Below are 57,671 nucleotides of genomic sequence, written 5' to 3' on the forward strand. Positions count from 1 at the left end.
GTATTTCTTCTATTACATATTTAAATATAAAAGTGAGATGAATAGTTGAAAATTCAGAGCAGTATTTCTATTGAATTTATAATAATTATTAAGAATATCTTAAAAAATGATATGTGACAGGTGGAGTAGTCAACTTATGTAGACTATTCTTCTATTGATTAGTTCATTAACAAAAAGCTATTTTTCTCGGAATGATATGTTGCATTGTTGCTCTTGATGAGTACAATTGCGGCTACCTGATGCGAGGTGTTGGTTAATTTGTTGTTAAACTCTGGTTTACACGGTTAATAATGTTATCGCACGTAGAGGTGCAATTATAAAAAGTAACTTCCGTTGGGGTGATGCCAATGAACGGGAATGAAAGGTGTAATTGCCGAAGTAAATTGTATATCTAAGCAATTTGCTGGGGTTGTGCTCAATAGGTACAACACTGCCATAGTCTTAATTTTAAACTATGGAGCGCTACTGTAGGGTTGGGTGAAGTGTTCACTTCCCTTTCGCTTAGTTCAACATGAGCTTGGTCAGCCGTATCAAGTTTGTCTGCAGTAGATCTCTAGCCAAATAAAAAACTGGTTTTTGAAGATCATGAATTTAATAGATTTTGCAACATCACCTTTATCTTTGCTTCCGCCCCTTGTGGCTTTGAGCCTTGCTATTGTTACCCGCCGTGTATTGGTTTCTTTGGGTGTCGGTATCGTTATGGGTGCCATCTTACTGGCTGACTATTCAGTAGGTAATGCCGCTAGCTACGTATTTACTAAAGCATCTGGTGTTTTCATCGAAGATGGTGGTATCAATACTTGGAACATGAGCATAATTGCTTTCCTAATTATTCTTGGAATGACAACAGCGCTATTAACGCTTTCTGGTGGTACTCGTGCATTCGCTGAGTGGGCTCAGTCTCGAGTTAAGAGCAAGCGTGGTTCAAAACTGCTTGCTGCATTTTTAGGTGTATTCATCTTTGTTGATGATTACTTCAACAGCTTGGCAGTGGGTGCAATCTCTCGTCCTGTTACAGACCGTTTCTACGTATCTCGCGCTAAGCTAGCTTATATTCTTGATTCTACTGCGGCTCCTATGTGTGTGATCATGCCAGCTTCTAGTTGGGGTGCTTACATCATTACTATTATTGGTGGCATCTTAGTGACACACGGTGTGACAGAGTATTCTGCACTGGGTGCTTACGTTCGTCTTATCCCAATGAACTTCTACGCTGTATTCGCACTACTAATGGTGTTCGCAGTAGCATGGTTCGGTCTAGACGTTGGTAAGATGCGTGAGCATGAGATCGAAGCATCTCAAGGCCGTGGCTTTGAAGGTGACAACGATCAAAAGCAAGCTCACGATCTAAACGAAGAGTTAGATATCGAAGAGAGCGAAAACGGTTCAGTTTCTGATCTTGTTATGCCAATCGTATCGCTAATTGTAGCGACAGTGGCTGCGATGCTTTACACAGGCGGTCAAGCGTTAGCTGCTGATGGTCAAGCGTTTAACCTACTTGGTGCATTCGAAAATACAGATGTTGGTAAATCTCTTGTTTACGGTGGTGTTATCGGCTTACTAGTAGCACTAGCGACAGTATTCAAGCAAAAGCTATCTATGGCCGATATCGCAAGAACAATGTGGATTGGTGCAAGCTCTATGTTTGGCGCAATCCTAATCCTTGTATTCGCATGGACTATCGGTTCTGTAATCGGCGACATGAAAACAGGTTCGTACCTATCATCTCTAGTAACGGGCAGCATCGATTACCACTGGCTACCAGTTATCTTGTTCCTTCTAGCGGGCGTTATGGCGTTCTCTACAGGTACTTCATGGGGTACGTTCGGTATCATGCTACCTATCGCAGGTGACATGGCTGCAGCATCGGATATCGCACTGATTCTTCCAATGCTAAGTGCGGTTCTAGCGGGTGCAGTATTTGGTGACCACTGTTCTCCAATCTCAGATACGACGATTCTGTCTTCTACTGGTGCTCGTTGTAACCACATCGACCACGTCTCGACTCAGCTTCCATACGCGTTGTCTGTAGCGTTCGTATCGTGCATTGGTTTCATCACTCTAGGTATGACATCTTCAATTGGCATCGCATTTGGCGCAGCGTCTCTAACGTTTGTTGCTGTATGTTTTGCATTGGCTTACTTCTCTCGCTGCAAAATGGCGACGTGCAAAAGCTAAAATTGAAAGTTAATCAGTAAACTATCAGGGAGGCGTTTGCCTCCCTTTTTTGTGCCTGTTAATTTAATTTTAAGTTTCGTGAAAAAAGTTCGAATAAATGGTTGAAAAAGGATGTCAGCTTAGTTAGTGTGGAGACAAGACAGCAAACAACCTAAGAGCTGATAAGTATGCGTAAATTAGTAATGAACATTCATCACCATCATCACCCTATCTAGTCTTTCGGGGAGATTTACGTATACCCGGGAGCAAGATTACTCCCGGAGGTTAAGTCAAAAGAATTTAGATTTAAACCCTCGGGATGACAAAGTCCCCGAGGGTTTTTTAGTTTTAGCGCTTTTAAATAATCAATAAATTCAAATATTTGCACAGGGATACAGCAATGCAGACACAACGCCTAAGAATCGCAATTCAAAAGAAAGGTCGCTTAAGTAAAGAGTGCCAAGACCTACTTAAAAAATGTGGTGTTAAATTTAATATCATGGGTGAGCGCCTAGTGGTTCACTCACTAAATATGCCAATCGACTTGTTACTCGTTCGTGATGACGACATCCCAGGTCTTATCATGGATGGTGTAGTTGACCTTGGTTTCATCGGTGAAAATGAACTAGAAGAAGTTCGTCTAGATCGTGTTGCTCTTAAAGAGCCTTCAGAGTTCCGCACACTACGTCGTTTAGACTTCGGTGGTTGCCGCCTTTCAATCGCTATTAATAAAGACGAAGAATACAACGGCCCACAAGACTTAGCGGGCAAACGTATTGCGACAACCTACCCACAACTACTTAAAGCCTACATGGACGAGCAGGGTGTTGAGTTCAGCACTTGTATGCTAACAGGTTCGGTTGAAGTCGCGCCTCGCGCTGGCCTTGCAGACGCTATCGCTGATTTAGTTTCTACAGGTGCAACGCTTGAAGCGAACGGCCTAAAAGAAGCAGAAGCTATCTTCCAATCGAAAGCAACACTGATTCAACGTGTTGGCGACTTCGACGCAGACAAGACCGCACTGATTGAAAAACTACTGACTCGTATGCAGGGGGTTCAACAAGCGAAAGAGTCGAAGTACATCATGCTTCACGCGCCAACCTCTCAACTAGAGCAAATCAAAGCACTACTGCCTGGTGCTGAAGATCCAACGGTTCTTCCTCTATCTACAGACAAAGACAAAGTTGCCGTGCACCTAGTAAGTACAGAGAACTTGTTCTGGGAAACAATGGAACAGCTGAAAGAGTTGGGTGCAAGCTCGATTCTAGTATTACCAATCGAAAAAATGATGGGGTAGTGACGATGAGAACCGTTGTTTGGCAATCTTTAAGTGAATCACAGCAAGACTCGGTATTAGAGCGTCCAGCTATTACTGAAGGTGCAAACATCACAGCGACTGTTTCTGATGTTATTGCAAAAGTACGAAATGAAGGCGATGCCGCGCTTAAAAAGCTGACTGCAAAGTTTGATGGTGTAACTCCAGAATCTATCCGAGTCAGTTCGGGTGAGATTGAAGAGGCGTGTGCTCGTCTAACACCAGAGATGAAGCAAGCGTTAGAGCAAGCTTATAGCAACATTGCTAAGTTTCACGAAGCTCAAAAGCCGCAGCCAATTAAGGTTGAGACACAGCCTGGTGTTGTGTGTGAGCAAGTGACGCGCGCGATTAATACTGTTGGCCTTTATATTCCCGGTGGCAGTGCGCCACTACCGTCAACGGTTCTTATGTTAGGTGTTCCTGCTCAAATCGCAGGTTGTCGTAAGGTTGTGCTTTGTTCACCTCCGCCAATCGCTGATGAAATCTTGTATGTCGCTAAGCTTTGTAAGATCGACGAAGTTTACAACGTTGGTGGTGGTCAAGCGGTTGCAGCAATGGCTTACGGTACCGAGAGTGTGGCTAAAGTCGATAAGATCTTCGGCCCAGGTAATGCCTACGTTACGGAAGCAAAGCGCCAAGTGAGTAATGACTTCCGCGGAGCAGCTATTGATATGCCAGCTGGCCCATCTGAAGTGTTAGTGATTGCTGATGAAACGGCTGATGCAGACTTCATTGCAGCGGATTTGTTGAGCCAAGCGGAACACGGGCCTGACTCTCAAGTAGTATTGGTAACTCCATCTCCAGTGGTTGCAGACCAAGTAACAGAAGCGGTTCAAAAGCAACTGAAAGAACTGTCTCGTGCGAACATCGCTCAGCAAGCATTGGCTTCAAGCTTAATCATCATTGCTGAATCGATCACTCAAGCGATTGCGATTTCGAATTTCTACGGTCCTGAGCACTTGATCGTTCAAACCAAGAACCCACGTGAATTGCTGCCATTGCTAGATAATGCAGGCTCAATTTTCCTTGGTGACTGGTCTCCAGAATCTGCAGGTGACTACGCATCCGGCACAAACCACGTTCTTCCGACTTACGGTTATACCAAGACGTATTCAAGCCTAGGTTTGGCTGATTTCTCTAAGCGAATGACGGTGCAGGAGCTAACAGCCGATGGGTTGAAAGGCCTAGCGCCAACAGTAGTAACAATGGCGGAAGCCGAAGGTTTGGATGCACACAAACGCGCTGTGACTATCCGAGTTGAAAAGTTAAATAAAGCGAAATAAGGGTAGGGCATGGAAAAGTTAGCAAGAAAACAAGTTCAGGCTCTAACACCTTACTTGTCTGCAAGACGCATAGGCGGTACTGGTGATGTATGGCTAAACGCCAACGAATCTCCGTTTGATAACGAGTACAACCTGAACTTGTCTCGTCTTAACCGTTACAGCGAATGTCAGCCAAAAGAGCTGATTGATGCTTACGCTCAATACGCAGGCGTGAAATCAGAGCAAACTCTGACAACGCGTGGTGCTGACGAAGGCATTGAGTTATTGATTCGTGCTTTCTGTGAGCCGAACGAAGACGCTATTCTTTACTGCCCGCCTACTTACGGTATGTACGCAATCAGTGCAGAGACGATTGGTGTTGAGCGTAAAGTTGTGCCTCTTACTTCTGAATGGCAATTGGATCTTCCAGCTATCGAAGCTCAGCTCGACAACGTAAAAGTGGTGTTTGTTTGTAGCCCAAATAACCCAACCGGTAATTTAGTTGATCGTAAAGACATCATCAAGCTGCTTGAAATGACACAAGACAAAGCGATTGTGGTGATGGATGAAGCGTATATCGATTTTTGTCCAGAAGCGTCAACCGTTGATTTGCTTGAGCAATATCCAAACCTAGCGATTCTGCGCACCTTGTCGAAGGCCTTTGCTTTGGCGGGCTTACGTTGTGGCTTTACGCTAGCGAATAAAGAGCTTATCGATGTACTGTTGAAAGTGATCGCTCCTTATCCTGTGCCAATCCCTGTTGCTGACATTGCCGTTCAAGCTCTCTCAGAGCAAGGACTAGCGCGAGCTAAGTTCCAAGTTCTAGATTTAAGTGCTAACCGAGCGTATTTGCAGGCGGGTCTATTAGGTATGCCTCAAGTGACGGTTTTTGATGGCTGGGGTAACTACTTACTGGTGAAATTCCCGAACGGCGATGAGTTATTTAAAGCGGCTTGGGATACGGGCATTATTTTGCGTAATTCACCTATTGAAGACTGTGTTCGTATTAGTATTGGTAACCGCGAAGAGTGCGAAAAGACACTTGGATTCATTCGTAACTTTTATCAGTAATGAAAGGCTTACCAGTAATAACATTTGCCAGTTTGAGTTGATTAATTGGGCTGGCAAGTGAAACCAATATTTTGGGTTAGCGTTTGATTTTAGCTAGGCCACCAGATTTAAAATTAAAAGGAAGTTCAAGTGAGTAAACAACAGAAAATACTTTTTATAGACCGTGACGGCACCTTAATTGTTGAGCCGCCAGTTGACTTTCAAGTAGACCGTTTAGACAAGCTAAAATTCGAACCGCGAGTAATTCCTAGCCTGCTTGCTTTGCAAGATGCTGGTTACCGCTTAGTAATGGTCACTAACCAAGATGGTTTAGGTACCGATAGCTACCCACAAGAAGATTTCGATGCACCACACAATATGATGATGGAGTTCTTCGAATCTCAAGGCGTTAAGTTTGACGACGTGCTTATTTGCCCTCACTTTGACGAAGACAACTGCTCTTGCCGTAAGCCTAAACTGGGTATGGTTAAAGAGTACCTACAAGGCGGTAAAGTCGATTTCCAACACTCTGTTGTGATTGGCGACCGAATGACGGATCTTCAACTGGCAGAGAACATGGCTATCCGCGGTATTCAATATGGCCCGGATGCGGAAACTGAAGGCACGCTTAACTGGCCACAAATCGTTAAAGATCTGACGGTTAATGCGCGTATTGCTGAAGTAGTTCGTACTACTAAAGAAACCGATATCAAGGTTGCAGTAAACCTTGATGAAACCGGTGGCAACAAGATCGATACCGGCATGGGTTTCTTCGACCACATGCTTGATCAAATCGCGACACACGGTGGTTTCCAAATGAACCTGACTGTGAAGGGCGACCTGCACATTGATGATCACCACACAGTCGAAGATACCGCTCTGGCTTTAGGCCAAGCATTGAAAGATGCACTAGGCGACAAACGTGGTATTGGCCGTTTTGGTTTCAGCCTACCAATGGATGAGTGTTTGGCTCAGTGTGCGTTAGACCTTTCTGGTCGTCCATACCTGAAGTTCGATGCTAAGTTCAGCCGTGAGCAAGTGGGTGATCTTTCAACCGAGATGGTGGTTCACTTCTTCCGTTCTCTAACTGATACATTGGCTTGTACGCTACACCTTTCTTCTGATGGCAATAATGATCACCACATCATTGAGAGCCTGTTCAAAGCGTTTGGCCGTACTCTTCGCCAAGCAATCAAAGTTGAAGGTAACGAGTTACCAAGCAGCAAAGGCGTTCTGTAAGGGTTCGGTATGAAAGAGCAAAAAGTCGTTATTATTGATACTGGTTGTGCCAACGTTTCATCGGTGAAGTTTGCGATTGAACGTCTGGGCTACGCAGTTGAAATTTCAAAAGAACCAGAAGTTGTTCTTGCTGCCGACAAGCTATTCCTACCCGGTGTAGGTACAGCAAGTGAGGCAATGAAGAACCTGCAAGAGCGTGACCTTGTTACCCTTGTCAAGCAAGTTGAGAAGCCTCTGCTGGGTATCTGTTTAGGTATGCAGCTGTTAGGCAAACTGTCTCAAGAGAAAGGTCAAAAGGCTGATGAGTTAGTTGAATGCCTAGGTTTGTGTGATGGCGAAGTTCGTTTACTTGAAACGGGCGACTTACCATTACCACACATGGGTTGGAACACAGTAACAGCAACGCCTAATCACCCGCTATTTAAAGACATTGAAGAAGGCGAATACTTCTACTTTGTTCATAGCTTCGCAATGCCAGTGGGCGACTACACAATCGCACAATGTGATTACGGTAATCCGTTCACTGCGGCGGTTCAAAGTGGCAATTATTATGGTGTTCAGTTCCACCCAGAGCGATCTTCGAAAGCTGGCTCTAAGCTGATTCAGAACTTCTTGGAATTGTAATAAGGATTAGGCAGCGGCTAACGTTGCCATATAAGGAATGTAAATGATTATTCCCGCGTTAGATTTAATTGAAGGCCAAGTAGTTCGCTTATTCCAAGGAGACTACGGGCAAGTAACAGAATACAAAGTAGACCCAGCAGAGCAGTTTAATCTGTACCACCAAGCTGGCGCTGGCTGGCTGCACCTTGTTGACTTAACGGGCGCAAAAGACACAACGGCTCGTCAGTTAGACTTGATTGCTAAGCTCCTTGCTAGCACGCCTGCGAACATCCAGATTGGTGGTGGCGTGCGTAACGAACAAGATGTCGTTGATCTGCTAGAAGCTGGCGCACAGCGCGTTGTGGTTGGTTCTACAGCCGTTAAGCAACCTGAGTTGGTGAAAGGTTGGATGGAGAAGTATGGCGCGGAAAAAATCGTGCTGGCTCTAGACATCAACATTGATGAAAGCGGCACACGTAAAGTGGCGATTTCAGGTTGGCAAGAAGATTCAGGTGTGACTATTGAAGCGCTGATTGAAGACTACCTCACGGTTGGCCTTAAACACGTGCTGTGTACCGATATTTCACGTGACGGCACGCTAGAAGGATCAAACGTAGAGCTCTATGTTGATCTTTGTAAGCAGTACCCACAAGTGCAATTCCAATCATCGGGCGGCATTGGCAGCCTAGCTGATATCGAAGCGCTTAAAGGCAGCGGTGTTGCGGGTGTGATTGTGGGTCGTGCGCTACTTGATGGCAAGTTTACCGCAGAGGAGGCATTTGCATGTTGGCAAAGCGCATAATCCCTTGTTTGGATGTCCGTGACGGACAAGTGGTTAAGGGCGTTCAGTTCCGTAACCACGAAATTATTGGTGACATCGTTCCGCTAGCACAACGCTATGCAGAAGAGGGCGCCGATGAATTGGTATTTTATGACATCACCGCATCAAGTGATGGCCGTGTGGTCGATAAAAGCTGGGTGAAACGCGTAGCTGAAGTGATCGATATCCCTTTCTGTGTCGCTGGTGGTATTAAATCAGCAGAAGATGCAGCGCGCATCCTTGAGTTTGGTGCGGATAAAGTGTCAATCAACTCACCGGCATTGGCTAATCCACAGCTGATTACTGACCTTGCTGATAAGTTTGGCGTTCAGTGTATCGTTGTCGGTATCGATTCATACTTCGACAAAGAAACCGGTAAATATCAGGTTTACCAATTTACAGGCGATGAAGCGCGTACTAAAGCAACCAAATGGGAAACCAAAGATTGGGTGCAGGAAGTACAGAAGCGTGGCGCAGGTGAGATTGTGTTAAACATGATGAACCAAGATGGCGTTCGTAACGGCTATGATATCGATCAGTTAAACATGGTGCGTGAAGTGTGTAATGTGCCATTGATTGCCTCTGGTGGCGCTGGTGCAATGGAGCACTTTGCTGAAGCTTATAAAAAGACCAACGTGGATGGAGCACTTGCGGCTTCGGTATTCCACAAACAAGTCATCAATATTGGTGAACTTAAACAGTATTTAAAACAACAAGATGTAGAGGTGCGACTATGAGTTTTGAACCCGTAAGCTTATCAAAAACAGAAGTAGGCGCATTGTCAGAGCGTATTAACTGGGAAAAAGTAGATGGCTTAGTGCCAGCGATTGTTCAAGATTACCAGTCAAGCCAAGTGCTAATGATGGGATACATGAACCCAGCCGCACTTGAGAAAACGGGTGAAACTGGCAATGTGACGTTTTTCTCTCGCACAAAAGAGCGTCTTTGGACGAAAGGTGAAACGTCGGGCAATGTATTGCAACTGCAAAACATCGCCTTGGACTGTGACAGCGACACCTTACTGGTTAAAGTTAATCCCATTGGTCCAACGTGCCACACAGGTACAACAACGTGTTGGGATGGAGACAAGCAAGAAGAGTCTCAGATGGTGTGGCTTCATCAGCTTGAGCAGCTATTGGCTGCCCGCAAGGACGCCGATCCTGAATCTTCTTATACTGCCAGTCTATATGCCCGTGGCACCAAGCGTATTTCGCAAAAAGTGGGCGAAGAAGGCGTTGAAGTCGCGCTTGCGGCGACGTCGGGCGATAAGGCGGAGTTAGTGTGTGAATCAGCAGATTTGATTTACCACCTAATGGTTCTTCTTCAAGACCAAGGCTTATCGATGGATGATGTGGTAAACAAGCTGAAAGAGCGTCATAAGTAAGCTCTCTTTAGATTAATAGAACCGCGTAAAAGACAGACAAAAGCCCCGCAAACAAACATGTTTACGGGGCTTTTTAGTTTTTTAATTTTCAAGATTTCAAGATTTCAAGATTTCAAGATTTCTAAGCCCTACGTCACTTTTCTAACCTCTGACTTTGCGTCATTCCGAGGAGCCTAAGCGACATCAGGAATCTCTTCTCTTAATCTGACTTCTTAGTCGAACGAGTTACCCGCAGCACTTCTTGTATTTCTTACCACTGCCACAAATACACGGATCATTACGGCCGATTTTAAAGCTCTCAACGGTTTGATTTAAACGTGGGTCAATTTCTGGTTGTGTAGTTTGTTCCTGCTCTGGGAAGGTACCATCAATGTAGTACCAAAGACCGTCTTCACGTATAAAGCGAGAGCGTTCTTGCATGCAGTATTGTGCGCCTTCTTCATTGAAGTAAGCTTTAAACTCAACAAAGCCTTCGTCTTGGTGCGAGCCTACCGCAGTATCGATGACTTCTAGTCCTGCCCAATCACTGTTGATAGATTCGGCAATGCCTTCTCTTTGCGCTTCTGCGTTGCAGCTAGGGTGGTAAGTCGCAACAACATAGTCAACTAAACCCAACACGTGCGCTGAATAACGAGAGCGCATCAACTGTTCAGGCGTTTCAACAGCACTGTGGTGAAGGTGCGCTGATTCACAGCACTGTTGGTAAGTATTTTTGCTACCGCATGGGCATAAAGACATAGTCAGATCCTGTAAAAATGGCCTCTATTAAGAGGCCATAAGTGAATGCGTGGGAGTTTACCAAGAAACGATCGCTCACCAAAGTTTGGTTTCTGTTGAAGTTATTGAAATTATCAAAGTGTTAGCGCGAAGTTTACTATTTCAAGGCTGGAGACAATAGCTCTTGTGCCCAAGTCGTTGCTTCATCGTAAGCTTGGCCTAGTTGAGCCTCACTGAGCTTGAGAAGTTTACGAATGCGCGTTGCTTCGTCCCATCGGGCTTGTTCATAAGCAATAACCATGGCCAAAATCGCACCTAACACGCCTTTACGTTGGATAAGGGCCTGTTTAATCTCATCGTCGATTGGCACTGAGTCCAGTACTTGCTTCAACGGTTGGTCAAACAGTGAATCCAGTAGCGAGAACATACCGGTCAAAAAGGCTTGTCCTGGCTCAACCTTCACATTCATCTTCTCGACTAAGAGCTCACATTGACGCGCGCGTAATACCGCTAAACCGTAGAGTGAGTCCGGCTTGTCTTCTTTCGCGGATGCGATCGCCACAAGTGAAACGAACTTACGCAGCTTTTGTTCACCAAGGTAAATAAGCGCTTGGCGGAATGAACGAATCGTTGTTGGTGAACCGCCAGCGGAGTTTACGTAGGTAAGTAGCTTATACGACATGGTCACATCGAGCGTAATCAAACGCTCTACTTCACCAAAGTCGATAGGGTCGTGCGCAATCTCTTTTAACAGCTGAACGGTCGTCAGGAATGCCGGGTTGAGCGCACGCGTTTGGATCATCTCTGGCTTGCTAAAGAAATAACCTTGAAAGTAGGTGAAGCCTGCTTTTTTCGCTTCTTGGTATTCTTCGTACGTTTCTACTTTCTCAGCAAGGAACTTGATATCTAGCCCTTTGAGAGAGTTCATAAACATCGCTGCTTTGGCAATTGGCGTCAAACGGATATCGAACTTGATAATTGAAACGTAGGGTAAGAAGCGCTTCCAAGCTTTACTTGGCACAAAGTCGTCTAGCGCAATGGTATAACCCGCGTCAAAGATGGTTTTGATTGCTTCAAGTAATTCGTCTGTTGGTTCGCAGTCTTCAAGAACCTCAACAACGAGGCTTTCTTTGGGGAACAGAGTAGGGACTAAGTTGATTAGGCTTGCATATGGGAAGTTCACGAACCCAAGCTTATCACCCAACGTATTATAGTGGGTCGATAAGAAGTGATCGGAAAGCAAACGGCTAGTAGCGAGCTCCGGCTCTACTTCAGGGAAAGTGTTCTTAGGACCATCCCTGAATAGCAACTCGTAACCTATGGTTTTCTTGCCTGTGTCGAGTATTGGTTGACGCGCTACGTATGAATATTTCAACTTGGTACTGTGTTCGGTTTATTTCTGGTAGAGAGATAATAGCTAATTCACTAGAAATTACCATACACTTTCTAAGAAAGTCTGACCGACAATAATAATCAAAGTGAAAGTTTAAGCGTTATGTTAAAAGCTATTGCTAAACGCTCGATTCTGTAGTTCAAAACTTTGCGGCGTGAACACCAGCACTGAGCCTTGCGTATACCAATCGCCAAGTACGATACGGGTTTTAGTGCAATTGTTAGCATTAAATGTATGGATGTCTGGGCGGTGAGTATGGCCGTGGATCATCAGATCGACATTGTTTCGTTCCATCACATCTTCGACTTCTTGCTGTGTCACATCCATGATGTCGAGAGACTTGGTCTGCTTGTCATCTTTGATATCTGATTGAACCTTTGAAACAATTTTCTTCTTGATGAAAAATGGAATTCGGTTGAAGACCCATTGTAACCATGGCTGATGCACTTTTTCGCGAAAGGCGAGGTACTTTACATCTTCAGTACATAGAGTGTCTCCATGCAATACTACCGCTTTTTGCCCGTAGATATCGATCGTAGAAACTTCGTCGAGAAGTTGTACGCCCGTTTGCTTAGCAAATTTTTTGCCGACTAAGAAGTCGCGGTTCCCTTGAGTAAAGTAACAAGGCACGCCTGTTTTCACTAAGTCGATAAACGCTTGGCGGATAGAAGTCGCGAATTCACTCTTATCATCGTCACCAATCCAGAATTCGAAAAGGTCACCTAATACGTAAAGTGCATCCGCTTCTACGGCTTCTTTCTTCATAAAGGTTAAGAAGCAGTCTGTGATGTCTTCTCGTGACGGAGAAAGGTGCAGATCTGATATAAAATATGTTTTCATAGGTCTAAAAAAAGGGAGCGATTCGCTCCCTATATCCTGATTTTATCGGCTCATCAATACTAACCGAAAGCGATGAATTAAGCTTCGATTGTAGTACCAGTGATGATCACTTCTTCTAGAGGTACATCTTGGTGCATACCCATAGAACCAGTGCTAACACCTTTAATCTTGTTTACGATGTCCATGCCTTCAACAACTTCTGCGAATACACAGTAGCCCCAACCGTCTAGGCTTTCGCTACGGAAGTTTAGGAAAGAGTTGTCGTTAACGTTGATGAAGAACTGAGAGCTCGCTGAATGCGGTTCCATAGTACGAGCCATTGCTAGCGTACCAACTTTGTTCGCTAGACCGTTGTTTGCTTCGTTCTTGATCGTTGCACGAGTTGCCTTTTCTTTAAGGCCAGAAGTCATGCCGCCGCCTTGAATCATGAAACCATCGATAACACGGTGGAATAGTGTGTTGTCGTAGAAACCGTCACGGCAATACTGTAGAAAGTTTGCGCTTGTTTCTGGTGCTTTTTCTTCGTTAAGTTGAACTTTGATATCACCAAAATTTGTGTGAAGGATGATCATGATTGTTACCTTACTGTCTTTTTAATATGAAGTTCGAATTCTAGCGCATGTTGGCAGACTTTCAAATCACCAAATCATTAACTTAACTCGGATGTTTGAGGTAATACCAATCGTAGTAAATAACTGGCCATCCTAGCTTGTTAAAACACTTGATAACGTCGTTAGAAATTTTGAATGTAGAATAACTACTTATCGAAACTTTTTGTCGAAAAGAGCTTCCTTGTTCTCAAGCATTTTTTCTGCGCTATTTATGACCATCTACTTACCGTGATTGGTATAATTCCTGCTTTTAGGGATTACCTATTAAGGTATGACTTGTTATACTGCGAGCTTATTTTCATTAATCCATAAAATAGATAGAGATCATGCTGAAGATATATAACACGCTCACAAGACAGAAAGAGGAATTCAAACCAATTACAGCTGGCAAAGTCGGCATGTATGTCTGTGGGGTAACCATATACGATCTCTGTCATATTGGTCATGGTCGTACGTTCGTTTCTTTCGACGTAGTAACTCGTTACCTTCGTTACCTTGGTTACGATTTGAATTTCGTTCGTAACATCACAGATATCGATGACAAAATCATCAAACGCGCTAACGAAAACGGTGAGTCTTGTGACTCTCTGACTGAGCGTTTAATCGGTGAGATGCACGCTGACTTTGATGCATTGAACATGAAGCGTCCAGATGTTGAGCCTCGTGCGACAGAATACATCACTGAAATCATCGAGCTTGTTGAAAAGCTGATTGAACGTGGTTTCGCATACGTTGCAAGCAACGGCGACGTGATGTTTGAAGTAAAGAAATTCGACGAATACGGTAAGCTTTCAAAGCAAGACCTTGATCAGCTTCAAGCGGGTGCTCGCGTTGATGTTGAATCTGCAAAACGCAGCCCACTAGACTTCGTTCTTTGGAAGATGTCTAAGCCAGGTGAACCTACATGGGAATCGCCATGGGGCCCGGGTCGTCCAGGTTGGCACATCGAATGCTCAGCAATGAACTCGTCTATTCTTGGTAACCACTTCGATATCCACGGTGGTGGTTCAGATCTGCAGTTCCCTCACCACGAAAACGAAATCGCACAGTCTTGCTGCGCGCACGGCACTCAGTATGTAAATACTTGGATGCACAGTGGTATGGTGATGGTAGACAAAGAGAAGATGTCTAAATCACTGGGTAACTTCTTCACTATCCGTGACGTGCTAGCACATTACGATGCTGAAACGGTACGTTACTTCCTAATGTCTGGTCACTACCGTAGCCAGCTAAACTACAGCGAAGATAACCTAAACCAAGCTCGCGCATCACTAGAGCGTCTATACACGTCACTTCGTGGCCTAGACCTTACAGCCGCTCCTGCCGGTGGCGAAGAGTACGTGACTCGATTCTCTACAGCGATGAACGATGATTTCAACACACCTGAAGCTTATTCAGTACTGTTTGAAATGGCTCGTGAAATCAACCGTATCAAGCCTGAAAGCATTGAAAAAGCAAGCGGACTGGGTGCATTGATGCGTGAACTAGCAGACATCATCGGTATTCTTCACCAAGAGCCAGAAGCCTTCCTACAAGGTGATGCGGCAGGTAACGACGACGAAGTGGCTGAAATCGAAGCGTTGATCAAACTGCGTAACGACTCTCGTGCTTCAAAGGATTGGGCAAATGCCGACCTTGCACGTGATAAGCTAAACGAGTTGGGTATTGTTCTGGAAGATGGCCCAGAAGGTACGACTTGGCGTCGTAAGTAAATCTTATAAAAAGGGCTGATTTTCAGCCCTTTTTTCTAGCACGAATTCTCTATTTTCACCTTTTCTATCTTCAACTTTTAATTAACAGGAATATTTCTGTGGCTCAGATGTATTTTTATTACTCGGCAATGAATGCGGGTAAATCAACAACGCTTCTTCAATCTTCATTCAACTACCAAGAACGTGGCATGACGCCAGTGATCTTTACGGCAGCTTTGGACGATCGCTATGGTATCGGTAAAGTGAGCTCACGAATTGGTCTGCAATCTGAAGCTCAGCTGTTTAAAAATGACACCAACATGTTTGATGCGATCAAAAAGCTCAATGAGGAAGAAAAGCGTCATTGTGTTTTGATCGATGAGTGCCAATTTTTATCGAAGGAGCAGGTGTACCAATTAACAGAAGTGGTTGATAAGCTGCACATCCCTGTACTTTGTTACGGCCTACGTACCGATTTCCTGGGTGAACTGTTTGAAGGTAGCCGTTACTTACTGTCTTGGGCAGATAAACTTGTTGAGCTTAAAACAATTTGTCACTGTGGCCGTAAAGCGAACATGGTAATTCGTACCGACGAGCACGGTGTGGCGATTGCTGAGGGCGACCAAGTGGCTATTGGCGGTAACGACAAATACGTTTCTGTTTGCCGTCTGCACTACAAAGAAGCGTTAGGTAAATAAGCAGCTCTATTTGCTAACGCGAAAGAACGAAAAACGGTGACCAAGTGTCACCGTTTTTGTTTATTGGGCCTGTGTTTTGCTTTCTTCCAAGCCGAGCTTTTGTTTTATTTCCTGCCGAGCTTTTACTTTGTTCAAAGTCTAACTTTTGCTTATTCGAAACCGAGCTTCTTCAATGCTTGATAGGCGTGGTCAACGTCGTCGGGGATCGGCATCTCAATCTGAAAGCCTTTCTCTGGGTAGGATTTGATTCGCTCGTAATCAGCAATTAATGCGCCTAACACCATATCTAACGGCAACTCTTCGTTAAAGTAATCATCCCAAGTTTGCCATCGCGACGTCACGGTAATCTCGGAAGTTTCGTCAGGCCATTGTTTACTGAAGGTTGCGTAGGTACGTTTCTCCATGAAGGGCTTCTGAACTAAGGTTAGCCTCTTCGGCGATAACCCTTTTTCTGTCAGCAACTCATGAGTGAATCGTACATTTTCCCCAGTATTTGTTGCGTGTTTCTCTATGATAATGTCAGAGTCAGGCACGCCACAATCCCGTGCGATAGAAGCGAATGTTTCTGCTTCTGAGCGTTCAAAGCTTCTTTCGGTAAAGCGCCCCACACCGCCAGAAAAAACGATGTAAGGCGCGATCTGTTGGTGATAAAGCTCGGCTGCATATTCAGCTACGCGAGTATCGTTGCTACACAATACAAAGATACAGTCGGAAGGCGTAACCTTGTGACCCATCGACATAAAGTTCCAAAGGGTGTCGACTGAGCGATGCAGTTTTATGTTGGGATTTTTGTTAGCAATAGATTGTTCAGTCATGAAGTGCGTCCAGTGTGGATTCGAATTTAAATGAATAACCTAAGTCGAGAATCTTCTTCGAAGAGATTAACTTGTCTGGGGTATCAACAACAGCGGGCAGAGGCTCACTGCTGTTGGCGCTTTTCAGTGCCGCGGCATAAAACTCCGCTTTACTGACTGTATTTGGTGTGGTCACGTTAACTATTTCATTGTGCAGTTGACTGATAGCGAAATCGACAGCACCAATTGCATCATCAAGGTGCAGCATGTTGGCTGGAGCTTGAGTGCTGACTTGTTTTAACTTGCTTGCGAAGCGTGATGGGTGACGGCTTGGGCCGATTAAGCCACTAAAGCGAAGAATGGTGTAGTCGATACCGGAATCAATCACTGACTGTTCAGCTTGCAGCATGATTCGTGCGTTATCGGAAAATAAAGACGCGTGCTCGTTATCTGAGGTCGAAAGGGGGAGTGATGCATCCAGCTCGTTCAGCACACCCGGCTTAGTTGGGTATACCGTAGTTGAACTAACCATAATGAGCTTTTTAATGTTGGCCTTTTGGCATGCATTGGTGAGTTGCTGCCAGTAGTCGGCATACTCTTGTCCTGCTCCCTTTCTAAAGCCAGGAGGGAAGCTGCCAATCACAATTTCAGTGTTGTTTTCGAGTAACAATGAATAGAGTCGCCCGATAGTCTGTTGTGGATCGGATGAATCAAAGCTAAACACTTCACATGGAATTTGTTCGCTACCAATGGCATCTGCTCCCGCTTGGGTCGTTTTCGTGACCACTACTCGGTTACCATGTTTTTCTAAATGTTCAGATAAAGGTGCACCTACCCATCCTGCACCGACAATAAATATAGAAGCCATGTGTTCCTCACAACTGCAAATGACGAATTTACAATAAGCCTAACAAAGCTTTGCCCAAAAATGAAAAAACTCCACGGCCGAAGCAAGTGGAGTTTTTACTAGAACAATGGAGCTTTAGTTTAGTACGCGAAGAAGCTTGTCTGCGCGCTCTGCCATCTCGATACCTTCATCTGTTAGGTAACCGCCGTCTGGCTGAGTACAAAGGTTTTTTTCGAATAGGCGCTTAACAGCGTCTTGAGTTTCTTGAGCTGCCTCTTGATGGACTTTAATTCCAGTAGCTGCACTACTTACATCAAATTGAAGAAGGAGGTTTAAATCAGCAATATGTTCAGCGTTGTACTTCATAATTGACCTATATATTCATAACGTTCTCTACCTTCACCTTAGTGCGCATTCTCGGCTCAGGCAATAGCAAATAAAGAGAATTGATAAGTGATACCAAATTGATTGATTAATCATCGAGTGATGAGTTTATTTTGGTTATATTGGGTGATTTGCACCCACTTAAATCATCAGTGATGTTTATTGCTAAGTGGTTGTAATATATTGTGACTAGAAATAATTTGCATTGAGCGAATATTGTATAAAAAGGATATGCATAAGTGAGAGCGAACAAAGTAGCATTAACGATCAGTATGCTATTTGCTATCTCAGGTTGTCAAAGTACACCCTCAGAGCAGACAGACGCGAACCAAACCACAAACAACAATAATGAATCGACAATAGAGGTCCGTTCATTTCAGTCTGTCCAAAGCGTTTACTCCGAATGGGAAGTTAAGCTTGAAGACCATGCTCAATTGTCTCTCTATGCACCAGAGAATTACAATGAACTATTAGACGCATGGGATGATGCTGAAAGCATTTATGCGGACTTACTTAAAGACGAAACTCGGATAACCAAGAGTTACTCCATTTTTTCGAGCCTAACTTACGCTGAAGCCTTCGATGAAAAAATCGCTTTGATCAAATCAAACTATGACTCGATCTTAGTGTTAAAGAAGAAGGCTGATCGAGTACTCGCGGATTCGATTGTCCAAATGGATTACCTGAAGTTTCTTGGCGCAGATACCATGTTTACCTCGAGCTACAAACGTTTGTATTCAGAATACAGCGAGTTGTTTGAGTATGTTCTGGTCGATGAGCTTGAAGACGCTCAAGAAGCGCAGGTGGAATTTCTTAACAATGCTCGCTTACTAGAAGTTAAAGTGGCACATAAGAAATACATCGAACCTTTGAAGAACGAATTAGAGTTCTTGGAAGATGAAGATTTCGATGACGTTGCTCCACTGACGTTTGCTAAAGCAGCATCTCAAATTGCTTTGGCAGAAAGCCAAGTCAAAGCCAGTCCCCGTGAAAAGTCGATCATTGAAGATGCGGTACACGCTGCGGAGTTTGAGTTGAACCACGTGCGCAGTGTCGCTCATGAAGTAAAAGTGCTCGCGAGTGTAAAAGGCGACAAGTTCGAACAATCGGTTTTGAATGCAGAGAATCAGTTGCTGAGCATTTCACAAGTGGTTAATGATGAAGATCACCGTGATGTTGTATTGCGCCTTCAGTCTCAAAAAATTGTAGCGAGTGTTAAAGCGCTGAAAGGCTCAGACATGACGGCGTCATTAAAGTCAGAGATTAAAACTTTGACTGAACGACTCGCTAAGTTAGAAAGTGAGAATCAGAAACAAACACAGAAATTGGTTGAAGCGACCAAGCACAGTGAGTTGCTCGGTGAGCAGATTACCAAGAGTGATGCTCACATTAAAAGCTTAGAAGAGTTAGTGGATAGTTTGAAAAGCTTAGGTGGCAAAGTGGCCAACGAAAGTGACTCTGATGTGATGTCCCCAGCTGTTGAATCTACTCTAGAGGATTCAACCCTAGAACAATCATCAGAAGAAGTGATTGAACCTTCGGTTTAGCATCACTAATTTCTTTATTTGTGATTGAGTTAAAAGCGCCTTAGGGCGCTTTTTTACGTTCTGTTGATCTATGTCAAAATCTAGAAATAAAAGCGCTCTGTGAGCCATTTTAGTGTACGTTATTCTTTTATTTTTAACGTAACTTGTTGATATTTATAGATGTGTTATTTTCTATGCTGATAACTAATCATTCAGCATAGTTTTCTTTTTACTACTAAAGTCGTATGAATTTTGAATAACTTGGGCTATTTCCTTTCCACAAGGTTGTGGGAGGTATTTTGAGTCCCAAATAGCTCTTGAATTCAGAAATGAAAGAGAGGATTATCGCGCTCCCGACAACATGTTTCAAAATGTAAATCATCATGAATCTAAACCAATTTGACTCATTATTACCGCCACAAATGGCTGAGCGCGCTGCAGATATTGGCGTAGGTAAAGCAACCAAAGATCCAACCAAATCTTTTCTCCTAGCGATTTCCGCTGGCATACATATCGGTATTGCGTTTGTGTTTTACACCATCGTAACGACTGGTGCTGGTGATTTGCCGTGGGGTATTACTCGCGTCCTAGGTGGCCTTGCATTTAGCTTGGGCCTAATCCTCGTTGTTGTTACTGGCGGTGAACTATTTACCAGTTCGGTGCTCACTCTTGTTGCTCGTGCAAGTGGCAAGATTAGCTGGGGAACCCTAGTAAAGAACTGGGCGACCGTTTATATCGGTAACCTTATTGGTGCTTTATTGCTAGTGGCATGCATGCTTCTGACTAAACAGTACATGTTCGACCATGGGCAAGTGGGTTTGAATGCCATGGCCATCTCTCAGCACAAAATGCACCATGGTTTTATCCAAGCTATCGCGCTTGGCATCATGTGTAACGTATTGGTTTGTATCGCGGTATGGATGACGTTTAGTGGACGAACACTGACTGACAAAATTGCAGTACTGATTTTACCTGTCGCGATGTTTGTATCATCGGGCTTTGAGCACTGTATTGCGAATATGTTCCAAGTTCCTTTAGCTATCGGTATCAAAACATTTGCTCCAACTGAATTCTGGACAATGACAGGGGCTAATCCAGCAGACTATGTTGACCTAAACATGATGGACTTTCTGATGAACAACTTGCTGCCCGTTACTATCGGTAACATCATCGGCGGCGGTATCTTTGTTGGCATGTGGTATTGGTTGATTTATTTACGCGATTAATAAAGATGGCGGATCAACAAAGCTTGTGTGACTAGCTCAGTGACAAGATTAGTTAAAGCTCAGAGTGGAAACATTGAACTGACTTATGACATTTACAAGACGGCCTGCATTGCAGGCCGTTTTTTATTTGTGGAAAACTTACTCGTTGAATTCTTAAATTATCATTTGAACGCTTAACAACGCAGTTCTGCACGTGTGTATATGTCTTTGAAATCACCGAAGGATCAATGGCAATGATCTTTGCGCGAGCCGAAATGGACAAAAAAGGATCTATATTGATTTGGTTATCCACAATTTCTGTGGATAACCTGTATCAAATTCAGTGAGTAACCAGATCTAAGATGAGTCGGGAGGTTATTTTGAAGGCTGTATTTGAGCGAGAACTCGCCCTTCTTTGGTCAGAGAAGTCTTTAACGATAGGTGAAGTGCAAGCGCTAAGGAGCAGCTCATCATCACGAAAATAGCCAACATGATCATCAGTTGATACTTAATCGCGATCATTGGTGAAGCACCCCCTAAGATTTGTCCTGTCATCATTCCTGGTAGCGTTACCAAGCCTGTGGTTGCCATTGAGGCCATAATAGGAGACATCGCTTTCTGTATAGCATTACGCACAAAAGGCGCTGCAGCATAGGAAGGAGAGGCACCTAAAGCGATAGCCGCTTCGTACTCTGATTTCTGCGTTTCAAAAGCACCGAACAAGTTCTGCAATGCCACGATGTTACTGCTTAAGCTATTACCTAACAGCATCCCTGCAATAGGGATTAAGTACTGTGCGTTAAAAACCGGTGTTGGTTTAATGATGAATAAGCAGATAAACAAGACAATGGGTACACAGGTTACCGCTAGGCTCACAGCGACTGGGACTAACAAGAGGTTTCGGGGTAACTTGGACTTTTCAACAATCGAGCTTGCCCCAACGATAATCATCGTAAATAACCACAGTAAATTGACCCACAAGCTATTCAAAGTGAACAGGTATTCTAGGTAGAGGCCAACCAGAAATAGCTGAACAGTCATGCGAATGATGCTGATAGAAGCCTCTTTGCCAAGGCCAAGTTTTAGCTTGTAGTTGATTACAATTGGCAGCAAGAGAAGTGAACTGAAAAACAATAATTGCCACCAAGATATATCAATAACGTCTTGCATAATGCTTCCTTTTAATAAGGCTTCTATCATATATGAAAGTGCCAAATGATGCATTTCAACTGCAAAGTCATCGATTCGAAAAACGATCAATAATTTAACAATCAAACCACAAAATATTGGTTTTTTGAGGCATTTTTGGCTACTACTTAGTAGGTAAAACGTTAAAGTTGGTTACAATACGGTTGCGCAGGTGTTGGAATTTAACATTTGTGAAATATACTTAATTCTTCACATTTGTTAATACTTTTTAATAACTTTGTTTAACTAAAAACAACTTTGGATGAGCTCAAAAAAGTATTGATTAGCAAGGGTTATAACGGGAGATTTGATTGAACCCTACTTTGAGTATGGTCTAAAATTTGTCGTTAGATACTTAAGAACTTTAGCCCCATAGAATGGGTTACTCGAAATTACTAAATACAAAATAGGCAAAATGTATGAGTGATGTTAATAAAATTGAAACTAGCGAAAAACATTCGCTGGAGTGGAAGTCTTTCCTCTTCATCGCGGTGGTTCTCTTCCCAATATTAAGTGTGGCTTTTGTAGGCGGTTACGGCTTCCTAGTTTGGGCACTGCAAGTGTTTGTATTCGGACCTCCAGGTGCTCACGGCGGCATGTAATGCCCTCTAAGTAACAACATTTTTTAAAATCAATATTTAAGAGAGCTAAACATGAAATCATTTTTAGTTAAATTATGGCGCACAATGACTCGCCCAGCAGTACACATCAGTCTTGGTGTACTAACTATGGGTGGCTTTATCGCCGGTGTTATTTTCTGGGGCGGTTTTAACACAGCTCTAGAGCACACAAATACAGAAGAATTCTGTGTAAGCTGTCACACCATGCGTGACAACGTATACGTAGAACTACAAGAAACGGTTCACTGGAAAAACACTTCTGGTGTACGTGCTACTTGTCCTGACTGTCACGTTCCACATGAATGGACAGCAAAAATCGCTCGTAAGATGCAAGCTTCTAAAGAAGTATTCGCTCAAGTATTTGGTGACCTAGATACGCCTGAGAAATTCGAAGCTCGTCGTATCGAACTGGCTAAACACGAATGGGATCGCTTCTCTTCGAACAAATCTCTAGAGTGTAAAAACTGCCACAACTACGATTCAATGGATTTCGAAAACATGCGCCCAACAGCGCGTATCCAGATGAAGAACGCGGCAGAGCGTGATCAAAGCTGTGTTGACTGTCACAAAGGTATTGCTCACAACCTTCCATTAGATATGGCATCAGCGAGCGGTATTGTTGGCGAGCTAGAAAATGTAGCAAGCAGCACATCTTACGCAAATGGTTCTGACGTGATCTCTATTCGTCACCTACCAATGTACACAGATGAAACAGCAACAGTTGAAGCGGGTCTACTAAGCCCTGCAAGTAAAGTTGCGGTTATCGACGAAAAAGGCGATATGATCAAGATTCAAATCGACGGTTGGCGTAAAGCGAAAGGCTTCGGACGTGTAATCCAAGAAGACTTCGGTATGAACATCTCGACTGCAATCTTGACGAAAGAAGTATCTCAAAGTGACGTTATCACTGTTGGTGAGAAGAAAGAAGATGAGCTTACTGGCCTTCCATGGGAAGAAGTTAACCTAGCACTTTGGATGAAGAAAGAGTCTATGGTTGATAACTTCGATCCAATCTGGAACGCAGCGGGTCAAGCGTACCAATCTAACTGTTCAACGTGTCACTCACAGCCAGATGAAGCTCACTTCAGCGCCAACGGTTGGGTAGGCATGCTAGATGGTATGATTGCGTTCGTTAACTTCGATACAGATACAGAAGCACTTGTTCTTAAGTATCTACAGAAGCACTCATCAGATTTTTCTGAAGGCCATCACTAATAAGACGTCAATTGGAGTAACACAATGGCAATTACAAGAAGAAGTTTCCTGAAAGGTGTCGCTACTACAAGTGCGGCATCGGTTATCGGTCCAAGCTTATTGGCGTCGGCATCAGCGTCTGCTGCAGAAACAGACGGCGCGTGGAAAGTCTCTGGTTCTCACTGGGGTGCATTCCGAGCTCGCGTTTACGCGGGTAAAGTGCAAGAAATTAAACCTTTAGAAATCGATCAACACCCAACTGAGATGTTGAAAGGTATTAAAGGTATTATCTACAGCCCATCACGTGTGCGTTACCCAATGGTTCGCCTAGATTGGTTGAAGAAGCATAAATACAGCGCAGACACGCGTGGTAACAACCGTTTTATTCGTGTGACTTGGGATGAGGCACTAGACCTTGTTTACCGCGAGCTAGAGCGCGTACAGAAAGATTACGGTCCATGGGCGCTTCACACAGGTCAAACTGGTTGGAGACAAACGGGTCAGTTCCACAGCTGTACTAACCACATGCAACGTGCAATGGCACTTCACGGTTACTCTGTGAAGAAAATCGGTGACTACTCAACAGGTGCTGGTCAAACGATCATGCCTTACGTGTTAGGTTCTACTGAAGTTTACGCACAAGGTACATCTTGGGAACTTATCTTAGAAAACAGTGACAACATTGTTCTTTGGGGTAACGATCCAGTTAAAAACCTGCAAGTAGGTTGGACATGTGAGACTCACGAGTCGTTCGCATACCTAGAACAGCTGAAAGAAAAAGTTGCTAAGAAAGAGATCAACGTTGTTTCTGTTGACCCTGTTAAAAACAAAACAGGTCGTTACCTAGAAAACGAGCAAATGTACATCAACCCACAAACTGATGTGGCGTTCATGCTTGGTGTTGCTCACGTTCTTTACAACGAAGGCCTATACGACAAGAAGTTCATCGAAACTTACTGTCTAGGTTTTGAAGATTTCATCAAGTACGTTCAAGGTGAAACGAAAGACAGAGTTGAGAAGACGCCAGAATGGGCTTCTGCTATCTGTGGCGCAAGCGCGGACTCTATTCGTGACTTCGCTAAGATGCTGGTTAACGGTCGTACACAGATTCTTGTTGGTTGGAGTATCCAACGTCAAGAGCACGGTGAACAGCCTTACTGGATGTGTGCAGTTATCGCAGCAATGGTTGGCCAAATTGGTCTTCCGGGCGGTGGTATCTCTTACGGTCACCACTACTCAGGTATCGGTGTATCTTCAACTGGCTTCGCTGCTCCGGGTTCTTTCCCGTTGAACATCGACCAAGGTCAATCACCTAAACACACGAATACAGATTACAACGGTTACAGCCGCGTAATTCCAGTAGCTCGTTGGGTTGATAGCTTGCTTGAACCAGGTAAGAAGATCAAAGCGAACGGTTCTACTGTAACGCTACCAGACATTAAGATGATGGTATTCAGTGGTAACAACCCGTGGCACCACCACCAAGATCGCAACAAGATGCGTAAAGCATTCAAGAGTCTACAAACTGTAGTGGCTGTTGATTTCGCTTGGACTGCAACTTGTCGTCACTCTGATATCGTGCTTCCAGCATGTACTCAGTGGGAACGTAACGATATTGATGGCTATGGCGCGTACTCTGGCCGTGGTTTGATCGCAATGCACAAGCTAGTGGATCCTCTGTTCCAGTCTAAGACTGACTTCGAGATCATGTCTAGCCTAACTAAGCGTTGGGGTCGTTACGACGATTACACGCGTGGTATGGACGAAATGCAGTGGGTTAAATCTCTGTACGACGAATGTCGCGCATCAAACGAAGGTAGCTTCGAAATGCCTGAGTTTGCTGAGTTCTGGGAGAAAGGTTTCCTAGACTTCGGCAAAGGTAAGCCATGGACTCGTCACGCTTCATTCCGTGAAGATCCAGAGATCAACGCACTAGGCACGCCTTCTGGTTTCATCGAAATCACAAGCCGTACTGTTGGCAACATGGGTTACGAGCACTGTCAAGAACACCCAATGTGGTTCGAGAAATCTGAACGTTCACACGGTGGTCCAGGCTCTGACAAGCACCCGTACTGGCTACAATCTTGTCACCCAGACAAGCGTCTTCACTCTCAGATGTGTGAATCTGAAGAGTGGCGTGCGACTTACGCGGTACAAGGCCGTGAGCCAATCTACATCAACCCAGTAGATGCTAAGAAGAAAGGCATCAAAGATGGCGATGTAGTACGTGTGTTTAACGACCGTGGTCAACTACTAGCAGGTGCTGTTCTAATGGATAGCTACGCTCCTGGTGTTGTTCGTATCGAAGAAGGTGCTTGGTACGGTCCGATCAACGAGAAAGTGGGCGCGCTAGATACATACGGCGATCCAAACACACTGACTCAAGATATCGGTACGTCTGAACTTGCTCAAGCAACGTCAGCAAACACATGTTTGGTTGATTTCGAGAAGTTCCAAGGCAAACTGCCTCCAGTAACTTCATTCGGTGGTCCAATCGAAGTTTCTTAAGTCTTGTCTTAAGAACCAAGATTAAAGCTTGAATTAAAGCCCCTGTAAGCACTCTTACAGGGGCTTTTTGTATTTTTGATATCAGTGTTGGTGTTTCTAAATAAGCATTATACAGGGCTAATAGAGGGCGTTTTTGAGACAGGCTGTAACGCGCTGTTTGAGAGAGGTGGTAGAAGCAGTGAAGCAGGAAGGGAATGTAAAAAGAACCTGTGGAAAGACTTAAGCAGACGGAAACAAAAAGGCCGATACAAAGTACCGACCTTACAGAAGCCTATGTAGTTAACTCTGATCAAGTTAGATCTCAAACATAAACCAATAGCCATAAGCACAGATTAAAGCGGGCACACTTGAATACAAGGTTGCGACCAGTGCTGCTTTCGGTGCCATCGCAATCGCAGGGAATAGCGCATCTCCATCATTTGAAATTGCGTTACCTACCTGAGCCGAAAGTGGCAGGGCGCCTGAAAGGTATAAGCTAGTGACCAATAATTGCGGTCCACAGCCCGGTAGCAAACCCATCAACACGCCAGCCAGGGGGAGCATGATGCCCCAGCTTGAGAATAGCGTCGCAAAATCAACATTTGCTATCACAGAGCCAAATTCAAAGAAAAGAAAGGCAACCACCACCCAAGCGGTGACAAAGTTTGTATCTTGAGCGGTCTTTTGCAATGGGTGAGAGCCTATACACTTTTCGTCCTCACTCACGGCTGATTTGTAATCCTCAATTTCACGGGTTAGCCCCCACAGAAACATCGAGCTGATCAGCAAAACTGTCCCCGCCCATTCCATCGACATTTCAGGCAAAGCGAGCAGCTCGTTCACATCGACTTGAAAAGAGCCAAGTAGGGCAACGGCAGCACCCGGAATAATCAGTACAGACCACAGGTAACCTTGCAGGTTTATCGCTTTTTTAGAGACCGATTCTTTGTCTTGAGATTGAGAAGCACAGCTGCTCACCACTTCATTTTTCTCTGCTTTTTTTGGGCGTAAGAAGTCGTCTGCGTGAAACAAGTTAATGATTCGGCCTGACGCAGTACCCACGATCACGCCCATCGCCATCATGGCTAAACCTGTCTTAGGCTCGCTCGCTATGAGCAGGAACGCCGCGTCACCCATGGTTGAGACGAGCACCGCAACTACCGCACCAAATCCGAGTTTTCCCGAGATAAATTGTGTGGTTACCACTATCGCACCGCCACAGCCGGGCAACGCGCCCATGAGAGCCGCGAATACCACTTGGTTTGAACGAGATTGATGGACGAGCTTATTGAAGACGTTATCTTTGTTTATGTACAGACTTAACCAGTGGTAAATAGCCAAGGTTAAAGCAACATAACAAGACACTGCCCAAAACGCGTCTGACAAAGTAGTCACCGTCAGCTCTCGTGTAGCTGGGGCTGCAACCAAAGCTGCAAGTGAGACAGGCAAAAGCAGGCGCTTAAATGACAGTGAAAACTGAGTTGTTTTCGCAGCACTACTGCTTGGCAAAAAAGAGATTAGTCGATCCATAGGTGTTACTCAAAATTAGTGGCTTAAGATAAATATATACGAATGATAATAATTATCAATTGCATTTGTTGTTTTTTTATCTATTGTTACTATTGGCTAAACCCACGAAACATGACCAATCTAAAAAAATGAGGTAAAGTATGGCTAATAAAGAGAGGCTCTAAAGGTAGAGTCATAATTGTTAGTGTAATAGGAAGAAACATGATTTTAGTTGTTGGTCACAAAAACCCTGATAGTGACAGTATTTGTAGTGCGTTAGTTGCAACTGAGCTTCTTAAGGCTCGTGGCGAGGAAGCGACACCAATTCGCCAAGGCGAGATCAACCGCGAAACTCAACACATTCTAGAAGTCGCTGGTGCTGAAAAGCCAGAGCTTCGTACTTCTGTTGCTGGTGAGAAAATCTGGCTAGTAGACTACTCAGATCTAGCACAAGCACCAGATGATGTTGCTGATGCAGAGATCGTAGGTATTGTTGATCACCACCGTCTAGGCGACGTGATGACAGTAAACCCAATGGAAGCTTGGATCTGGCCTGTTGGTTGTACAAACACTGTACTTTTCAACATGTTCAAGATTGAAGGTCACGCAATCTCTCAACAAATCGCTAAACTAATGATGTCTGCAATTCTTTCAGACACAGTTGGTTTCGCTTCTCCAACATGTACTCAAAAAGACAAAGACGCGGTTGCTGAGCTTGCTGAAATTGCTGGCGTAACTGACGTTGATGCATTCATCAAAGCGCTTCTAATCGCAAAAACAAACATCGAAGGCCTATCTGCTGCACAGCTAGTAGAAAAAGACCTTAAAGGCTACCCATTCAACGGTCGTGATGTTGTTGTTGGTCAAGTTGAACTTGCGACTCTTGAGCAAGTAGACGGCATGATCGAAGCGCTAGAAGCTGATCTTGAAGAGCGTTGTGAGAAAGACGGTCTAGCGTTCGCTGCGGTAATGCTAACAGATATCACTACTGCTCAAACTCGTCTTCTATACAAAGGTGAGTGGGCTGAGAAATTGGTTAAGCACGAGAAAGGCGGCGTATTAATGATGGAAAATACACTAAGCCGTAAGAAGCAAGGCTGGCCTTGGCTACAAGGTGAGCTTGTTTAATCAAGTCGCTTAATATTAAACGCCTGCTTATTTAGCAGGCGTTTTTCTTTGAAGTAGACTTTCTTCTTCATCGATAATGTTTGAAGTTAACAACACTCGGCATAAAATAGCTTTAAGAGCAAAGTTACTGACTAAAGTAGGAAATTAAGATGACTACACAGCTAGACGATAAAAAAATCGCTGAAATCAACAAGTATACGGGCGAGCAACGCCTGAAATACTGTGTGAAAGAAATCGTAGCAAACCGTGAAGTATGGATCTTAACCGATGAACACGGTTGTGTAATGCTGAACACAGAAGATGAAGATTGTGTTCCAGTATGGCCAAACCAAGAGTTCGCAGAATCATGGGCAACGGGTGATTGGTCTGAGTGTAAAGCTGAGTCTATTTCGTTGAACAAATGGCACAGTCGCTGGACGAACGGTCTAGAAGACGACGAACTTGCTGTTGTAGTATTCCCGAACGAGCAAGAAGAAGGCGTTATCTTGTTCCCGGATGAGTTCGACTTCGAATTGAAAAAGCAGGCAGCTAAGCGCTAGTTCTTTCGTAATACAGTAACATCGTAAGTCAGCGTTGCCTTTCTTAGGCAGCGCTATCATTCAATTATCCCATCTAAGTTACTTCCAACGTATATTCGTCAATACCCAATCAACTGATACAAAGGCGCTTGCTGTGCGGCTTTAGAAGCTTGCTGAAGCACACCTGTTTTGCTGTATCTCTTGAGTATCTTTCGAACGATAGGTTTTACTTCAGATTTTGTCATTCCAGCTTTCAATTCTGGTTCATACAGCAATTGCAGTAGCACTACGTCTAACGGCGATAATAAGTCTTCTGGCGTGTGGTCGTTGAAAATAGAAGGGTAGGCTTTATCTGAATCATTCGGCAGGCCTAGAACTTGTGCGATCTCTTCCACGATACAGGCGACCAGCTTACCTCGCGATCTTGCCTGATCAACCGGGATTACAATCCCAGCGTATACAATCTCGCCTTTAGAATTGGTTCTATAGCCCGCCGTGCAGATGGCGCTATTTAAATGTTGAGTTGATTTGAGCTTGAGCACCGATTTCGCCTCAGATACCCACTGGCTCTGCCTTGTGTATATCCATTTAACGTTCGCTTCGGACTCTTTACTGACGATTGTTATTGGATGTTGGGTGACTTCAGATAAGTGTTTGATATGAAGCTCTGTGATCTCTTGATGCAGTTCCTCATCGCCCACTCGATGATCGATCCAAATCTTGATCGGTTGTTTCCACTTGGCGAGCGGTTTGTTGCCTTGGGAGTATTCGTGTTGAAGCGCGACGTTATAAAAGGCAGTTTCGACGAAGCTTCTATCTAGCCATGTGAGCGGTGTGCTTGTCGCGTCAAAGGACAACAGCACCAACAAGAGGGGAAGCATTGAAGCTGTTCGATACATACTTTTCCCCTCTGCTAAATGTAGCGTGATTCCAGGTTAGTGGTTCGGCGCTTTGGAGAAATGGCTCTCAACCAATCTTTGGGTGATTTGGTGAGTTGGATTGGTTAGCACTTGATCTGTTTCCCCACTCTCAACCACATTGCCTTCATGCATGACAATAATCTTGTCGGTAATGTGCTTAACAATACCGAGGTGTTGAGATACATAAACGAACGATACGCCCATCTCTTCTTGTAACTCTAAGAACAGATTGATGATTTGCGAGCGCATTGCCATGTCCAAACCATTTAAAGCTTCATCAGCAACAATGATGGATGGCTGAAGTATTAAGGCACGAGCCAAACAAACCCTTTGTTTCTGGCCTGCAGCAAGCATCTGAGGGTAGAAATACGCATGTTCCGGTAGAAGGCCTACGCGCAGTAGTGTGTCTTTCACACGACGCATACGAGCTTCTGGAGGCATGTTGGTGTTTCGCTTTAATGGACCTTCAAGAATTCGACCGATCTGAATGCGCGGGTTAAGTGACGTATTCGGATCTTGGAAGATCATTCGAATCAGCTTACAACGAGTCGAGTAGTCTTTGTGCTCTAGCTTTTCGCCATTCACGCGGATCTCGCCTGCGGTTGGCTCCACCATGCCTGCGAGCATTCTGGCTAATGTTGATTTGCCAGAACCATTCTGGCCGATAAAACCAATTGTCTGGCCTGCTTCAAGAGAAAAGCTAACTGGCTTCACCGCCTGATGAATCTTTTTACGGAAAAGACCAGAGCGAGTCGTAAAGTCTTTAGACAAATCACTGACTTCTAATAATGCACTCATGATTTCTTTTTCTTCTCCATATTCAGAGGGAAGTGACAGTTGAACTTATGGTTCTTGATACGTTTCGTATGTGGGATCTCGACACACTGCCTTTGTGCGTATGGGCAGCGAGGCCCTAATCGACAACCAATAGGAAGATGTTGCAGCGGTGGAATTGACCCCGGCAAAGACTGGAGCTTCTCCTTGTGGGGAATCCAGTCGTTAAAGTCTGGCATCGCTTTTAACAAAGCAACGGTGTACGGGTGCTTTGGTGCATCCAACAGCTTCGGTGTATCAGCGGATTCTACCGATTGACCACAGTACATCACGGTAATGCGAGTCGCCCATTGGGTAATGGTGGTTAAGTCATGGCCGATCAACACGATGGTGGTGTTATTGATCTGGTTCATACGACTCAAAAGACGCAATATTTGAGACTGTGTAATTGGGTCTAAATCGTTGGTTGGCTCGTCAGCAATCAAGACTTTTGGCTTGGCAGCGATCGCCATTGCGATCATGACTTTTTGACACTCACCATCTGTCAGCTCATAAGAGTAACTGTCCATTAGGCGAGAGTGGTCTTTGATGCCGACTTTGTGTAGTAATGCGATCGCTTGCTTCTTACGCCACTTAAATCGTTGCCACCAACGACCTTCAAACGAATGGGAAGGGATCGCTTCAACGAGCTGGTTACCTACTTTTTCAGAAGGGTCAAGACACGTTGATGGCTCTTGGAAGATCATTGCGATATCGCGGGCGATCACTCGGCGTCTTTCTTTCGGCGTCAGTTGCAGTAGGTCGATATTACCTAAGCGCATTCGGTCTGCAGAAACCTTCCAGTTTTCTTTACATACTCCGACGATCGCTTTTGCAACCAAACTCTTACCTGAGCCTGATTCACCTACTAAGCCACGAATTTCCCCTTCATTGAGGGTAATACTCATTCGATCTACGGCTTTAACCATCCCTTGAGGGGTCTCAATCTCGATGGTTAGATGTCGAATATCAAGTAACGGCATTATTCGATTCCTGCATTTAGCGCTTGGCGAACACCTTCACCGACGAGGTTAATCACGATAACTGTAAACATAATAGCTAAGCCGGGTAGGGTAACTGTCCATGGCGCAAGGTAAATCAACTCGACCGAATCACCCAAGATGGAGCCCCATTCGGTACTCGGTGCTTGAGCGCCAAGCCCTAGGAAACCTAAAGCCGTGATATCAAGAATTGCGACTGACAGTGCCAGCGTAACTTCAAGAGCGATCACGGTAAGGATGTTCGGAAGGATTGAGTTCCATAGCAGGTAAAAATCGTTCGCACCATCAAGGCGAGAAGCCAGAATATAGTCTTTTTCTACTTCAGCATGCACGGCAATGTACACCGAGCGTATAAAGCGCGGGATCAGTGCCAAGCACAAGGCGAGCAAGATATTAAACTCCCCAAAGCCAAGGAATGCCACGAAGATAATCGCCAGCAGAAGAGATGGAATCGACATAACAGTATCAAGCAGGTGGTTTAGCGTGCTTGATAGTAAACCGCGCGTCATACCAGCAAGTACGCCAATCAGACAACCAATGACGGCTGCGATAAAGGTAATCACCACCGCGGCGCCGAAGGTTAACTGAGAGCCAATTATTAGGCGAGAGAGAATATCTCTGCCTAAGTCATCCGTACCCAAAAAGTATTCTACCGTTCCCGCAGGATCCCAAGAGGGCGGCGTTAATAGGTGACCGGTTTGTTCTTGTGCATCATGCGGGGCTAGCCACGGTGAAGTGACGGTGACCAGAATGATAAGCACCAAACACCACAAGCCAAACATAGCTAGATTATTGCTGCGGAAGCTGCGCCAGAAACGTTCGAACTGGGTTGGAATCTGTTCTTCTTGGTAGACGTTATTTGTTAGCATACCATTCCTTCCTTACCAGTGGATTGATCATCGCGCCCAGTAGATCGGACAGAATATTAGCGGTCAAAACTAAGGTAGCCACCACAATTACACCAGCTTGAATTGAAACGTAATCTTGATTCGATAAGGCATCCAATAACCAGCGGCCAATGCCCGGCCAGTTAAAGATAGACTCGGTAACAATAGCAAGCGTTAACATACTCGATAGCTGAACACCGACCTTAGGAATAATCGGAGGTATCGCGTTTCTTAGCACGTGCTGCGTGATGATCTCTCTAGTGGAAAGACCTTTAATTCGCGCAGCGCGGATGTAGTTTTGCGTCATTACTTCAGCCACTGACGCTCTCATCAATCGGATGACCTGAGTCGTTGGCGCCAGTGCTAAAACAAGACAAGGCAACGCCATGTGCTCGATAACACTTTGTAGTGCGTGCGCACGGTAGCGACCCTCGGCAAAAAAGGCGTCAATCATCGCGAATCCAGTCACGTGTTCAATCTCGTAAAGTAGGTCGTATCGGCCACCAACTGGGAACATTTCAAAGTGCAGTGAAAACACCATGATCATCAGCAACGCGACCCAAAATATAGGCGCAGAGTAACCGGCCATTGAGGTGAACGATATGGTGGTATCAACAAATTTACCTTGTCTCATACCAGCAATGGTGCCGAAAGGGATACCGATGATGAGTGCCAACACAAAGGCAAAGAAGCACAGCTCTAGCGTTGCAGGGAACACCAGGACCAACTCATCGATGATAGGCACACCGTGTTTGCTTAGGCCAAAGTTTAGCGTCGATAATTCAGTGATATAGCTAATCCAACCGGGCCAAAAATCTTGAATTGCCCAAGGTGAGGTTTGGTCTAATCGAAGCAGGGAAAAACCTACCAAGGTCAGAATTCCTAGCGTAATAACGAATAAGTTTACACGTCTTAATGTATACCAAAACATTACTGCACCTCTCTTCTGACTTGATCAAAAGGTTGGGCATTGAAAGGACTTGCTTTAAAGCCTGTTAGCGAACGATCGTGCACGCGAAATTGCACGCCATGAGCTAAAGGAATCACAGGAACTTCTTCATTGAGAATGTTTTGGGCTTGTCGGTACAAGTTCACACGGTGCCTTTGTTGATTGATCTCTAATGCTAAGTCGAGAAGGAAATCAAAGTCTGAATTACACCACATCGAGACGTTTAACCCTGCACGCTCAGAGCTGCATGAGAGCAGCGGACGTAAGAAGTTGTCCGGGTCACCGGTATTGCCTATCCAGCCTGTAAGCAACAAGTCTGTTGAGGAAATAGAGGACAACTGTGTGCGGTCAAATCGGTCGTCGGTATAGAGTTTCAATTCAATACCAATATCGGCTAAGTTTGCTTGGATAAGTTCTGCCGTTTTTCTTGGACTTGGATTGTATGCGCGTGGCTCTAGTGGTACCCACATTGAAAGCTCTAACCCAGGTTCAACGCCAGCTTCTTTGAGAAGCGCAACCGCATAGTTTCGGTCGTAGCGAACTTGAACGCTGTCTTTTTGGTGAGCCCAAGAAGTCGGAGGAAGCAAGGTGTAGGCTTTGGTTCCTGTACCGTAATACACAGAATCAAGAATGTTCTGACGATTGATGGCTAAGTTGAGCGCTTTACGAACTCGAGAGTCACGCAGTGCAGGGTGCTCAGTATTCAGCGCGATGAAAGAGACATTAACCGCCGGAGTAGCAGAAATCTTCAACTCTTCATGAGCCTGAATAATAGGGATTTGGCTAGAAATTGGTGAGTTGAGCACGTCACACTCACTACGCAGAAGCTTGGCAAGTGTGCCTGTTCCACGTTGCGAAGTATCGAACACAACTTGGTCCATTTGTACTTCACCTTTCCAGTAGTGCTTGTTCTTTTTCAAGCGCACTAGGTCGTTGACTTGGTATTCATCTAAGTAGAAAGGGCCAGTGCCGACTGGATTGGAATCGATTCGATTTTTCTCATCCGCTGCAATGAGCTGATTGGCATACTCCTTAGAGTGAATGACTGCATAGCTGGTGGCGATATTGTTGAGAAACGAATTGTCTGGGCGACTTAATTGGAATTTCACCGTTAGGTCATCAACTGCGGTGATATCGACGATCAGGTTTTTGAAGTCGATTCCGGCAAACCATGGGTATAGGCCGCCACCCACATAATGAAATGGGTTTGAACTATCAATGACACGTTCAAAGCTAAACACCACATCTTGTGCATTCATGCTACGAGTTGGGGTGAACCAGTCTGTGGTTTGGAACGCAACATTTGGGCGCAGTTTGAACGTGTACTCTGTACCTGATTTATCAACAGACCAACTTGTCGCCAAGTTCTGTTTTGGTCGGTACGTCATCGGATCAAGAGTGAGCAGTGTATCGAAAATTTGAGGACTCAGCGATTCTGCGGTAATGCCACTATCAACCAGCTGTGGGTTGAAGGTACTAGGATTACCTTGGCCGCAATAAATGAAGCCTTTTTCACGGATTTGCTCGTGATTCACACTCTCACCACATCCAGCGAGAAAGCTCAGCGTACAGATGCTCAGTGATAGTCTTATTAGTGCTTTCATAAAAAGAAATACTTTTCGAAACGAGGCGTTAGAGGAGCCTCAAGATCCGGACAATTTAACATTTTATTTATTCGGCTCCAAATAATAATCAAGCGTGGACAGCTATTTATCGTTAGCTTGTCCGACAATCGCGTACTTCCTCACCATTCCACGTAATTGGTTGTAGGTTAATCCAAGTAATTCTGCTGCTTGTTTCTGGTTGTACTTGCTCTGCTTTAGGGCTTGATTGAGCAGCTTGATGTCTTGTTGTTCTTGCCATGCTTTGTAATCAAGCGGCAAAGAAAACAAGCTCTCTGATGAAGTATGGCTGTTGGACGGCGCATTGCCAATTTCATGCGTGGAATCTTGATCTATTTTCCATGCGGGTTTGAATGGGTTAAACACCAAAGATTCAATAGGATATGGGTCTTTACCGTGCTGGTAGACTGCGCGCTCAATAACGTTCTTGAGTTCTCGCACATTCCCCGGCCATGAATAATCCAGCAGCGCCTCAACGGCAGACGGAGCAAAGCCAACAAACAACTCCAATTCTAATTCACGGCACATCTTAATGGCGTAGTATTCTGCCAGCAGCGTGATGTCTTCTTTTCGCTCTCGAAGAGGGGGTATAGTAATCACGTCAAACGCGAGCCTGTCCAATAAGTCGGCTCTGAATTCGCCCCTTAATGCCATGTCTGGCAAGTCAGCGTTGGTCGCACACACCAGTCTGACGTTGGCACTTAAAGCTTTTTGTCCGCCGACACGTTCATACTGCCCGTATTCAATAACGCGCAATAGCTTCTCTTGAACGGCTAGGGGCGTGGTCGCGAGCTCATCCAGAAACAGCGTTCCGCCTTCTGCTCTTTCAAAACGACCTTGATGACGCCCTTTCGAACCCGTAAAGGATCCCGATTCATGACCAAACAGTTCTGAATCAATCAAACCTTCACTTAAAGTTGAGCAGTTCAATGAGATCAAAGGTTGATCCCAACGTCTTGAAAGGTAATGCAGTCTTTGTGCGATCAACTCTTTACCTGTGCCACGTTCGCCAATGATCAGAATGGGTCTTTCTATTGGTGCGAGTTGGGAAACTTTATCTAACACAGAGAGAAAGCTAGGTGATTCACCAATGAGGTTCTGCTGCATAGCGGGTCCTTGTGTGATTTGAGCGCCGATGGATGTGATTTAGAGGGCTTTATTTAAATCACATCATGTAAATAGCTTAAGTATAAGAGTCGTAGTGGTGAAAAATACCAATACTTGGCTAAATTCATCATAGCATGGTTCGGGTTAATCACCATTTTATTGTAAGTATCTGATAATAAATGGCTTAAAAGTTGGCACGTTACTTGGATTACTTATGGTAGGTTTAACAACAAACGTAAATTTTTGAGCAAGTGGATTGAGAAATCGAATAACGCTTTAAAGCACATTTGCCATCATTGTAATTAAGGAGTTCCTCATGGGTATTTTTTCTCGCTTTGCAGACATTGTAAATTCGAACATCAGTGCACTTTTAGACAAGGCTGAAGATCCTGAAAAGATGATTCGCCTGATTATCCAAGAAATGGAAGATACGCTGGTTGAGGTTCGCACTAACTCCGCTAAAGCTATCGCAGATAAAAAAGAGTTAGCGCGTAAAGTTGAAGCTATCGAAACTCAGATTCTAGATTGGCAAAATAAAGCGACACTAGCACTAACTAAACAACGTGAAGATTTGGCGAGAGCGGCGCTAATAGAAAAGCAAAAACTTGAAGATATAATCAAAAGCCTTCACACAGAGCAAACCTTGGTTCACGAAACCATCGAAAAGCTGACCAGTGAGATTGGCAAGCTTGAAACCAAAATCGCAGAAACACGTGCGAAGCAGCAAGCATTAATGATTCGTAATAATGCGGCAAGCAATCGTCGTGATGTTCAAAAGCATCTGCATTCAAGCAAAACCCACGAAGCAATGGCGAAGTTTGAGCAATTCTCGCGTAAAGTGGATGAATTAGAAGCTGAAGCAGATGTTTACGCCAAAACAGGTAACGCAAAATCGTTAGACCAAGAATTTGCAGATCTACAAGCTCAAGATGAAATTGAAAAAGAGCTGGCGAAACTGAAGCAACAAGTTGAAAACCGCGATAAATAATTTTAGGAGTTGTCTATGTCAACATTTCTAATTGCAGGCCCACTGATTGTCTTTTTAATCTTCGTGGCACCGCTATGGTTGTTCTTACATTACCGCAGCAAGAAGAAATCCAGTAATGGTCTTTCAGAAACGGATCTTCAGCGTTTGCACAAGCTTTCTGCTCAAGCTGAATCGATGCAAGATCGAGTGAAAACGCTAGAAAAAATACTGGATGCGGAGTCACCTAACTGGAGACGAAACTATGAGTAGAGAACTGTATCGCGATCCTATTAACGGTAAGTTGTCTGGAGTGTGTGCAGGGTTAGCGAACTACTTTGGCCTTGAAGTGTGGTTGGTTCGCATCTTGGTTATCTCGGCGGCACTGCTTGGTGGTAGCTTTTTGGTGTTATTAGCGTATGTAGCTTTGACATTTATGCTTGAAAAACAACCACCTCAGTATGTCGATCAGATGAAGGCCAAACAAGAGCACACGCTCAAGCAAAAACCTTGGGAAAAAGGGCAAACCGCAGAGTCGTTACTGGGCACTTTAGAGGGTGATTTCCAGAAATTAGAGACCAGTGTCCGCAATATGGAAGCTTATGTGACTTCGGATACTTTCAAAGTCGACCGCGCATTTAAGAACATGTAGTGGTAAACCTGAAAAACATTAGATAACGGTTTAGGAAAATTTATTCCAAGCCGTTATTTTTTTTAATAATTTTGTCTAAATAAATCTTACGATAACTGGTAAGTTACATGTAATTAATCTATGTTATAAAAATATTTATAGTTATGGATGATCACTAATGTATAGAGCCTCCGTTGTCCTATTGACAGCCTTAGCTGGGTTGTCTGGGTGTGGTAAGGAGCTTCCTCCCGTACCTGAACCTGATTCTAGACCCGCCAAACTCTTCACTGTCTCCGTCGGTAGTAATGCTTTTGAACGTAGCTTTCCAGCCACCACAGAAGCTGGTGACAGAGCGGTACTCGCATTCCGTGTTCCTGGGTTATTGCAGAGCATCGATGTGACCGCTGGGCAGCACGTGTCTAAAGGCGACGAGCTTGCTAAGTTAAATCCCGATGAATATCAACTACTCGAGAAGCAAGCAAAAGCGAATTTTCAGCTAGCCGATGTTCAATATCAACGTGCGATCAAACTTCGTAAAGATCGTGTGGTATCAGAGCAAGATTTCGACCAAGCGAAAGCGAACCACAATTCAGCTCGCGCGGTGCTTAATCAAGCTAACGCGAATCTTCGCTACACCACTTTGGTTGCGCCGTATGACGGAACCATTTCCATCATTCCTGCTGAAAACCATGAATACATTGCGGCTAAACAAGGCGTGATGAATATTCAAACGAATCAAATCCTCAAAGTCGTATTCTTATTACCCGACCAACTTATCACGCGCTTTTCTTCAGGGTTTGAGACGGATGCAACCATGGTTTTTGATGCTTTCCCTGGTAGCTCCTACGCTTTAGCATTCCAAGAAGTTGATACTGAAGCGGATCCCAAAACCGGGTCGTACAAAGTCACCATGGTAATGGAAAGACCCACCGATGTTGGTATTTTGCCGGGTATGTCAGGCACAGTTCATTTAGTTTCAGCGTTAGCAGCCGCCACAAAAATTCCCACATCAGCAATGATGACTGATGGCGATGATGTCTCTGTGTGGCGCGTGAATAGCGACGGTATTGTTGAAAATGTCGCAATCATCATCGATGAAAAGCGCCATATTGTTTCAGGGTTGAACGATGGTGATCGCATCGTAACTTCTGGTGTTAATGGTCTTGAACCGGGCGTTAAAGTTCGAGAGTGGATCAAGGAAAGGGGGCTATAACATGAAAACACTTAAAGTGGCCGCTGGACTGTCGTGTTTGGCTTTACTTACGGCTTGTGAAGATAAACAAGTTGTAGAAGTGAATAACACGCCCTTGGTTAAAGCTATCGAGATTTCAGTCATCGACTTTAGCGACAAACTCTATTTCCCAGCGGTTGCAAACGCTGCCGAGAAGGCTCATCTCAGCTTTCGAGTCGCTGGTGAAATCAATAAGCTTGATGTGAAAGAAGGTGAGCGTGTTTCACAAGGAGACATCATTGCAGAGCTTGACCCTACCGATTATCAACTGGATGTCGACAATGCTCAGGCGCGTTACACGGTAATTAACAGCCAATACAGACGTTCAAGTCCGCTAGTGAAGAAAGGCTTATTGGCGAAGTCACAGTTTGATGAAATTGCTGCTCAACGCCAGATCGCTTATGCCGAGCTGGAACTCGCAAAACTGCGCTTGTCGTTCACTAAGCTTCGTGCTCCTGTTGATGGGATCATTTCTCGTGTCAGTGTCGATCAATATGAAAATATTCAGGTAGGCCAGCAGGTCGTGAACATTCACAGTGTCGAGGATGTTGAGGTTGTTATCCAACTGCCTGACCAGATTTACGTGAATCAGCCTAGCGAACAGCTGTTATCGAATGTTGAGGCTGTGGTAAGAGTACCCAGTGGCAATGAATACACGGCGGCTATTAAGGAGTTTACCACTGAACCTGACCCAAGCACGGGCACGTTCACGGTGACGCTTGCTCTACCTATGCCGGAAGATGATTTGATTCTGGATGGTATGGCCGTTGAGGTGACGTCAAATGGGCGAGATATCGGCTTGGAGTTAAAAGCTGGGGTACTTATCCCAATCGAAGCTGTGTTTAATGCGGATGGCGATGATTTAACGCGCCAGAACTCTTATGTATGGGTGCTTAATGACGACAGTACCGTCTCAAAACAGCAAGTCGTAATAGGAAAAGCCAATCAGAAAACATTGCAGATCATGAAAGGATTAGAAATGGGGCAGCATGTCGTTGTTGCAGGCGTATCGCGATTGCGAGATGGGATGACAGTGGAAGTATTGTCTCAGGAGACGAACAATGAGTGAAGTAAATAACAAGCCCCAAAATGACGATCAACAGGGTGATGATCAGATCACAGGTGTTGCTTCTTACTTTATACGTAACAAAGTCATTAGCTGGATGTTATCTCTGATCTTTCTTATTGGTGGTGTCTCTGCCTTTTTCGGCTTGGGTCGTTTAGAAGATCCTGCCTTTACCATCAAAGATGCGATGGTTGTGACCTCTTACCCAGGGGCCACACCTCAACAAGTTGAAGAAGAAGTTACTTACCCACTAGAAAAAGCGATTCAACAACTTACCTATGTGGACGAAGTGAACTCTATCTCTAGCCGCGGCCTATCACAGGTAACGGTGACGATGAAGAACAACTACGGCCCAGATGATCTTCCGCAAATATGGGATGAACTTCGCCGAAAAGTGAATGATCTCAAGGTTGAACTGCCACCCGGCGTCAATGATCCTCAAGTCATCGATGATTTCGGTGACGTTTACGGTATTTTGCTGGCGGTGACGGGGGATGGCTATAGCTACAAAGAGCTGCTGGATTACATTGATTACCTAAGGCGAGAGCTAGAGTTGGTTGATGGGGTCAGTAAAGTCTCTGTTTCTGGTCAACAACAAGAGCAAGTATTCATTGAGATATCGATGAAGCGGATAAGCTCCTTAGGTCTGTCTCCAAGCACGGTATTTAATCTTTTATCGACTCAAAATATTGTATCAAGTGCGGGTGCGGTAAGAATTGGCGACGAATACATTCGAATTCATCCAACGGGTGAGTTCCAGAATGTTGAGCAGCTTGGCGATTTAATTCTGACAGAAGGTGGTGCTCAAGGTCTCATCTATTTAAAAGATGTGGCGAATGTAACTCGTGGTTATGTTGAAGTGCCAAGTAACATCATTGGCTATAACGGCAAGCTCGCACTTAACCTTGGTGTCTCTTTTGCGCAAGGCGTGAACGTAGTAGCGGTTGGTGAAGCGTTTGATCGAAGATTGGCCGAGCTAAAGTATCAACAACCCGTCGGCATCGACATCTCCGAGGTTTATAACCAACCTAAAGAGGTAGACAAGTCGGTAAGCGGATTTGTGGTGAGTTTAGGGCAGGCGGTTGCGATCGTAATCGTGGTGTTACTGTTCTTCATGGGACTAAGATCGGGCCTATTGATTGGTTTGATACTGCTATTGACCGTATTCGGTACATTCATTTTCATGCAGTACTTCAAGATCGACCTACAACGTATTTCACTGGGCGCGTTGGTTATCGCCTTGGGGATGCTGGTGGATAATGCCATTGTGGTGGTGGAAGGGATATTGATCGGCACGCAGAAGGGGCGAACCCGGATGCAGGCCGCCACCGATATCGTAACCCAAACCAAATGGCCGCTGCTTGGTGCGACGGTTATTGCGGTGACTGCGTTTGCTCCAATTGGTTTATCTGAAGACTCAACAGGCGAATACTGTGGCACCTTGTTCACGGTGCTACTGATCTCCTTGATGCTGAGTTGGTTTACTGCCATCTCGCTCACGCCGTTCTTTGCCGACATGTTCTTTAAAGGTCAGAAGGTCGATCCAGATAACGAAGGTAAGGACCCATACAACGGGATGGTTTTTGTTATCTACAAAAACTTCCTTGAGTTCTGTATGAAGCGTGCTTGGTTAACCATGTTTGTTCTGATTATTGGTTTAGGCGCGAGTGTGTACGGTTTTGGTTTCGTTAAGCAAGCCTTCTTCCCGTCTTCAACCACACCTATGTTCCAAGTGGATGTGTGGATGCCAGAAGGTACCGATATTCGAGCGACCAATACCAAGCTTAAAGTGCTTGAGAGTTGGCTAGCTGAGCAGGACGAAGTTGAACATATCACGACAACCGCGGGTAAAGGCCTGCAACGTTTCATGCTGACTTATGCGCCAGAGAAAAGTTATAGCGCTTACGGCGAGATAACGGTTCGTGTGAAAAGTTATGAAGTACTTGAAGGGCTAATGAAACGCTTCCGTGAACATGTAAATGGTCAGTTCCCAGAGATTGACTACAAGCTTAAACAGATCGAATTAGGTCCTGGTGGCGGTGCGAAAATTGAAGCGCGAATTGTGGGTTCTGATCCAACGGTTTTACGTTCAATCGCTGCACAAGTGATGGACATCATGCGTGCTGATGAAGGCGCATTTAACGTTCGTCACGATTGGCGTGAAAGAACTAAGGTATTAGAGCCTCAGTTCAATGAAAGCCAAGCGCGTCGTTATGGTATTACTAAATCTGACGTTGATGATTTCCTAGCAATGTCTTTCTCTGGTAAGTCGATTGGTGTGTATCGTGATGGTACAACGTTAATGCCGATTGTGGCTCGTTTGCCTGAAGACGAGCGTGTCGATATTCGTAACATCGAAGGCATGAAGATCTGGAGCCCAGCATTAAGTGAGTACATCCCACTTCAACAAGTAACGTTAGGTTACGAGCTAGAATGGGAAGATCCACTGATCATCCGTAAGAACCGTAAGCGTATGCTAACGGTAATGGCGGATCCTGATCTATTGGGTGAAGAGACGGCCTCAACTCTACAGAAACGCTTACAACCACAGATTGAAGCGATTGAGATGCCTCCGGGTTACTCATTGGAATGGGGGGGTGAATATGAGTCGTCAGCAGATGCACAGGCGTCACTGTTCACAACCATGCCTCTGGGTTACTTGTTCATGTTCTTAATCACTGTGTTCTTGTTTAACTCGGTGAAAGAGCCTCTGATCGTTTGGTTAACGGTTCCATTGGCGTTGATAGGGGTGACGACAGGCTTGCTAGCCTTGAATACACCATTCGGCTTTATGGCGCTGTTGGGCTTCTTGAGTCTATCTGGGATGCTTCTGAAGAACGGTATCGTACTACTTGATCAAATTGAGATTGAGATGAAATCTGGTAAAGATCCGTATGTAGCGGTTGTTGATGCGGCTCTGAGTCGTGTTCGCCCGGTATGTATGGCGGCGATTACCACCATTCTAGGTATGATCCCTCTACTACCGGATATCTTCTTCAAACCAATGGCAGTAACCATCATGTTTGGTTTAGGCTTTGCGACTGTACTCACGCTAATCGTAGTGCCTGTGCTGTATCGTTTGTTCCATAAAATTGAAGTGGCTTAACGTCAACTGACCTTTGAAATAATGCCCCTAATTGGGGCATTATTTTTATGTACGATTACTAAAAGAGACCATCGAAATGGAAGCTAATACAGTGGATAGAACGTGTGCATGGGCGCTTAAACATGAGCTTGAAAGGGAGTACCACGATGCAGAGTGGGGCGTGCCTGTTTATGATGACCAAGTTCTGTTTGAGTTCATTACTTTAGAAGGTGCTCAAGCCGGTCTGAGTTGGATTACGATCCTTAAAAAGCGTGAAGGCTATCGTGCCGCGTTCGATAATTACGATCTAAACAAGCTAGCTGAGCTGAATGAAGACAACGTGCCGCACATCATTGAAAACTTCGATGTGGTTAAACACAGGGGTAAGATTGCTTCGGTATACAACAATGCACGAGCAACGCTTGAATTACAGAAAGAGTTCGGCTCTCTTTCTAATGCCTTATGGCAATTTGTTGATAATGAAGTGATCGTGAATCAATGGACTGAGATGTCTCAAGTTCCCGCTTCTACCGAGCAATCTAAAGCGATGAGTAAGTTTTTGAAGAAGAGAGGCTTTAAGTTTGTAGGAGAAACAATCTGTTACGCATTTATGCAAGCAACAGGTATGGTCAATGATCATTTAGTCGGTTGCCCACACAAATAAAGTGTTATTTATTTCAGCGGAACAATCACTTAGAAATTGAAAAATTCATAGCCATTTTTTCATCGCTCTGAGATCTTTAAGTGGATGTGCTTTAAGGTTCAATATTGGCTTTGAAAGCTTCTGGACTATGAGCGGTTTGTATTATGAGCTGAAGTATCTGAATATGAGTATTTTGAGTTATGCTTTAAACAGAAAAAGGCAGGAATATCCTGCCTTTTTTGCATATTAGACCTATCGTCTCAGATTAAATCAGAGCGCTATAACGTTCTAATCCCGCCTCTAGATCAGCAATCAGGTCATCAACATCTTCTAACCCAATATGAACACGTATCAAGGTACCTTCGAAATTAGGATTGGCAACAGTTCTCAAGCTGTCAAAACTGCTTGGTTCGTTAGCTAGAATCAAACTTTCAAATCCACCCCAAGAGTAACCCATACTAAAATGTGTCATTCCATCAAGTAACGCTGTCGTCGCTTTGATATTAGAGTTGTTTAGTACAAAAGAGAACAAGCCATTACCGCCAGTAAAATCTCGTTTGAAGAATTCATGGCCTGGGCAAGACTCAAGAGCAGGGTGACGAACGTGGTTAACTTCAGGACGAGTCTCTAACCATTTTGCGACCTTCAAGCTGCTTTCTGCGTGTTGGCGTAGACGCACATCAAGAGTACGAATGCCGCGAAGCCCTAAATAAGCATCATCAGGTGAGACACATTGCCCCATCAAGTAACTTTGCTCTCTTAGTTGATCCCAGCATTTCTCATTGGCGACTGCCGTACCTAGCATCACATCAGAGTGACCCACGATGTATTTGGTCGCTGCTTGAATCGAGATATCAACACCAAAATCAAACGGTGAGAAGTTCACGCCAGCCGCCCAAGTATTGTCTAGCATAACGATGATGTCATGTTCATGAGCGATACGCGCTAGTGTTGGAATATCCTGCACTTCCATGGTGACAGAGCCTGGAGACTCAGTAAACAGCACCTTAGTGTTTGGCTTGATAAGGTCTTGGATACCTTCACCAATCGTTGGCTCGTAGTAAGTTGTCTCTACCCCCATCTTTTTCATGATGGTGTCACAGAAATCACGAGTAGGTTCGTAGCAGGTGTCAACCATTAAAATATGATCACCTGTTTCTACAAAAGAGAGAATGGCATTCGAAATTGCTGCTGTACCACACGGGTACAGTGCACAACCCGCGCCGCCTTCTACTTCAACCATCGCATCTTGGAAGGCAAAATGAGTGTTGGTTCCACGACGTCCGTAAAAAAGGGTCTTGTTAGCGCGGTTAATCGTAGCTTTACGCTTCTCTTCTACTGAGTTAAATACGACAGTTGAAGCGCGCTGTACTGGTGGGTTAACAACACCATTGGTCCACTTCTTATCACGACCGGCAGTGATAAGTTTAGTGGTTTTGTTCTCGGACATGCTGTGAATTCCTTATCAATCGGTTATGTCCTATTTAAAACATGCCAAGAGTGTTCAAAGCAAGAGCGGAGCGGGGATTTTTGCGCTTTTCTTACGATTTTTAACCTTTCACTCAGTTAACAGTGAAAGGTTAAAAATGATCGATGGGGAAACAACGAGCCATAATCGACTCATTGCTGGAATTATAGGAGTGGGTTGAACAAGTAGAACAGCCTCTCAAAGAAGCGATTACTAAGGTTTCTTTGCTCCCACTGTTCTAACTCTACAGAGTGGGATGAAGCGATATAAGATTTCTGCAGCTCAGACAGTTTTTGCGTGAAATGCACATCATCCACAGCCAGAGTCACTTCAAAGTTGAGCCACAAACTGCGCATGTCGATATTGACGGTTCCGATCAAGCAAAACTCTTCATCGATCACTACCGATTTGGTATGAAGAAGGCCACCGTAAAATTCATAGATCTTTACGCCAGCTTCAAGCAACTCGGTATAAAACGCACGAGAAGCCCATTTAACCATTAGTGAATCGTTATTGTGTGGAATGATCAGTTCTACAGTTACGCCGCGTTGAGCTGTCATCTTAAGTGTTTCGAGTAAGTCAGCACTTGGCACAAAATAAGGTGTAGTAATACGTACAGAATGATTCGCTTGATTGATGGCGATGGTCAGTACTTGTAAGATCAAATATTCCGGCATGCCAGGGCCAGACGGCACTACTTGAACCGGATGATGTGTCATGATTTCTTCAACTGGGCATTCAGGTATATCAGGGAGAATGCGTTCACCAGTCTCAACTTCCCAATCCCAGCCATGAATAGCGGATAACACATTAACGGTTGGCCCAGTCACTCTGACCATTACATCAATCCACTGACCAACGCCGGAACTTTGTTTGAAGTGAGCAGGATCGACCATGTTCATTGAACCCGTATAGGCGATAGTCTCGTCAATCACAATGATTTTGCGGTGTTGTCTTAAATCTAGGCGACGTAAGAAAATACGCCATGGGCTCACTTCTAGTGCTTGTAGGACTTGAACGCCTGCGTCCTTCATCATTGACTGCCAGTGGCTTTTGAAAAAGCGAGGGCTACCGGCTGAATCGAGCAAAACTTTAACATCTACGCCACGTTTTGCAGCGCGAATCAGCGCAGAGGCAACCGAATCGGTCAGGCCACCTGGATGCCAAATATAGAAAACCATCTTGATACTGGTTTGTGCATTTTCTATATCTTCGATAATTGCGTGTAGGATCTCGTTTGGTGAAGATTGCAGCGATAGAGTGTTTCCACTGAGTGCAGGGATGCCCATTCGATTGTTACAAAGCTCGTCAATCTTATGGATAGGGGAGCCGACTTTCCCTGGTTGGTGAAGTTGGCAATCATTCAATTGACGGAACCAGTCGCCGAAAGGGGTAAACATACGATGAGCGCGTTCAGCCCTTTTTCTGCCTAGGTTTAGCTCACCAAAAAGGAAGTAACAAGCTACACCAACAATCGGGATAATGTAGATAACCATTAGCCAAGCAAGAGAAACGCTGACAGAGCGTCGTTTTAGTACAACACGAAACGTCACACCGGCTACGAGAACCCAGTACAAAACAACAGAGGCCAAAGTTAAAAAATGATAAAGCTTATCCACATTGAATACTCGAAAAAAGAGACACTTAGATAGTAATGCTATTTAACGGATATGGGAATTTAAGGATTCAACTATTTACAAAATAGAGCAAAAGATGTAAATAGGTTAAAGTTGTTAAGTTTTGGTCAATTTAAGAAGAAAACGATTGTTTTGTATGAAAAGTCGGCATTTAACCATAAAAATTTACATCTTTAACGAAATTTGTACGGTATGCACTTCCAATTTTATTCTTAAACTGGTTTACTTGCTAGACAACGAGCGTCAATCAAATCTTTTAGGTGTGTAAATTTATTTATACACCTTCCTTTTAAAGACGCCACCCAAAGCAAAACACAACATCACATAACACAAAAGTTTGGAGTACACGTGGCTACTAGTAATACAACCACAACACCCCGCGATACCTGGGGTTCGAAGTTAGGATTCGTAATGGCTGCAGCAGGTTCTGCTGTTGGCTTAGGTAACATTTGGAAATTCCCATACACAGCAGGCGAAAGTGGCGGTGGTGCATTCGTTGCCATTTACCTGTTTTTTGTAATTTTTATTGGTTTCAGTGTCATGCTGACTGAATTTGCGATTGGCCGTCATACGCAAAAATCAGCAGTAGGTGCATTTAAAACAACTGACCGTCGTTGGACGTTCGCTGGCGTTATCGGCGTATTCAGTGGTCTACTTATCATGGGTTTCTACCCAGTAGTAGGCGGTTGGTCAATCGCATACATCGGTAAAATTGCAGGTGGTCTTCTAGACGCACCAGAAGCAATTGGTGATAGCTTTGGTGGCTTTATCTCAAACCCAGTTCAACCACTAATGTGGATGGGCTTATACCTACTACTTAACGTTGTTATCGTTATGAAAGGTATCTCTGGTGGTATTGAGAAAGCAGGTAAGATCCTGATGCCGCTTCTTTTCATTATCCTTATTGTAGTATCAATCAAAGGCATTATGCTTCCGGGCGCGATGGCTGGTCTTGAGTTCCTATTCAGTCCTGACTTCTCTAAAGTAGACAGCAATGTAATCCTAGCCGCTCTAGGTCAAGCATTCTTCTCTCTAAGTCTTGGTATGGGTTGTATGATGACATACGGTTCTTACCTTAAGAAGAAAGAGAACCTAGTTCAGACAACAGCAATGGTAACCGCAATGGATACTGGTGTTGCTATTCTAGCTGGTGTTGCAATGTTCCCTGCAATGTTCGCGTTCGGTATGGAACCTGCAGCGGGCCCTGGTTTAGTATTCGTTGTTGTTCCTCAGCTATTCGCTGAAATGGGCGGCGTAGTTGGTCTTCTATTTGCTCTTATGTTCTTCGTTGGTTTGAGTGTTGCGGCACTAACATCTTCAGTATCTCTACTTGAAGTTGTGGTTTCTTACCTAATCGATGAGAAAGGCATGAAGCGTGTAACAGCGGTACTGTCTGCAAGTGTTGTAATGGCGATTCTATGTATCTTCGCTTCTCTATCACTTGGCGGCTTCGGTCCAACACTGTTTGATACTGGCGCGTTCGACATTTTCGACCTACTAACGGATAAGATTTTCCTAGCGGTTGGCGGTATGTTGGTATGTATCTTCGCTGGTTGGAGACTAAACCGTGCTGACCTAGAGAAAGAAATCACTAACGATGGTGAAGTATCTTTCCCACTATTCGGTCTATGGTACACGCTAGTTAAGTACATCATCCCAGTAGCTATCGCAATCGTTGCATTCATGGGTATCTCTTCTGGCTTCGACAGCGGTAAAGGTGCAATCATGCTACTAGGTATTGGTATTATTGCTGGCTCTGCGCTTATCTCTAAGAAGCTATAGTTTTAAGAAGCTACAATCGCGAGCTAAAGTAAGTTAAGAAACGGGAGCCAATGGCTCCCATTTTTTTATTCAAATACTTAATTCTTATCAAAAAATAAAACATTACATTCACTAAAGTTATCCGTCACCTAGCCGATATATTGAATATCAAGAATTTTTGATCGGTATTTAATTTAGGTAGGTGTTGTGTGAAATTGTCAGTGAGAAAGAAACTGTATGCCGGTTTTGGCTCTATATTGGCGGTGCTTGTTACGTTAGTCAGTATTGTATGGATAGAAGTTATCGGCGCGCACCAGAGCGCAGATGAAATTAGAATGGACGATGTTCCGGGTACTGTTACCTACCTGGTACTGATTGATGAAGCGGGTGATGTATACCGAGATGCGCTTGGTGCAATTACACTGGTTGATAACGCACTCAATGATTATCGAACCAGCAAGAACGAATTTGCTCAAGCTATCGAGCAGGCTAAGCGTTTGGAGAGTAGAGGTTCGGAAGACCACCGCCGTATTCAGCGAATTGAAGACCTGATGGGGCGTTTCACTCAAGAGTTTGAATCAAAGCTTGTGCCGAAGATCAATGATGAAGCTGCGCTACTAGCCAATATTCAACAGCTACGATCTTTGTATGAGAGCAATCTTATCCCTATTGAGAACTTACTGGATCAAGCGTCAGCAAGTGAGCGCGCAGATACAGAACAGTCACTACTGACACTAACCGACACGTTTACTACCATTGAGCGCACCATCATGGTGTTGTCTGCTATTGCGATTGTCTTTGGTTGTGTGATTGCGTATCTATTGTCTAGCTCTATTACCAATCGTCTTACTCGTGTAGAACAAGTAGCACGACGTGTAGCAAATGGTGACCTAACGGCAGGCGACATTATTGATGATTCTGGTGATGAATTGGCTGAACTGGCTAAGTCGATTAACCAGATGCAGAAATCACTAGTAGACCTATTAGGTTCAATCTCGTCTGTGACTCACCAAGTCCAATCGGTGACAGGGGAGCTCTCTTCTATTAGCCAAGACATCGTTACTGGTGCATCAGCTCAAGCAGACAAAGCTAACTTGATTGCAACGGCTGCTGAAGAGCTAAGCTTGACCATTTCTGAAGTGGCGCAGCAAGGTACTTCAACTTATGAAGAAGCACGTCGCTCAGAAACCTCTGCAGAAGATGGCCGCAACGTGATTGTTGAGATGGTGGCGAGTATTCAACAAGTGTCGACTCAAATGAGCGATATGTCGTTGCAAATGAATACTCTAGGTTCTCACGGTGAGCAGATTGGTAGCGTTATCAAGGTAATCGAAGACATTGCTGAGCAAACTAACCTGTTAGCTCTTAACGCTGCAATTGAAGCGGCACGTGCAGGCGAGTTTGGTCGTGGTTTTGCTGTGGTAGCCGATGAAGTGCGAGCGCTAGCAGAAAGAACAACCAAAGCGACACGAGAAGTCTCGGGCATCATTCAATCGATTCAATCGGGCACTCAAGAAGCGGTGACTTACACTCAAGATAACTGTCGTTTAGTTGAGATTGGTGTTGAGCAAAGCTCAGGTGCTGTTTCGGCTCTAGAAGCGATTGTGAGCGGTGCGGGCAATGTACAAAGCATGGTTAACTCTATTGCGACTGCGGCAGAAGAACAGACGGCTGTGACCAAAGAAATTGCAGCGGACATTACCGCGATTAGCGATATCTCTGAGCAATCTCTGCAGCTAGCAACTCGTAGCTCCGAAAATACATCAGGCTTGAACGCTAAGGTTGCTGAGCTAGAAGCATTAGTTGGTAAGTTTAAACTGGGGTAAAGCGGTAGCTTGGTTCTATTTACCTATTGGTAATCGAGTAAAGACCACGCACTGATCGCTAGTTGCTGAAAAGAAGCCCAACGATTCAATATTTATTGAGTGAGTTGGGCTTTTTCGTAGCTGGAATCTGGGTTCAGACGAGGTATACTCCACGTTCTACAATGGAGCTAGCCTTTAATGTTCGATATTCTTCTGAACCACTCTGATTTTTTACTTATCAATAAGCACCCTGGAGTCAGCGTCCACAAAGACGATGGCGATACCATGTTGCTTCAAGAAGTTGCTAAGGCAATTAATGAGCCTAAGCTGTATCTCGTTCATCGACTAGATAAAATGACTTCGGGCATTCTGCTGCTGGCAAAAAATGCGTCGGCGGCGAGCGAGCTTTCACAGCTATTTGCAAAGCGTGAAGTAGAGAAATACTACCTTGCGATCGGTTCTAAGAAGCCAAAGAAAAAGCAAGGTTTGATCTCAGGAGACATGGAGCGCTCACGACGCTCAAGTTGGAAACTTCTGACATCCAAAGAGAACCCTGCGATTACTCAGTTTTTATCAGCAACGGCTGAACCCGGTGAGCGTCTGCTGTTATGCAAACCCTATACGGGGCGAACTCACCAGATCCGTGTCGCGATGAAGTCGATCGGCTCAGCCATTGTTGGTGACCCTATTTATAATCCATCGAGTGAGGCTGACAGAGGTTATCTACATGCCTTCGCGATTCGATTTGCCTATCAATCACAAGCCTACGAATATGTCTGCGATCCAAGAAGCCTAAACTCCTTGGGTGAGAAGTGGCATCAAGAAACCGTGTCGAACGGTTTGGACAGTTGGCTTGAACCTTGGTCATTAACTTGGCCAAAGCTAAACACTAAGTGAGTGAAATAATGGAAGCATCAGCTTTACCTCTGTTTTTTAGTCATATTGAACAGCAACTTAATGAAGTACCAAACGAACTACGCCGTATTTTCCACGGGCGCGGTAAGTTTTGGCCTGGTCTAGAGCAACTGACATGTGACTGGGTTGATGGACAGCTACTGGTTAACGTGTTTAAAGAAGTCGACGATGAATTCTTGTCATCTCTTAAAGCTGGATTGGTTGAACTCACCAACAAAGATATCTGGCAATCAAAGCAGGGCACAAGCATTGTTCTGCAACACCGTTATGCCGATGGTGCGCCTTCAGAGGTTCTATGGGGTGAGTTGAATGACTCTCCGGTTGTGGTTGAGCATGGCCTTAAGTACCAATTAGACATTGGCCGTAATCAGAACTTCGGTTTGTTCCTAGACATGCGTAATGGTCGTCAGTGGGTACAAGATAATGCCAAGGATAAGAACGTTCTTAACCTGTTTGCATACACTTGTGGTTTCTCTGTCGCGGCTATCGCTGGTGGCGCTCGTCAATGCATGAACGTGGACATGTCACGTGGCTCGTTGAATAAAGGCCGCGATAACCACCGTCTGAATGAACACGATATGCGCTCGGTTAACTTCCTTGGCTACGATATCTTTAAGTCGTGGGGGAAAATCAAGAAGGGCGGTCCTTACGAGCTCGTTATCATCGATCCACCTTCGTTCCAAAAAGGCAGCTTTGCTCTAACCAAAGATTACAAAAAAATCTTACGTCGTTTGCCTGAACTTCTAACTGAAGGCGGTGAAGTGATTGCGTGTGTGAACTCACCAGCAGTATCACCAAACTTCCTGATTGAGACGATGGCAGAAGAAGCACCAAGCGTTGAGTTCATTGAGCGTCTGGACAACCCGCCTGAGTTTGTCGATGTCGACCTTGATTCAAGCCTAAAGGTATTGAGGTTTAAAATCACGGCTTCAGCTGAAGCTTGATGTCATGATTTAGCGGGCATTATCCATACTAATATAGAAAACGCCGCTCACAATGAGCGGCGTTTTTATAGGTGCAAGAAACTAACTCATTTATTAACTAGCTTGGTTTTTTAGTGTCTGAAAACCAAAATAAATACGCATGAACGTGGTTAGCCAACAAGCTGCACCAAAGGTGTAAGCGATAACCGCAAAGTGTTGAGGCCAAATACAAAACGCGATGAAACAAGCGATGGTTTCAGTGCCTTCGGTTAGCCCTGACATGTAGTACAGAGACTTATGCTTATAGACTGGGTTTTCAATGCCTCGCTTGCCTGCCATAACCGCAAACGCTAAAAAGCTGCTGCCTGTGCCGATAAAAGAGAAGATCAAAAATGCACCGGCAATGGCGTTGTGTTCTGGGTTGGCAATGACAAATCCAAAAGGGATCAGCGAGTAGAATAGGAAATCTAGGCTGATATCGAGGAAACCGCCCGCATCACTAATGCCTTGGATTCGAGCCAAGGCTCCATCAAGCCCATCACATACTCTATTAAACACAATGAAGCCTAACGCCCACTCATATTGTTGAAATGCCAACGCTGGAAACGCTAAACACCCAATCAGAAATCCGAATAACGTGGTTTGATTGGCCGTGATACCCAATTGGTTTAGTAACTTAGCAGACTGATTTAATGGCCACTTAATGACCTTAATGGAGTACTTATCCAGCATGGTTACTTCTCCATGGCCAAGACAGTACTTCTGCCCCTTGAGGTACATCGGCTTCGTCGTGCGTGACCATTAATGTAGGGATATTCGCTTTGGTCAGCTGTTCGAAGACCCAATCGCGAAATTGTGCTCTGAGCTCTTGGTCTAACTTACTGAACGGTTCGTCAAGCAGGGCGAGTTTAGGCTTGGCTAACAACATACGAGTCAAGCTTATTCTTGCGCGTTGACCGCCGGATATTTGATCCGGGAAAGATTCAGCTAAGTGAGTTAGCTCTATGTCTTTTAGTGCAGCCATTGCTTGTTTTTGGCGAGCGGAACCTTTAACAGAGTTCGGTAACGAAAAGGCCAAGTTTTCCCATACTTTGAGGTGCGGAAACAACAAGTCATCTTGAAACAAAATACCGACTTCACGCTGATGTGATGGAAGCTCGTCGAGCTGAATATTGTTCAACACAACGGTGCCAGAGTACGAAAACTCTTCACTTAAGTGACCAGCAATCGCATCCAGTAAGGTCGACTTTCCGCAGCCACTCGGCCCCATCAAAGCCAGTATTTGGCCAGATTCTAATGTGACGTTTAGCGCTGAGAACAGCGAATCTCCATCGGTTTTACGGATGGCGAGGTCGTTGAGGTACAGACTCATTACTTAGGAAACCTTTAAAAGTAAGACGGCGATATCTGAGTTGAAGTCGGCTGACTAATATCGCTAAAGAGAAAAAGAACAGAGGCAATAGGGCCTGCCAAATGGCATAGATTGCTGTCACCCTGCGGTCGAAACCACTGGTAAGTGCAACGGCTTCTGTGGTGATCGTGCTAATACGGCCCGCGCCGAGCATTAATGTTGGAAGGTATTGGGCCAAACTCACGCTGATCCCGACCGCCCAAGCAAAGGCAATCGCAGGAAGCAAGATTGGTAGTTTGATCGAATACCAACTCTGAAATGGCGATTTACCTAGGCTCAGCGAGGCTTTAATCAACCCATCATTGAAGCTTTTCCACGGGCCATCCAAAGACAGATACACGAACGGGAAAGCAAAGAAAACATGCGCCCAAACCACCCAGAACTCATAGGCACTACTGCCGATGTAGAGGGTCGTGACTTGCATACCAAACAACACTGAAAGCTGTGGTATTAGCATTGGAATAGCGATAATGAAGCCCGGAACTTGCCACTTGTATTTGATTCTGTATTCGTGAGCCACCAGCGCAAGCAACAAAGCGACTGAAGCGGCAATCAGACCAATCCATAAGCTTTGACCCACAGTACTCATGATGGCATCCCACTCGAACTCCCAGAAGCGCATGTTGTAGCGGCTCGGCAGTAAATCAGGGAAGCGCCAACGCTGAGCAACGCTCCAAATTACCATTAAAGGAATGATCAGCAGTGAAAGGCTAGCAAGGACAGTGAATACCGTTTTCCCCGGAAGGTTTGCCCCTGTTCTTCCGGAATACTGCCAAGTTCGAAAGTACTTAAGAACCGCCCATTCAACTAAACGCGCCAAGGCGATGATCAACGAAGCTAAACCAAACAAAACGATGGCACCAGCAGCAGCTCGCGGAAGTAGGTTAAGATCCGGATCGTTGAACCATTGCCATACCAAAACGGCAAAGGTCGGCGGGTTGGTTGGGCCTATGATCAAAGCAATATCGACAACCGAGACACTGTAAGCGAGTACCGCCAGCATTGGGAAACGAAGCTTGGTAAACCATTGTGGGAAAATACATTTCCACCAGATCTGAGCGCGGCTGTAACCGAGCGATGCACTGACCTTGGTGATACGCTCTACATCAATTTGCTGAAGTATCGAAATGCTCATCAGCAATAAGAAGGGGACTTCTTTGAGTGCGAGCATAATAATTAAGCCGAACGCGTATGGGTCTTTCACCAATAACGCCAATTCAGAGCTGGTAGCCGATTCGCCGAGCAAGTGATGTACCGCTCTTGCGCCAAGCCCCGTTGGACTAAACAGAAAAGCAAAGCCGATAGCGAAAGCTACATGTGGAATGGCAAGCATTGGCGATAGCGTAAACTCAATCTTTCTCCAAAACTTGTTTCCCCAAGAGGCTTGAAGAATACAAAAGGTCAGGAAGCAGGCTATATAGCTGCTTGCAATTGCTGAACCTAGGCTTAAGCCAATAGAGTGCCAAGCCCCTTCCCATTGAAAGACTTGGCTAAAACCGTTGAGTGTCGGCTCCTCTAAACCAAGGGGCGGGATGAAACTCAGTGACGAAGCCACGACTCCCGCTACCCCAGGAATGGTCGGGATAATGCATACAGCTATAACAACAAAATATAGAGCGCGTAGCATGAAGACTAGTTACCGTATCGCTTAAGCCACTCTTTCTCGAGCGCGTTTTGCCAGCTAGGGTGTGGTTCATCAACCGATTTAAATTGCTGGGTGTTTTTAGCGCTGCCAGTGAGGTACTTGCTGCTCAGAACCGAAGGATCGCCCCAAACATTGAGGTCCCCCTTGCGAGACTGTGCTTCAGGGCTCAGTAAGAAGTTAATGGTCACTTGAGCACCCGCGGTTGCATTGGCGTTCCAAGGAATCGCAAGGAAGTGAATGTTAGATAGAGCGCCGCTTTCTAGAGCATAAGCCTTAGTGGTTTCGGCTAAGCGACCACTGGCTTGTGCTGAATAAACAGAGTTTGGATTAAACGTAATCGCGAGATCGATCTGTCCGTCATCCAGAAGTTGGATGCTTTCCGATGTGCCTGCTGGGAACTGCTTTCCACCGCGCCACGCCACTTTATGGAATTTATCTAAGTAAGCCCACAGTGGTGCCGTTACTTCTTGGAAGTTGTCTTCTGAAACCGGCTGAGCCAGCGCAGGGTTATTGTTTGTTAGTTCAATCAGTAGTGACTTAATGAAGCTCGTGCCATGAAACTCTGGTGGGCGAGGGTAGCTTAAGCGGTTCGGGAAAGCCTGAGCGTAGCTTAACATCTCAGAGAATGATTGTGGCGGGTTGTGAAGTGTTTCTTGGTCATGAATGAACACCAGTTGTCCCACGCCCCACGGTGCTTCTAAGCCTTCTGTCGGCTCTGAGAAATCGACATCAATTGGCAGAGACTTATCGACATACTGCCAATTTGGAAGTGATTCCGTAAATGGCCCAAACAATAGCGCGTTGTCTTTCATCGAACGGAAGTTCTCGCCATTAATCCAGACGATATCGACGCTGCCTTCACTGTTCTTTCCTGCCGCTTTTTCAGCAAGCAGTCGAGTGGTGGTTTCCGCAATATCGGTCACTTTCACATGCTTTAACGTGACACCGTGGTCACTTTGTAATTTCTTGCCTGCCCACTGTAGGTAACGATTGATCTCTTGGCTTCCGCCCCAAGCGTGAAAGTAGACAGTTTCTCCCTCTGCCTGCTGTTCTATTTGGTTCCAGCTGTCGATGGATGTTGCTTCATCAGCATAAATGGTTGCGCTGTATGCAACGGTTGCCATGATTCCTAACGTACTTACTATCTTGTTCATAAACTTTTCCATTTGGTAGTGAACGGGCAAGAGCATTGTATTTTCGAACTCCCTAGTGCGTATTGACCCTTCGTGGTTAACGAAAGATCAACATGCCCTAATAGTTATTCTATCTGTTTCTGAAATAAATTCTAATTCAACAGTAAATTCAATCAATTACTTGAGAACAAGCAGGGAGTTCGCGGTCGAGTTTTGTTCGATACGTAATCATCTCGAAAACTCGACAGACTCTAGGCTTTTGCCATCCTAGCAACAGACCGCTGAACCGTTGAATTTATTGCATCTAAATGAGAGATTTTTGAGGTTTATTGGAGGTTGGTACGAAAAGTCGGCGATGAGCGTCAATTTTGAAGAAGTAGTGAGGGCAAGCTGACAATAAAAAAGGAGCCATCAGGCTCCTTTAATCAGTATTTGGTTTCGATGACGGATTAGTTTACCCAGTCACGAATTGTGTACGTTAGCGTGTGTACATCGTTTTTCAGTACTAGCGTATCGTTTGTTAGCGTTACGTCGCTCCACTCGCTTAGAGTAGCAGAAACCGATTGTTCGATTTCCATCGCAGAGCCGTGACACATTTTCATTGTCATGCCCATTTGCTTGATACGGAATTGACCGTCTTTCAGCTCGCCTTGACCGAAGAAGTTGTTACAACCAGCCATGCCGTTTGCAGTCATCTTTTCGCCGATCTCTAGACGAGGAGCTGCTTGGTCTTCGCTTTTCACAATGTCCTTGCCATCAATTTGCGCAAGTTCCCAATTATGGTGCTGTAGATCGGTTGGTGTTACTTGCATCGCGTTGTCACCTGTTGTTGTGCATGCTGCTAGCATCATAGGTAAAGCGGCTACTGCTAGTA

The 57,671-nt window shown here is 44.8% G+C and carries 52 protein-coding genes, 1 riboswitch and 1 other annotated feature (1 of these 54 running past the window's edge); of the genes, 29 read left to right on the forward strand and 23 right to left on the reverse strand.

All coding sequences use genetic code 11. The features are described 5' to 3' along the window. The first annotated feature begins 295 nt into the window (after nucleotides 1-295). A riboswitch (Lysine riboswitch) is annotated at nucleotides 296-473 on the forward strand. Between the two features lie 112 nt (nucleotides 474-585). The 9 genes from AB4486_RS07620 (at nucleotide 586) to hisIE (ending at nucleotide 9,830) form a co-directional block, all read left to right on the forward strand. Then, complete coding sequence (locus tag AB4486_RS07620) at nucleotides 586-2,178, forward strand: Na+/H+ antiporter NhaC family protein (RefSeq protein ID WP_372116904.1); 1,593 nt, start codon at nucleotides 586-588, stop codon at nucleotides 2,176-2,178. A gap of 190 nt (nucleotides 2,179-2,368) precedes the next feature. Next, nucleotides 2,369-2,504: a sequence feature (His leader region), on the forward strand. Nucleotides 2,505-2,557: 53 nt separating this feature from the next. Further along, the gene (hisG, locus tag AB4486_RS07625) at nucleotides 2,558-3,454 is read left to right on the forward strand and encodes an ATP phosphoribosyltransferase (RefSeq protein ID WP_017060264.1); all 897 of its coding nucleotides are present in this window, start codon (nucleotides 2,558-2,560) and stop codon (nucleotides 3,452-3,454) included. Next, nucleotides 3,454-4,755 carry a histidinol dehydrogenase gene (gene hisD / locus AB4486_RS07630; protein WP_017065318.1) on the forward strand — a complete coding sequence of 434 codons (1,302 nt, stop codon included), beginning with the start codon at nucleotides 3,454-3,456 and terminating at the stop codon, nucleotides 4,753-4,755. The genes hisG and hisD overlap by 1 nt, the downstream gene beginning before the upstream one ends. A gap of 9 nt (nucleotides 4,756-4,764) precedes the next feature. Next, nucleotides 4,765-5,805, forward strand: a complete 1,041-nt coding sequence (hisC, locus tag AB4486_RS07635) for a histidinol-phosphate transaminase (protein ID WP_017060266.1) — start codon at nucleotides 4,765-4,767, stop codon at nucleotides 5,803-5,805. A gap of 129 nt (nucleotides 5,806-5,934) precedes the next feature. Further along, nucleotides 5,935-7,023, forward strand: a complete 1,089-nt coding sequence (gene hisB, locus AB4486_RS07640) for a bifunctional histidinol-phosphatase/imidazoleglycerol-phosphate dehydratase HisB (RefSeq protein ID WP_017060267.1) — start codon at nucleotides 5,935-5,937, stop codon at nucleotides 7,021-7,023. 9 nt (nucleotides 7,024-7,032) lie between these two features. Further along, a complete protein-coding gene (gene hisH, locus AB4486_RS07645) occupies nucleotides 7,033-7,647 on the forward strand; it encodes an imidazole glycerol phosphate synthase subunit HisH (protein ID WP_017060268.1) in 615 nt (204 codons plus the stop codon). Between the two features lie 43 nt (nucleotides 7,648-7,690). After that, nucleotides 7,691-8,428, forward strand: coding sequence for a 1-(5-phosphoribosyl)-5-[(5-phosphoribosylamino)methylideneamino]imidazole-4-carboxamide isomerase (hisA, locus tag AB4486_RS07650; protein ID WP_136981599.1), 738 nt, complete (start codon nucleotides 7,691-7,693; stop codon nucleotides 8,426-8,428). Then, nucleotides 8,410-9,183, forward strand: a complete 774-nt coding sequence (hisF, locus tag AB4486_RS07655) for an imidazole glycerol phosphate synthase subunit HisF (RefSeq protein ID WP_017060270.1) — start codon at nucleotides 8,410-8,412, stop codon at nucleotides 9,181-9,183. Before hisA ends, hisF begins: the two co-directional genes overlap by 19 nt. Further along, entirely contained in the window at nucleotides 9,180-9,830 is a 651-nt protein-coding gene (gene hisIE, locus AB4486_RS07660) for a bifunctional phosphoribosyl-AMP cyclohydrolase/phosphoribosyl-ATP diphosphatase HisIE (RefSeq protein ID WP_017060271.1), read from the forward strand. The genes hisF and hisIE overlap by 4 nt, the downstream gene beginning before the upstream one ends. Nucleotides 9,831-10,055: 225 nt before the next feature. Here hisIE and AB4486_RS07665 read toward each other — a convergent pair whose 3' ends face one another. From AB4486_RS07665 to AB4486_RS07680, 4 genes are all read right to left on the reverse strand, one after another. Further along, entirely contained in the window at nucleotides 10,056-10,568 is a 513-nt protein-coding gene (locus AB4486_RS07665) for a YchJ family protein (RefSeq protein ID WP_017060272.1), read from the reverse strand. A gap of 136 nt (nucleotides 10,569-10,704) precedes the next feature. Further along, complete coding sequence (locus AB4486_RS07670) at nucleotides 10,705-11,922, reverse strand: EAL and HDOD domain-containing protein (RefSeq protein ID WP_029235300.1); 1,218 nt, start codon at nucleotides 11,920-11,922, stop codon at nucleotides 10,705-10,707. Between the two features lie 123 nt (nucleotides 11,923-12,045). Then, nucleotides 12,046-12,780 carry a UDP-2,3-diacylglucosamine diphosphatase gene (gene lpxH / locus AB4486_RS07675; RefSeq protein WP_017060274.1) on the reverse strand — a complete coding sequence of 245 codons (735 nt, stop codon included), beginning with the start codon at nucleotides 12,778-12,780 and terminating at the stop codon, nucleotides 12,046-12,048. A gap of 77 nt (nucleotides 12,781-12,857) precedes the next feature. Next, nucleotides 12,858-13,352, reverse strand: a complete 495-nt coding sequence (locus tag AB4486_RS07680; protein WP_017060275.1) for a peptidylprolyl isomerase — start codon at nucleotides 13,350-13,352, stop codon at nucleotides 12,858-12,860. A 365-nt stretch (nucleotides 13,353-13,717) separates the two neighbouring features. Here AB4486_RS07680 and cysS point away from each other — a divergent pair, with 365 nt between their 5' ends. Further along, nucleotides 13,718-15,103 (forward strand): cysteine--tRNA ligase, encoded by a 1,386-nt coding sequence (gene cysS / locus AB4486_RS07685; RefSeq protein ID WP_017060276.1) that lies wholly within the window; start codon nucleotides 13,718-13,720, stop codon nucleotides 15,101-15,103. Nucleotides 15,104-15,201: 98 nt separating this feature from the next. Next, nucleotides 15,202-15,780 (forward strand): thymidine kinase, encoded by a 579-nt coding sequence (locus AB4486_RS07690; protein ID WP_017060277.1) that lies wholly within the window; start codon nucleotides 15,202-15,204, stop codon nucleotides 15,778-15,780. 149 nt (nucleotides 15,781-15,929) lie between these two features. On the opposite strand, the gene AB4486_RS07695 is transcribed toward AB4486_RS07690, so the two are convergent. The 3 genes from AB4486_RS07695 to AB4486_RS07705 form a co-directional block, all read right to left on the reverse strand. Beyond that, nucleotides 15,930-16,595 (reverse strand): YdcF family protein, encoded by a 666-nt coding sequence (locus AB4486_RS07695; protein ID WP_032545711.1) that lies wholly within the window; start codon nucleotides 16,593-16,595, stop codon nucleotides 15,930-15,932. Then, a complete protein-coding gene (locus tag AB4486_RS07700; protein ID WP_017060279.1) occupies nucleotides 16,588-17,442 on the reverse strand; it encodes an NAD(P)H-binding protein in 855 nt (284 codons plus the stop codon). The genes AB4486_RS07695 and AB4486_RS07700 overlap by 8 nt, the downstream gene beginning before the upstream one ends. 114 nt (nucleotides 17,443-17,556) lie before the next feature. Continuing rightward, nucleotides 17,557-17,787: a TIGR02647 family protein gene (locus AB4486_RS07705; RefSeq protein WP_017060280.1), complete on the reverse strand. Its 231-nt coding sequence runs from the start codon at nucleotides 17,785-17,787 to the stop codon at nucleotides 17,557-17,559. A 257-nt stretch (nucleotides 17,788-18,044) separates the two neighbouring features. On the opposite strand from AB4486_RS07705, the gene AB4486_RS07710 reads away from it, so the two are divergent. Both AB4486_RS07710 and focA read left to right on the forward strand, forming a co-directional pair. After that, on the forward strand, nucleotides 18,045-19,352 hold the full coding sequence (locus AB4486_RS07710; protein ID WP_102332943.1) for an ATPase: 1,308 nt from the start codon (nucleotides 18,045-18,047) through the stop codon (nucleotides 19,350-19,352). A 362-nt stretch (nucleotides 19,353-19,714) separates the two neighbouring features. Beyond that, the gene (gene focA, locus AB4486_RS07715; RefSeq protein ID WP_065583873.1) at nucleotides 19,715-20,557 is read left to right on the forward strand and encodes a formate transporter FocA; all 843 of its coding nucleotides are present in this window, start codon (nucleotides 19,715-19,717) and stop codon (nucleotides 20,555-20,557) included. Nucleotides 20,558-20,911: 354 nt separating this feature from the next. Here the strand turns inward: focA and AB4486_RS07720 are convergent, their stop codons facing one another. Further along, on the reverse strand, nucleotides 20,912-21,706 hold the full coding sequence (locus tag AB4486_RS07720; RefSeq protein WP_102332942.1) for an ABC transporter permease: 795 nt from the start codon (nucleotides 21,704-21,706) through the stop codon (nucleotides 20,912-20,914). A gap of 437 nt (nucleotides 21,707-22,143) precedes the next feature. Here AB4486_RS07720 and torE point away from each other — a divergent pair, with 437 nt between their 5' ends. The 3 genes from torE to torA are packed head-to-tail and all read left to right on the forward strand — an operon-like array spanning nucleotide 22,144 to nucleotide 26,046. Beyond that, nucleotides 22,144-22,326 carry a trimethylamine N-oxide reductase system protein TorE gene (gene torE, locus AB4486_RS07725; protein WP_017060298.1) on the forward strand — a complete coding sequence of 61 codons (183 nt, stop codon included), beginning with the start codon at nucleotides 22,144-22,146 and terminating at the stop codon, nucleotides 22,324-22,326. Nucleotides 22,327-22,377: 51 nt separating this feature from the next. Further along, entirely contained in the window at nucleotides 22,378-23,559 is a 1,182-nt protein-coding gene (gene torC, locus AB4486_RS07730) for a pentaheme c-type cytochrome TorC (RefSeq protein WP_004734592.1), read from the forward strand. A gap of 24 nt (nucleotides 23,560-23,583) precedes the next feature. Continuing rightward, a complete protein-coding gene (gene torA / locus AB4486_RS07735) occupies nucleotides 23,584-26,046 on the forward strand; it encodes a trimethylamine-N-oxide reductase TorA (RefSeq protein WP_372116906.1) in 2,463 nt (820 codons plus the stop codon). 294 nt (nucleotides 26,047-26,340) lie between these two features. On the opposite strand, the gene AB4486_RS07740 is transcribed toward torA, so the two are convergent. Continuing rightward, entirely contained in the window at nucleotides 26,341-27,555 is a 1,215-nt protein-coding gene (locus tag AB4486_RS07740) for a putative manganese transporter (protein WP_102393832.1), read from the reverse strand. A 201-nt stretch (nucleotides 27,556-27,756) separates the two neighbouring features. Between AB4486_RS07740 and AB4486_RS07745 the strand changes: the two genes are divergently transcribed. Next, entirely contained in the window at nucleotides 27,757-28,662 is a 906-nt protein-coding gene (locus AB4486_RS07745) for a manganese-dependent inorganic pyrophosphatase (RefSeq protein ID WP_017065328.1), read from the forward strand. A gap of 149 nt (nucleotides 28,663-28,811) precedes the next feature. Beyond that, complete coding sequence (locus AB4486_RS07750; protein ID WP_004734596.1) at nucleotides 28,812-29,201, forward strand: DUF2750 domain-containing protein; 390 nt, start codon at nucleotides 28,812-28,814, stop codon at nucleotides 29,199-29,201. 98 nt (nucleotides 29,202-29,299) lie between these two features. On the opposite strand, the gene AB4486_RS07755 is transcribed toward AB4486_RS07750, so the two are convergent. From AB4486_RS07755 to pspF, 7 genes are all read right to left on the reverse strand, one after another. Beyond that, nucleotides 29,300-30,079 carry a DUF2927 domain-containing protein gene (locus AB4486_RS07755; RefSeq protein WP_372116907.1) on the reverse strand — a complete coding sequence of 260 codons (780 nt, stop codon included), beginning with the start codon at nucleotides 30,077-30,079 and terminating at the stop codon, nucleotides 29,300-29,302. A 36-nt stretch (nucleotides 30,080-30,115) separates the two neighbouring features. Beyond that, nucleotides 30,116-30,898, reverse strand: a complete 783-nt coding sequence (locus AB4486_RS07760; protein ID WP_017060304.1) for an ATP-binding cassette domain-containing protein — start codon at nucleotides 30,896-30,898, stop codon at nucleotides 30,116-30,118. Further along, nucleotides 30,895-31,896 carry an oligopeptide/dipeptide ABC transporter ATP-binding protein gene (locus AB4486_RS07765; RefSeq protein ID WP_017060305.1) on the reverse strand — a complete coding sequence of 334 codons (1,002 nt, stop codon included), beginning with the start codon at nucleotides 31,894-31,896 and terminating at the stop codon, nucleotides 30,895-30,897. The genes AB4486_RS07760 and AB4486_RS07765 overlap by 4 nt, the downstream gene beginning before the upstream one ends. After that, nucleotides 31,896-32,783 carry a putrescine export ABC transporter permease SapC gene (sapC, locus tag AB4486_RS07770; RefSeq protein WP_017065331.1) on the reverse strand — a complete coding sequence of 296 codons (888 nt, stop codon included), beginning with the start codon at nucleotides 32,781-32,783 and terminating at the stop codon, nucleotides 31,896-31,898. Before sapC ends, AB4486_RS07765 begins: the two co-directional genes overlap by 1 nt. Next, the gene (locus tag AB4486_RS07775; protein ID WP_017060307.1) at nucleotides 32,770-33,732 is read right to left on the reverse strand and encodes an ABC transporter permease subunit; all 963 of its coding nucleotides are present in this window, start codon (nucleotides 33,730-33,732) and stop codon (nucleotides 32,770-32,772) included. Before AB4486_RS07775 ends, sapC begins: the two co-directional genes overlap by 14 nt. Further along, nucleotides 33,732-35,354 carry an ABC transporter substrate-binding protein SapA gene (gene sapA, locus AB4486_RS07780; RefSeq protein WP_108185272.1) on the reverse strand — a complete coding sequence of 541 codons (1,623 nt, stop codon included), beginning with the start codon at nucleotides 35,352-35,354 and terminating at the stop codon, nucleotides 33,732-33,734. The genes AB4486_RS07775 and sapA overlap by 1 nt, the downstream gene beginning before the upstream one ends. Nucleotides 35,355-35,456: 102 nt before the next feature. Beyond that, nucleotides 35,457-36,479: a phage shock protein operon transcriptional activator gene (pspF, locus tag AB4486_RS07785; RefSeq protein ID WP_065583878.1), complete on the reverse strand. Its 1,023-nt coding sequence runs from the start codon at nucleotides 36,477-36,479 to the stop codon at nucleotides 35,457-35,459. A gap of 316 nt (nucleotides 36,480-36,795) precedes the next feature. Between pspF and pspA the strand changes: the two genes are divergently transcribed. The 7 genes from pspA (at nucleotide 36,796) to AB4486_RS07820 (ending at nucleotide 44,120) form a co-directional block, all read left to right on the forward strand. Next, nucleotides 36,796-37,467, forward strand: a complete 672-nt coding sequence (pspA, locus tag AB4486_RS07790) for a phage shock protein PspA (protein WP_004734604.1) — start codon at nucleotides 36,796-36,798, stop codon at nucleotides 37,465-37,467. Between the two features lie 15 nt (nucleotides 37,468-37,482). Then, a complete protein-coding gene (gene pspB / locus AB4486_RS07795) occupies nucleotides 37,483-37,716 on the forward strand; it encodes an envelope stress response membrane protein PspB (protein WP_004734605.1) in 234 nt (77 codons plus the stop codon). Beyond that, nucleotides 37,709-38,095, forward strand: coding sequence for an envelope stress response membrane protein PspC (gene pspC / locus AB4486_RS07800; protein WP_029222097.1), 387 nt, complete (start codon nucleotides 37,709-37,711; stop codon nucleotides 38,093-38,095). The genes pspB and pspC overlap by 8 nt, the downstream gene beginning before the upstream one ends. Nucleotides 38,096-38,252: 157 nt before the next feature. Beyond that, complete coding sequence (locus AB4486_RS07805) at nucleotides 38,253-39,287, forward strand: efflux RND transporter periplasmic adaptor subunit (protein WP_102429172.1); 1,035 nt, start codon at nucleotides 38,253-38,255, stop codon at nucleotides 39,285-39,287. 1 nt (nucleotide 39,288) lies between these two features. Further along, on the forward strand, nucleotides 39,289-40,374 hold the full coding sequence (locus AB4486_RS07810) for an efflux RND transporter periplasmic adaptor subunit (RefSeq protein WP_029222096.1): 1,086 nt from the start codon (nucleotides 39,289-39,291) through the stop codon (nucleotides 40,372-40,374). Then, a complete protein-coding gene (locus AB4486_RS07815; RefSeq protein WP_017065336.1) occupies nucleotides 40,367-43,477 on the forward strand; it encodes an efflux RND transporter permease subunit in 3,111 nt (1,036 codons plus the stop codon). Before AB4486_RS07810 ends, AB4486_RS07815 begins: the two co-directional genes overlap by 8 nt. A gap of 76 nt (nucleotides 43,478-43,553) precedes the next feature. Then, nucleotides 43,554-44,120, forward strand: coding sequence for a DNA-3-methyladenine glycosylase I (locus AB4486_RS07820; RefSeq protein WP_017065337.1), 567 nt, complete (start codon nucleotides 43,554-43,556; stop codon nucleotides 44,118-44,120). 244 nt (nucleotides 44,121-44,364) lie between these two features. On the opposite strand, the gene AB4486_RS07825 is transcribed toward AB4486_RS07820, so the two are convergent. Next, the gene (locus AB4486_RS07825) at nucleotides 44,365-45,549 is read right to left on the reverse strand and encodes a cystathionine beta-lyase (RefSeq protein WP_017065338.1); all 1,185 of its coding nucleotides are present in this window, start codon (nucleotides 45,547-45,549) and stop codon (nucleotides 44,365-44,367) included. Between the two features lie 182 nt (nucleotides 45,550-45,731). Then, nucleotides 45,732-47,186 (reverse strand): cardiolipin synthase, encoded by a 1,455-nt coding sequence (gene cls / locus AB4486_RS07830; RefSeq protein ID WP_372116909.1) that lies wholly within the window; start codon nucleotides 47,184-47,186, stop codon nucleotides 45,732-45,734. Between the two features lie 366 nt (nucleotides 47,187-47,552). On the opposite strand from cls, the gene AB4486_RS07835 reads away from it, so the two are divergent. From AB4486_RS07835 to AB4486_RS07850, 4 genes are all read left to right on the forward strand, one after another. Next, nucleotides 47,553-48,986 carry a sodium-dependent transporter gene (locus AB4486_RS07835; RefSeq protein WP_050546918.1) on the forward strand — a complete coding sequence of 478 codons (1,434 nt, stop codon included), beginning with the start codon at nucleotides 47,553-47,555 and terminating at the stop codon, nucleotides 48,984-48,986. A gap of 188 nt (nucleotides 48,987-49,174) precedes the next feature. Then, entirely contained in the window at nucleotides 49,175-50,791 is a 1,617-nt protein-coding gene (locus tag AB4486_RS07840) for a methyl-accepting chemotaxis protein (protein WP_065583883.1), read from the forward strand. A gap of 177 nt (nucleotides 50,792-50,968) precedes the next feature. Further along, complete coding sequence (locus AB4486_RS07845) at nucleotides 50,969-51,667, forward strand: TIGR01621 family pseudouridine synthase (RefSeq protein WP_017060318.1); 699 nt, start codon at nucleotides 50,969-50,971, stop codon at nucleotides 51,665-51,667. An 8-nt stretch (nucleotides 51,668-51,675) separates the two neighbouring features. Further along, entirely contained in the window at nucleotides 51,676-52,629 is a 954-nt protein-coding gene (locus tag AB4486_RS07850) for a class I SAM-dependent methyltransferase (protein WP_017068057.1), read from the forward strand. Between the two features lie 93 nt (nucleotides 52,630-52,722). Here AB4486_RS07850 and AB4486_RS07855 read toward each other — a convergent pair whose 3' ends face one another. The 5 genes from AB4486_RS07855 to AB4486_RS07875 form a co-directional block, all read right to left on the reverse strand. Further along, nucleotides 52,723-53,340: a CDP-alcohol phosphatidyltransferase family protein gene (locus AB4486_RS07855; RefSeq protein WP_017060320.1), complete on the reverse strand. Its 618-nt coding sequence runs from the start codon at nucleotides 53,338-53,340 to the stop codon at nucleotides 52,723-52,725. Beyond that, nucleotides 53,330-53,980, reverse strand: a complete 651-nt coding sequence (locus AB4486_RS07860; protein WP_017065359.1) for an ATP-binding cassette domain-containing protein — start codon at nucleotides 53,978-53,980, stop codon at nucleotides 53,330-53,332. The genes AB4486_RS07855 and AB4486_RS07860 overlap by 11 nt, the downstream gene beginning before the upstream one ends. After that, complete coding sequence (locus tag AB4486_RS07865) at nucleotides 53,946-55,646, reverse strand: ABC transporter permease (RefSeq protein ID WP_372116911.1); 1,701 nt, start codon at nucleotides 55,644-55,646, stop codon at nucleotides 53,946-53,948. Before AB4486_RS07865 ends, AB4486_RS07860 begins: the two co-directional genes overlap by 35 nt. 5 nt (nucleotides 55,647-55,651) lie before the next feature. Beyond that, nucleotides 55,652-56,818 (reverse strand): ABC transporter substrate-binding protein, encoded by a 1,167-nt coding sequence (locus tag AB4486_RS07870; RefSeq protein WP_102429178.1) that lies wholly within the window; start codon nucleotides 56,816-56,818, stop codon nucleotides 55,652-55,654. A gap of 428 nt (nucleotides 56,819-57,246) precedes the next feature. Beyond that, nucleotides 57,247-57,671 carry the 3' portion of an META domain-containing protein gene (locus AB4486_RS07875; RefSeq protein WP_004734625.1) on the reverse strand. The gene runs 22 nt beyond the window's last position, so only the last 425 of its 447 coding nucleotides appear in the window; its start codon lies off the right edge, out of view; it ends in the stop codon at nucleotides 57,247-57,249.

Source organism: Vibrio sp. 10N.222.55.C6, from assembly GCF_041473395.1.
In the GTDB taxonomy this organism is placed as follows: domain Bacteria; phylum Pseudomonadota; class Gammaproteobacteria; order Enterobacterales; family Vibrionaceae; genus Vibrio; species Vibrio crassostreae_C.

Bases quoted from the DNA above. Each gene is read 5' to 3' on its own strand.
- AB4486_RS07620 (WP_372116904.1), top strand. From the start codon at position 586: ATGAATTTAATAGATTTTGCAACATCACCTTTATCTTTGCTTCCGCCC.
- hisG (WP_017060264.1), top strand. From the start codon at position 2,558: ATGCAGACACAACGCCTAAGAATCGCAATTCAAAAGAAAGGTCGCTTA.
- hisC (WP_017060266.1), top strand. From the start codon at position 4,765: ATGGAAAAGTTAGCAAGAAAACAAGTTCAGGCTCTAACACCTTACTTG.
- hisH (WP_017060268.1), top strand. From the start codon at position 7,033: ATGAAAGAGCAAAAAGTCGTTATTATTGATACTGGTTGTGCCAACGTT.
- hisA (WP_136981599.1), top strand. From the start codon at position 7,691: ATGATTATTCCCGCGTTAGATTTAATTGAAGGCCAAGTAGTTCGCTTA.
- hisF (WP_017060270.1), top strand. From the start codon at position 8,410: ATGTTGGCAAAGCGCATAATCCCTTGTTTGGATGTCCGTGACGGACAA.
- hisIE (WP_017060271.1), top strand. From the start codon at position 9,180: ATGAGTTTTGAACCCGTAAGCTTATCAAAAACAGAAGTAGGCGCATTG.
- AB4486_RS07665 (WP_017060272.1), bottom strand. From the start codon at position 10,568: ATGTCTTTATGCCCATGCGGTAGCAAAAATACTTACCAACAGTGCTGT.
- lpxH (WP_017060274.1), bottom strand. From the start codon at position 12,780: ATGAAAACATATTTTATATCAGATCTGCACCTTTCTCCGTCACGAGAA.
- AB4486_RS07680 (WP_017060275.1), bottom strand. From the start codon at position 13,352: ATGATCATCCTTCACACAAATTTTGGTGATATCAAAGTTCAACTTAAC.
- cysS (WP_017060276.1), top strand. From the start codon at position 13,718: ATGCTGAAGATATATAACACGCTCACAAGACAGAAAGAGGAATTCAAA.
- AB4486_RS07695 (WP_032545711.1), bottom strand. From the start codon at position 16,595: ATGACTGAACAATCTATTGCTAACAAAAATCCCAACATAAAACTGCAT.
- AB4486_RS07700 (WP_017060279.1), bottom strand. From the start codon at position 17,442: ATGGCTTCTATATTTATTGTCGGTGCAGGATGGGTAGGTGCACCTTTA.
- AB4486_RS07705 (WP_017060280.1), bottom strand. From the start codon at position 17,787: ATGAAGTACAACGCTGAACATATTGCTGATTTAAACCTCCTTCTTCAA.
- focA (WP_065583873.1), top strand. From the start codon at position 19,715: ATGAATCTAAACCAATTTGACTCATTATTACCGCCACAAATGGCTGAG.
- AB4486_RS07720 (WP_102332942.1), bottom strand. From the start codon at position 21,706: ATGCAAGACGTTATTGATATATCTTGGTGGCAATTATTGTTTTTCAGT.
- torE (WP_017060298.1), top strand. From the start codon at position 22,144: ATGAGTGATGTTAATAAAATTGAAACTAGCGAAAAACATTCGCTGGAG.
- torC (WP_004734592.1), top strand. From the start codon at position 22,378: ATGAAATCATTTTTAGTTAAATTATGGCGCACAATGACTCGCCCAGCA.
- torA (WP_372116906.1), top strand. From the start codon at position 23,584: ATGGCAATTACAAGAAGAAGTTTCCTGAAAGGTGTCGCTACTACAAGT.
- AB4486_RS07740 (WP_102393832.1), bottom strand. From the start codon at position 27,555: ATGGATCGACTAATCTCTTTTTTGCCAAGCAGTAGTGCTGCGAAAACA.
- AB4486_RS07745 (WP_017065328.1), top strand. From the start codon at position 27,757: ATGATTTTAGTTGTTGGTCACAAAAACCCTGATAGTGACAGTATTTGT.
- AB4486_RS07750 (WP_004734596.1), top strand. From the start codon at position 28,812: ATGACTACACAGCTAGACGATAAAAAAATCGCTGAAATCAACAAGTAT.
- AB4486_RS07755 (WP_372116907.1), bottom strand. From the start codon at position 30,079: ATGTATCGAACAGCTTCAATGCTTCCCCTCTTGTTGGTGCTGTTGTCC.
- AB4486_RS07760 (WP_017060304.1), bottom strand. From the start codon at position 30,898: ATGAGTGCATTATTAGAAGTCAGTGATTTGTCTAAAGACTTTACGACT.
- AB4486_RS07765 (WP_017060305.1), bottom strand. From the start codon at position 31,896: ATGCCGTTACTTGATATTCGACATCTAACCATCGAGATTGAGACCCCT.
- sapC (WP_017065331.1), bottom strand. From the start codon at position 32,783: ATGCTAACAAATAACGTCTACCAAGAAGAACAGATTCCAACCCAGTTC.
- AB4486_RS07775 (WP_017060307.1), bottom strand. From the start codon at position 33,732: ATGTTTTGGTATACATTAAGACGTGTAAACTTATTCGTTATTACGCTA.
- sapA (WP_108185272.1), bottom strand. From the start codon at position 35,354: ATGAAAGCACTAATAAGACTATCACTGAGCATCTGTACGCTGAGCTTT.
- pspF (WP_065583878.1), bottom strand. From the start codon at position 36,479: ATGCAGCAGAACCTCATTGGTGAATCACCTAGCTTTCTCTCTGTGTTA.
- pspA (WP_004734604.1), top strand. From the start codon at position 36,796: ATGGGTATTTTTTCTCGCTTTGCAGACATTGTAAATTCGAACATCAGT.
- pspB (WP_004734605.1), top strand. From the start codon at position 37,483: ATGTCAACATTTCTAATTGCAGGCCCACTGATTGTCTTTTTAATCTTC.
- pspC (WP_029222097.1), top strand. From the start codon at position 37,709: ATGAGTAGAGAACTGTATCGCGATCCTATTAACGGTAAGTTGTCTGGA.
- AB4486_RS07805 (WP_102429172.1), top strand. From the start codon at position 38,253: ATGTATAGAGCCTCCGTTGTCCTATTGACAGCCTTAGCTGGGTTGTCT.
- AB4486_RS07810 (WP_029222096.1), top strand. From the start codon at position 39,289: ATGAAAACACTTAAAGTGGCCGCTGGACTGTCGTGTTTGGCTTTACTT.
- AB4486_RS07815 (WP_017065336.1), top strand. From the start codon at position 40,367: ATGAGTGAAGTAAATAACAAGCCCCAAAATGACGATCAACAGGGTGAT.
- AB4486_RS07820 (WP_017065337.1), top strand. From the start codon at position 43,554: ATGGAAGCTAATACAGTGGATAGAACGTGTGCATGGGCGCTTAAACAT.
- AB4486_RS07825 (WP_017065338.1), bottom strand. From the start codon at position 45,549: ATGTCCGAGAACAAAACCACTAAACTTATCACTGCCGGTCGTGATAAG.
- AB4486_RS07845 (WP_017060318.1), top strand. From the start codon at position 50,969: ATGTTCGATATTCTTCTGAACCACTCTGATTTTTTACTTATCAATAAG.
- AB4486_RS07850 (WP_017068057.1), top strand. From the start codon at position 51,676: ATGGAAGCATCAGCTTTACCTCTGTTTTTTAGTCATATTGAACAGCAA.
- AB4486_RS07855 (WP_017060320.1), bottom strand. From the start codon at position 53,340: ATGCTGGATAAGTACTCCATTAAGGTCATTAAGTGGCCATTAAATCAG.
- AB4486_RS07860 (WP_017065359.1), bottom strand. From the start codon at position 53,980: ATGAGTCTGTACCTCAACGACCTCGCCATCCGTAAAACCGATGGAGAT.
- AB4486_RS07865 (WP_372116911.1), bottom strand. From the start codon at position 55,646: ATGCTACGCGCTCTATATTTTGTTGTTATAGCTGTATGCATTATCCCG.
- AB4486_RS07870 (WP_102429178.1), bottom strand. From the start codon at position 56,818: ATGAACAAGATAGTAAGTACGTTAGGAATCATGGCAACCGTTGCATAC.